Annotated in this window: 56 protein-coding genes and 1 other RNA gene (1 of these 57 running past the window's edge); 29 read left to right on the forward strand and 28 right to left on the reverse strand. The window is 36.5% G+C overall.

Annotated elements, in window-relative coordinates; all coding sequences use genetic code 11:
* Positions 1-590 precede the first annotated feature (590 nt).
* Positions 591-1,016: a hypothetical protein gene (locus MOK21_RS19165; protein WP_249075556.1), complete on the forward strand. Its 426-nt coding sequence runs from the start codon at positions 591-593 to the stop codon at positions 1,014-1,016.
* Between the two features lie 45 nt (positions 1,017-1,061).
* Here MOK21_RS19165 and MOK21_RS19170 read toward each other — a convergent pair whose 3' ends face one another.
* Positions 1,062-2,750 carry a hypothetical protein gene (locus tag MOK21_RS19170; RefSeq protein WP_249075557.1) on the reverse strand — a complete coding sequence of 563 codons (1,689 nt, stop codon included), beginning with the start codon at positions 2,748-2,750 and terminating at the stop codon, positions 1,062-1,064.
* Between the two features lie 154 nt (positions 2,751-2,904).
* On the opposite strand from MOK21_RS19170, the gene MOK21_RS19175 reads away from it, so the two are divergent.
* From MOK21_RS19175 to MOK21_RS19185, 3 genes are all read left to right on the forward strand, one after another.
* On the forward strand, positions 2,905-3,564 hold the full coding sequence (locus MOK21_RS19175) for a lysoplasmalogenase (RefSeq protein ID WP_249075558.1): 660 nt from the start codon (positions 2,905-2,907) through the stop codon (positions 3,562-3,564).
* A gap of 83 nt (positions 3,565-3,647) precedes the next feature.
* Positions 3,648-4,877 carry a peptidase T gene (gene pepT / locus MOK21_RS19180; protein ID WP_249075559.1) on the forward strand — a complete coding sequence of 410 codons (1,230 nt, stop codon included), beginning with the start codon at positions 3,648-3,650 and terminating at the stop codon, positions 4,875-4,877.
* Between the two features lie 85 nt (positions 4,878-4,962).
* Positions 4,963-5,925, forward strand: a complete 963-nt coding sequence (locus tag MOK21_RS19185; protein ID WP_249075560.1) for a DMT family transporter — start codon at positions 4,963-4,965, stop codon at positions 5,923-5,925.
* 59 nt (positions 5,926-5,984) lie between these two features.
* On the opposite strand, the gene MOK21_RS19190 is transcribed toward MOK21_RS19185, so the two are convergent.
* The 3 genes from MOK21_RS19190 to MOK21_RS19200 form a co-directional block, all read right to left on the reverse strand.
* The gene (locus MOK21_RS19190; protein ID WP_249075561.1) at positions 5,985-6,464 is read right to left on the reverse strand and encodes a GNAT family N-acetyltransferase; all 480 of its coding nucleotides are present in this window, start codon (positions 6,462-6,464) and stop codon (positions 5,985-5,987) included.
* Positions 6,465-6,777: 313 nt separating this feature from the next.
* The gene (locus MOK21_RS19195) at positions 6,778-8,097 is read right to left on the reverse strand and encodes a hypothetical protein (RefSeq protein WP_249075562.1); all 1,320 of its coding nucleotides are present in this window, start codon (positions 8,095-8,097) and stop codon (positions 6,778-6,780) included.
* A 423-nt stretch (positions 8,098-8,520) separates the two neighbouring features.
* A complete protein-coding gene (locus MOK21_RS19200) occupies positions 8,521-8,952 on the reverse strand; it encodes a DUF4395 domain-containing protein (RefSeq protein WP_249075563.1) in 432 nt (143 codons plus the stop codon).
* Between the two features lie 119 nt (positions 8,953-9,071).
* Between MOK21_RS19200 and MOK21_RS19205 the strand changes: the two genes are divergently transcribed.
* On the forward strand, positions 9,072-9,779 hold the full coding sequence (locus MOK21_RS19205) for a Fe-S oxidoreductase (RefSeq protein ID WP_308221943.1): 708 nt from the start codon (positions 9,072-9,074) through the stop codon (positions 9,777-9,779).
* 481 nt (positions 9,780-10,260) lie between these two features.
* Here MOK21_RS19205 and MOK21_RS19210 read toward each other — a convergent pair whose 3' ends face one another.
* Positions 10,261-10,941, reverse strand: a complete 681-nt coding sequence (locus tag MOK21_RS19210; protein WP_249075565.1) for a GNAT family N-acetyltransferase — start codon at positions 10,939-10,941, stop codon at positions 10,261-10,263.
* 12 nt (positions 10,942-10,953) lie between these two features.
* Complete coding sequence (locus MOK21_RS19215) at positions 10,954-12,066, reverse strand: mandelate racemase/muconate lactonizing enzyme family protein (protein WP_249075566.1); 1,113 nt, start codon at positions 12,064-12,066, stop codon at positions 10,954-10,956.
* An 80-nt stretch (positions 12,067-12,146) separates the two neighbouring features.
* On the opposite strand from MOK21_RS19215, the gene MOK21_RS19220 reads away from it, so the two are divergent.
* Positions 12,147-13,388: a hypothetical protein gene (locus tag MOK21_RS19220; RefSeq protein WP_249075567.1), complete on the forward strand. Its 1,242-nt coding sequence runs from the start codon at positions 12,147-12,149 to the stop codon at positions 13,386-13,388.
* A gap of 80 nt (positions 13,389-13,468) precedes the next feature.
* Here MOK21_RS19220 and nhaC read toward each other — a convergent pair whose 3' ends face one another.
* From nhaC to MOK21_RS23830, 8 genes are all read right to left on the reverse strand, one after another.
* Complete coding sequence (nhaC, locus tag MOK21_RS19225; RefSeq protein WP_249075568.1) at positions 13,469-14,914, reverse strand: Na+/H+ antiporter NhaC; 1,446 nt, start codon at positions 14,912-14,914, stop codon at positions 13,469-13,471.
* A 263-nt stretch (positions 14,915-15,177) separates the two neighbouring features.
* Complete coding sequence (locus tag MOK21_RS19230; protein WP_249075569.1) at positions 15,178-16,290, reverse strand: amidohydrolase; 1,113 nt, start codon at positions 16,288-16,290, stop codon at positions 15,178-15,180.
* Between the two features lie 230 nt (positions 16,291-16,520).
* Entirely contained in the window at positions 16,521-16,664 is a 144-nt protein-coding gene (locus MOK21_RS19235; protein WP_249075570.1) for a hypothetical protein, read from the reverse strand.
* 208 nt (positions 16,665-16,872) lie between these two features.
* Entirely contained in the window at positions 16,873-18,912 is a 2,040-nt protein-coding gene (locus MOK21_RS19240) for a TRAP transporter permease (RefSeq protein ID WP_249075571.1), read from the reverse strand.
* The gene (locus MOK21_RS19245) at positions 18,909-19,424 is read right to left on the reverse strand and encodes a DUF1850 domain-containing protein (protein ID WP_249075572.1); all 516 of its coding nucleotides are present in this window, start codon (positions 19,422-19,424) and stop codon (positions 18,909-18,911) included. The genes MOK21_RS19240 and MOK21_RS19245 overlap by 4 nt, the downstream gene beginning before the upstream one ends.
* A 115-nt stretch (positions 19,425-19,539) precedes the next feature.
* A complete protein-coding gene (locus tag MOK21_RS19250; protein WP_249075573.1) occupies positions 19,540-20,532 on the reverse strand; it encodes a TAXI family TRAP transporter solute-binding subunit in 993 nt (330 codons plus the stop codon).
* Positions 20,533-20,985: 453 nt separating this feature from the next.
* Positions 20,986-21,537 carry a superoxide dismutase family protein gene (locus MOK21_RS19255; protein ID WP_249075574.1) on the reverse strand — a complete coding sequence of 184 codons (552 nt, stop codon included), beginning with the start codon at positions 21,535-21,537 and terminating at the stop codon, positions 20,986-20,988.
* Between the two features lie 320 nt (positions 21,538-21,857).
* Positions 21,858-22,640 (reverse strand): LysM peptidoglycan-binding and 3D domain-containing protein, encoded by a 783-nt coding sequence (locus MOK21_RS23830; RefSeq protein WP_283164808.1) that lies wholly within the window; start codon positions 22,638-22,640, stop codon positions 21,858-21,860.
* A gap of 229 nt (positions 22,641-22,869) precedes the next feature.
* Here MOK21_RS23830 and MOK21_RS19270 point away from each other — a divergent pair, with 229 nt between their 5' ends.
* Positions 22,870-23,091, forward strand: a complete 222-nt coding sequence (locus MOK21_RS19270; protein ID WP_249075575.1) for a polyribonucleotide nucleotidyltransferase — start codon at positions 22,870-22,872, stop codon at positions 23,089-23,091.
* A 41-nt stretch (positions 23,092-23,132) separates the two neighbouring features.
* On the forward strand, positions 23,133-24,251 hold the full coding sequence (locus tag MOK21_RS19275) for a response regulator (RefSeq protein WP_249075576.1): 1,119 nt from the start codon (positions 23,133-23,135) through the stop codon (positions 24,249-24,251).
* Positions 24,252-24,497: 246 nt separating this feature from the next.
* On the opposite strand, the gene MOK21_RS19280 is transcribed toward MOK21_RS19275, so the two are convergent.
* Entirely contained in the window at positions 24,498-25,532 is a 1,035-nt protein-coding gene (locus MOK21_RS19280; RefSeq protein WP_249075577.1) for a GGDEF domain-containing protein, read from the reverse strand.
* Positions 25,533-26,080: 548 nt separating this feature from the next.
* On the opposite strand from MOK21_RS19280, the gene MOK21_RS19285 reads away from it, so the two are divergent.
* The 5 genes from MOK21_RS19285 to MOK21_RS19305 all read left to right on the forward strand — a co-directional run bounded on the left by MOK21_RS19285 (position 26,081) and on the right by MOK21_RS19305 (position 33,760).
* The gene (locus MOK21_RS19285) at positions 26,081-29,122 is read left to right on the forward strand and encodes a hybrid sensor histidine kinase/response regulator (RefSeq protein WP_249075578.1); all 3,042 of its coding nucleotides are present in this window, start codon (positions 26,081-26,083) and stop codon (positions 29,120-29,122) included.
* A gap of 262 nt (positions 29,123-29,384) precedes the next feature.
* The gene (locus MOK21_RS19290; protein WP_249075579.1) at positions 29,385-30,074 is read left to right on the forward strand and encodes a response regulator transcription factor; all 690 of its coding nucleotides are present in this window, start codon (positions 29,385-29,387) and stop codon (positions 30,072-30,074) included.
* Positions 30,071-31,048, forward strand: coding sequence for a sensor histidine kinase (locus MOK21_RS19295; RefSeq protein ID WP_249075580.1), 978 nt, complete (start codon positions 30,071-30,073; stop codon positions 31,046-31,048). The genes MOK21_RS19290 and MOK21_RS19295 overlap by 4 nt, the downstream gene beginning before the upstream one ends.
* Before the next feature lie 116 nt (positions 31,049-31,164).
* A complete protein-coding gene (locus tag MOK21_RS19300; RefSeq protein WP_249075581.1) occupies positions 31,165-31,926 on the forward strand; it encodes an ABC transporter ATP-binding protein in 762 nt (253 codons plus the stop codon).
* Positions 31,916-33,760: an FtsX-like permease family protein gene (locus tag MOK21_RS19305; RefSeq protein WP_249075582.1), complete on the forward strand. Its 1,845-nt coding sequence runs from the start codon at positions 31,916-31,918 to the stop codon at positions 33,758-33,760. Before MOK21_RS19300 ends, MOK21_RS19305 begins: the two co-directional genes overlap by 11 nt.
* Positions 33,761-34,386: 626 nt before the next feature.
* On the opposite strand, the gene MOK21_RS19310 is transcribed toward MOK21_RS19305, so the two are convergent.
* The gene (locus tag MOK21_RS19310; protein ID WP_249075583.1) at positions 34,387-34,827 is read right to left on the reverse strand and encodes a hypothetical protein; all 441 of its coding nucleotides are present in this window, start codon (positions 34,825-34,827) and stop codon (positions 34,387-34,389) included.
* Between the two features lie 174 nt (positions 34,828-35,001).
* Here MOK21_RS19310 and MOK21_RS19315 point away from each other — a divergent pair, with 174 nt between their 5' ends.
* Positions 35,002-35,640: a YfbR-like 5'-deoxynucleotidase gene (locus MOK21_RS19315; RefSeq protein WP_249075584.1), complete on the forward strand. Its 639-nt coding sequence runs from the start codon at positions 35,002-35,004 to the stop codon at positions 35,638-35,640.
* Positions 35,641-35,744: 104 nt separating this feature from the next.
* Positions 35,745-36,257, forward strand: a complete 513-nt coding sequence (locus tag MOK21_RS19320; protein WP_249075585.1) for a zf-HC2 domain-containing protein — start codon at positions 35,745-35,747, stop codon at positions 36,255-36,257.
* A 439-nt stretch (positions 36,258-36,696) separates the two neighbouring features.
* On the opposite strand, the gene MOK21_RS19325 is transcribed toward MOK21_RS19320, so the two are convergent.
* Entirely contained in the window at positions 36,697-37,035 is a 339-nt protein-coding gene (locus MOK21_RS19325) for a zinc ribbon domain-containing protein YjdM (protein WP_249075586.1), read from the reverse strand.
* 248 nt (positions 37,036-37,283) lie between these two features.
* Between MOK21_RS19325 and ssrS the strand changes: the two genes are divergently transcribed.
* The 3 genes from ssrS to MOK21_RS19340 all read left to right on the forward strand — a co-directional run bounded on the left by ssrS (position 37,284) and on the right by MOK21_RS19340 (position 38,675).
* Positions 37,284-37,476, forward strand: a non-coding RNA gene (gene ssrS / locus MOK21_RS19330) — 6S RNA.
* A gap of 436 nt (positions 37,477-37,912) precedes the next feature.
* Positions 37,913-38,134 carry a TM2 domain-containing protein gene (locus MOK21_RS19335; RefSeq protein ID WP_249075587.1) on the forward strand — a complete coding sequence of 74 codons (222 nt, stop codon included), beginning with the start codon at positions 37,913-37,915 and terminating at the stop codon, positions 38,132-38,134.
* Positions 38,135-38,444: 310 nt separating this feature from the next.
* Complete coding sequence (locus MOK21_RS19340) at positions 38,445-38,675, forward strand: DUF3923 family protein (RefSeq protein WP_249075656.1); 231 nt, start codon at positions 38,445-38,447, stop codon at positions 38,673-38,675.
* Between the two features lie 171 nt (positions 38,676-38,846).
* On the opposite strand, the gene MOK21_RS19345 is transcribed toward MOK21_RS19340, so the two are convergent.
* On the reverse strand, positions 38,847-40,028 hold the full coding sequence (locus tag MOK21_RS19345) for a NupC/NupG family nucleoside CNT transporter (protein WP_283164809.1): 1,182 nt from the start codon (positions 40,026-40,028) through the stop codon (positions 38,847-38,849).
* A 399-nt stretch (positions 40,029-40,427) separates the two neighbouring features.
* Positions 40,428-41,000: a tetratricopeptide repeat protein gene (locus MOK21_RS19350; protein ID WP_249075589.1), complete on the reverse strand. Its 573-nt coding sequence runs from the start codon at positions 40,998-41,000 to the stop codon at positions 40,428-40,430.
* Between the two features lie 202 nt (positions 41,001-41,202).
* Between MOK21_RS19350 and MOK21_RS19355 the strand changes: the two genes are divergently transcribed.
* Complete coding sequence (locus tag MOK21_RS19355) at positions 41,203-41,658, forward strand: hypothetical protein (RefSeq protein ID WP_249075590.1); 456 nt, start codon at positions 41,203-41,205, stop codon at positions 41,656-41,658.
* A 183-nt stretch (positions 41,659-41,841) separates the two neighbouring features.
* On the opposite strand, the gene MOK21_RS19360 is transcribed toward MOK21_RS19355, so the two are convergent.
* From MOK21_RS19360 to MOK21_RS19380, 5 genes are all read right to left on the reverse strand, one after another.
* The gene (locus tag MOK21_RS19360; RefSeq protein ID WP_249075591.1) at positions 41,842-42,255 is read right to left on the reverse strand and encodes a VOC family protein; all 414 of its coding nucleotides are present in this window, start codon (positions 42,253-42,255) and stop codon (positions 41,842-41,844) included.
* Between the two features lie 166 nt (positions 42,256-42,421).
* Positions 42,422-43,039, reverse strand: a complete 618-nt coding sequence (locus tag MOK21_RS19365; protein WP_249075592.1) for a kinase — start codon at positions 43,037-43,039, stop codon at positions 42,422-42,424.
* A gap of 56 nt (positions 43,040-43,095) precedes the next feature.
* Positions 43,096-43,737: a 3-oxoacid CoA-transferase subunit B gene (locus tag MOK21_RS19370; RefSeq protein WP_249075593.1), complete on the reverse strand. Its 642-nt coding sequence runs from the start codon at positions 43,735-43,737 to the stop codon at positions 43,096-43,098.
* Entirely contained in the window at positions 43,737-44,444 is a 708-nt protein-coding gene (locus MOK21_RS19375; RefSeq protein WP_249075594.1) for a CoA transferase subunit A, read from the reverse strand. The genes MOK21_RS19370 and MOK21_RS19375 overlap by 1 nt, the downstream gene beginning before the upstream one ends.
* A gap of 107 nt (positions 44,445-44,551) precedes the next feature.
* Entirely contained in the window at positions 44,552-45,430 is an 879-nt protein-coding gene (locus tag MOK21_RS19380) for a LysR family transcriptional regulator (RefSeq protein ID WP_249075595.1), read from the reverse strand.
* A 298-nt stretch (positions 45,431-45,728) separates the two neighbouring features.
* Here MOK21_RS19380 and MOK21_RS19385 point away from each other — a divergent pair, with 298 nt between their 5' ends.
* Together MOK21_RS19385 and MOK21_RS19390 are read left to right on the forward strand one after the other, a co-directional pair.
* Positions 45,729-47,042, forward strand: coding sequence for a short-chain fatty acid transporter (locus tag MOK21_RS19385; protein WP_249075596.1), 1,314 nt, complete (start codon positions 45,729-45,731; stop codon positions 47,040-47,042).
* Positions 47,043-47,247: 205 nt separating this feature from the next.
* Positions 47,248-47,463: a MerR family DNA-binding transcriptional regulator gene (locus MOK21_RS19390; RefSeq protein WP_249075597.1), complete on the forward strand. Its 216-nt coding sequence runs from the start codon at positions 47,248-47,250 to the stop codon at positions 47,461-47,463.
* A 183-nt stretch (positions 47,464-47,646) separates the two neighbouring features.
* On the opposite strand, the gene MOK21_RS19395 is transcribed toward MOK21_RS19390, so the two are convergent.
* Positions 47,647-48,285, reverse strand: a complete 639-nt coding sequence (locus MOK21_RS19395; protein ID WP_249075598.1) for a LysE family translocator — start codon at positions 48,283-48,285, stop codon at positions 47,647-47,649.
* A 177-nt stretch (positions 48,286-48,462) separates the two neighbouring features.
* On the opposite strand from MOK21_RS19395, the gene MOK21_RS19400 reads away from it, so the two are divergent.
* Together MOK21_RS19400 and MOK21_RS19405 are read left to right on the forward strand one after the other, a co-directional pair.
* On the forward strand, positions 48,463-48,888 hold the full coding sequence (locus MOK21_RS19400; RefSeq protein ID WP_249075599.1) for an SRPBCC family protein: 426 nt from the start codon (positions 48,463-48,465) through the stop codon (positions 48,886-48,888).
* Entirely contained in the window at positions 48,885-49,205 is a 321-nt protein-coding gene (locus tag MOK21_RS19405) for an ArsR/SmtB family transcription factor (protein ID WP_249075600.1), read from the forward strand. Before MOK21_RS19400 ends, MOK21_RS19405 begins: the two co-directional genes overlap by 4 nt.
* 37 nt (positions 49,206-49,242) lie before the next feature.
* Here MOK21_RS19405 and MOK21_RS19410 read toward each other — a convergent pair whose 3' ends face one another.
* Entirely contained in the window at positions 49,243-50,022 is a 780-nt protein-coding gene (locus MOK21_RS19410) for a YqhG family protein (RefSeq protein ID WP_249075601.1), read from the reverse strand.
* An 18-nt stretch (positions 50,023-50,040) separates the two neighbouring features.
* Positions 50,041-51,555, reverse strand: coding sequence for a DEAD/DEAH box helicase (locus tag MOK21_RS19415; protein WP_249075602.1), 1,515 nt, complete (start codon positions 51,553-51,555; stop codon positions 50,041-50,043).
* Positions 51,556-52,280: 725 nt separating this feature from the next.
* Here MOK21_RS19415 and MOK21_RS19420 point away from each other — a divergent pair.
* The 5 genes from MOK21_RS19420 (at position 52,281) to MOK21_RS19440 (ending at position 56,516) form a co-directional block, all read left to right on the forward strand.
* Complete coding sequence (locus tag MOK21_RS19420; protein WP_249075603.1) at positions 52,281-53,105, forward strand: methyl-accepting chemotaxis protein; 825 nt, start codon at positions 52,281-52,283, stop codon at positions 53,103-53,105.
* Between the two features lie 161 nt (positions 53,106-53,266).
* Positions 53,267-53,872 (forward strand): dienelactone hydrolase family protein, encoded by a 606-nt coding sequence (locus MOK21_RS19425; RefSeq protein ID WP_249075604.1) that lies wholly within the window; start codon positions 53,267-53,269, stop codon positions 53,870-53,872.
* Positions 53,859-54,815, forward strand: coding sequence for a LytTR family transcriptional regulator DNA-binding domain-containing protein (locus MOK21_RS19430; RefSeq protein WP_249075605.1), 957 nt, complete (start codon positions 53,859-53,861; stop codon positions 54,813-54,815). The genes MOK21_RS19425 and MOK21_RS19430 overlap by 14 nt, the downstream gene beginning before the upstream one ends.
* 148 nt (positions 54,816-54,963) lie before the next feature.
* Positions 54,964-55,812, forward strand: coding sequence for an ABC transporter ATP-binding protein (locus MOK21_RS19435; RefSeq protein ID WP_249075606.1), 849 nt, complete (start codon positions 54,964-54,966; stop codon positions 55,810-55,812).
* Positions 55,809-56,516 (forward strand): ABC transporter permease, encoded by a 708-nt coding sequence (locus MOK21_RS19440; protein ID WP_249075607.1) that lies wholly within the window; start codon positions 55,809-55,811, stop codon positions 56,514-56,516. The genes MOK21_RS19435 and MOK21_RS19440 overlap by 4 nt, the downstream gene beginning before the upstream one ends.
* A gap of 30 nt (positions 56,517-56,546) precedes the next feature.
* Here the strand turns inward: MOK21_RS19440 and MOK21_RS19445 are convergent, their stop codons facing one another.
* Positions 56,547-57,143 carry a GNAT family N-acetyltransferase gene (locus MOK21_RS19445; protein WP_249075608.1) on the reverse strand — a complete coding sequence of 199 codons (597 nt, stop codon included), beginning with the start codon at positions 57,141-57,143 and terminating at the stop codon, positions 56,547-56,549.
* A 94-nt stretch (positions 57,144-57,237) separates the two neighbouring features.
* Here MOK21_RS19445 and pdxR point away from each other — a divergent pair, with 94 nt between their 5' ends.
* Positions 57,238-57,671: the beginning of a MocR-like pyridoxine biosynthesis transcription factor PdxR gene (gene pdxR, locus MOK21_RS19450; RefSeq protein WP_249075609.1), read on the forward strand. It continues 943 nt past the right edge of the window; 434 of the gene's 1,377 nt are visible here — the first part of the coding sequence; the start codon lies at positions 57,238-57,240; its stop codon lies off the right edge, out of view.

Genomic DNA, 57,671 nt, shown 5'->3' on the forward strand with positions numbered 1-57,671 from the left:
AGCCAGGATCAAACTCTCCATAAAAAGAAATTTGATTAGCTCAAATTGTTTTGCTGGCATCATGTTTGATGTCCAAAATTTTGTTTTGTTCACTAACTCAAGGTTAGCTACTAAAAACTTTATTGATTACGTTTTGCTTGTTCAGTTTTCAAGGTTCATTTCGTTACTGTTTTCTCAACAGCAACTCTTATATAATATCATGTCGTAAACTTGATGTCAACAGCTAATTTATTTAATGTAGTTGTTGTTTTTCAGAAGTTATCTTAACGACTTGTATAATATTACACCCTTAATCCAAAAAGGTCAACACTTTTTCTAATAAAAATTTACACTTTATCATTTCGTTGAAAAGCTTCCTATATAAATATTGAGTTCATTTTAGTTTAATATCTTTCGTATCCTAAGTTCTAGAACAATAAAAAATGGACACCTCCCCTAATTCACTGGCGTTCTAAGACTGAGTTCCTATATTCAACAGCCTCTGAAATAAGTTAAATTTACATATAAATTAAACAAAAAGACTCTTTCCATTTGATAGAATTCCATTAATACTAATAGAAGACCGCTATGCGGAAAGGAGTTATATAAAAATGCCCTATATGAACAAAGATCTTGCTCGTACATTAGAACAACAACATAAGCGAAGTGTAAAAGGTTTGTTTTTAAAAATCCAAGACTTAAATAATAATTGTACATTATTAAGAAAACGACTTGAGCCACATATCGACTTAACCGTTTATAAGCATGCTATTGATTACGTTAATCAATTCGTTTCTCATACTTCCATTCTCAATCTTAAATTCATTACAAATACAGAAAATCTAGAGGTCGTTGTATTACATGCACTTTTATTAGCACATATAATAGAAAACGAAGATTCTTATACTTTTGAATATGAACATAACTTACTTCAAGGGTATATTCATGAAATATTTACGTTAAACGATCATGCAAAAGCACTTTATACGAATCACCAGGAAAAGATGCTTCTCTATATAGAATCTCAACCAACATAAAAAAGACGATCTTTGTAGCGCATTACTACTTGATCGTCTTTTATATTATTTTTTCTCTTCTACTAATCCTTTAACAATCATTGATCGAACTGGTAAAAACTGCTCTCCTGTATCACCATAAGTGAGAATGACCTCATCGCCTTCTTGTAAATAAATTGCAAGTGGTTCTGTTTCCGAGCTTACCAAATAGTTTTTACCGTTATTTAGTAAGAATGATACAACTGTATAGTCTCCTAGACGTTCCTTGTATACGCGAAGTACTTTTCCACTTGCATTTTTCTCTTCTGCATGTGAACTTCCTTCGACTGTATTTCCACCGCGACTTAAGGCTGTTTTATATAATTTTAATGCCTCTTTAGGAGTTGTCGCATAAGCGGAGATTTCAGGATTCGCTGCAGATACGATGAAATAATTTTGTAAGAAACCATTTGAATCAAGCACTGCAGTTAACCAGCTTGCCTCACCGTAAAAGTTATACAATACCGGCATTTCCCCAGACCATTTTTTCTCGATAAATTTCTTCTCGATAATTTGCAAGTTACCTTGCGAATCCATATAAGAAGCGTCTTGATTTCCAGTATAATAGGTTGCTTGACCTGTTCGGGCATTTGTTAAGGAATAGCCTAGCATGGAATCGACACCCTCTTTAGGGCTCGTAAAGTCTGTGAAATAATACATATCGCCTTTTTCATCAAAAATTGGGCTAACATTTGCCTCTGTTCCCTCATCTGAAGGTAGTTTAACGTCCTTCTTACCAAACTTGCTATTCCAAAATCCATGTACATAATTACCGAAATAACTATTTTGCAAGCTTACTGTCTCTGGAGAAACCGCTCCATCAATAAATTCCGGGACATCCTCCAGTTTCATAACTTCTGATTTCCCTGTTAGTGCATCTACAAGCACAATCCCTTTTACATCGAAGCCATTACGTGCAGAAATAAATTCACCATAAGAACGGATGTAGTATGGTTTACCTTCATCATCTATTTCAAGTTGAACATCTCCATAAAAAACAAGGAATGGATGTTGTAAACGTATATGACGCTCTAAATTTGAATTTAAATAAGCAGAAGGAACATACTTCATTTCCTGCTTAACAAATTTAGGATTGTCCGCTGAATCTGTTGCGCTCATCATAAAGTAACCAGGAGTCGTCTCACCATTCATCCATTTAAAGAAGCCAGAGAACTCAACTGGCGCAATATAAACATACTCACCATTCACTTTTTGAATTTGTAAGCGCCCTAGCTCATAATAACTCGTATTCGGTACTTGCCCGAACGCTTTTTTCATTTTATTACGTGCAAATTTAGGCGGAACACTAGCTGGTGTTTGTGTTTCATCGAATGGTTTTATTTCAACCTCTTGCTTCATTTCAGCTGACTTGAATTTTTCGTTAGCATTCCATAAAGGAGCTGATAATACAAACACTGCAACACCTAAACTTGCCAAAAATAAGACACCTTTTATTTTTCTTTCAATACCACTTGCAAGAAGCGCGCCACCTAATGTTAATAGAATAATAGCGGGCCAAAAAGCAAGCCAGTTTACATCCATTTTCGTCACATATACGGTTATACCAGTAGCTAAAAATCCTAGTACAAATACACCGATAAAGAAGTATCCGATTACCTTTTTCGATCCGTCTTCTCGCTTTTTCGTTATAAGCGGTGTTAATAAAACACTCGCGATTAGTCCAATAACTGCCGAAGCTATTAATAGCTTGGTCATTTCGCTCACCCTCTCTTACCTTACTGTCCACTTATTTACGGTTACATACTAAAAAAGTTTCATACATAAGATGAATGAGTACACTCTTATGCATTTCCTATACGAAAGAATAAAGGAAATTCTAACATAGATAAAGAATTTCAAAGAAAAGGAGATGAGAATTTTGTCTAAAAAATTTTTAATAGCATTTATTATTTTGTTTGGTCTATATTATATTTTTTTCCTTTCCCATATTCCACAAAGCCTGATACTTATCTTTAAAGTCATCCCAATGATTTTCATCATTATTTTAGCCGCTACATCAAAAAATGTAGGCATTAAAAAGTATCAAATACTAATTGTTATTGGACTTGTCTTTTGTATGGTCGGTGATTATACATTACAGTGGTTTCTAATTGGGCTAACTAGCTTCCTAATAGGGCATATTTTTTATATCCTTGCCTTTTTTTCTACGAATGAACGACAAGTACCTACCTGGACAAAGATTGTATTGCTCGTTTACGGTGCAAGTATGGCTGTGTGGATTGCAGGTACGGTGTTTTCATCAGGAGAAGTCGTACTTGGTATCGCAGTAATTGTCTATATTTCAGTGATATTAACGATGGGTTGGACTGCGATTCGGACTGGTTCTACCTTTGCGACGATCGGAGCTCTACTATTTATCTCATCAGATTCCTATTTAGCTATTAATAAATTTATGATGCCTTTACCATTTTCACATGAGTTTATTATGTTGACATATTACAGTGCCCAACTACTAATTGCCTTAAGTATTTCTCAATATTCCGAAATCCGAAGTAAAGTGTTACAATAATAACTAATTATGCCTCGTCACAATTACGTGACATCTGCAGGAGGCTGAAAGAAGTTAAACATACACATTAGGAGGCCATACTTATGAAAGAACAAGTAATCGAGCGTTTAATTCGTTATGCAAAAATTGATACACAATCTGATTTCACAAGCGAAACAACTCCTTCAACACAAAAACAATTTGACTTATTGCATGTACTAAAAGATGAACTTGCTGCAATAGGCTTAACTGATATTACATTAGATGAAAATGGTTATTTATTTGCAACACTCGAAGCAAATACAGATAAAAAAGTGCCTACTATTGGCTTTTTAGCGCATGTAGACACTACAACAGATTTTACTGGCACAAATGTTAATCCACAACGCATTAACAACTATGATGGTGGAGTGATCCAGCTAAACGAAAATTTAGCGATGTCGCCAACAGATTTTCCTGAGCTTAAAAATTATGTAGGTCAAACGTTAATTACAACGGATGGGACTACATTATTAGGCGCTGACGATAAAGCTGGTATCGCTGAAATTATGACGGCTATGGAATACCTAATAAATAATCCTTCTATTAAACATGGTAAATTACGTGTAGCGTTTACACCTGACGAAGAAATTGGCCGCGGTCCTCATAAATTCGATGTGGCTGCATTTGGAGCCGACTATGCTTATACGATGGATGGGGGACCACTTGGCGAGCTACAATACGAAAGCTTTAATGCTGCAGGCGTAAAGGTTGTGACAAAAGGTACGAGTGTACACCCTGGTTCTGCGAAAAATAAAATGGTCAATGCCATTACAATGGCGATTGCCTTCCAAAATGAAATGCCTACTGATGCAGTACCTGAAAAAACGGATGGCTATGAGGGCTTTATTCACTTAATGGGCTTTAGCGGTGCGATCGAGCATACTGAGCTTTCTTATATCGTTCGCGACCATGACCGTCAAAAGTTTGAAGCGAAAAAACAATTAATGCTTGATGCTGCAGCAAAAATTAAAGCCCAATACAGCGAGGATGCTTTAAGCATTACAATCGAAGATCAATACTATAATATGGGCGAAAAAATTGAACCTGTAAAGGAAATTGTCGACATCGCACGTACAGCAATGGAAAAGTTAGAGATTACACCAATTACACTACCTATCCGTGGCGGTACTGATGGTTCTCAGCTTTCTTACATGGGCTTACCAACACCAAACATTTTTGCAGGTGGTGAAAATATGCACGGTAAATTTGAATATGTATCTGCAGAAACAATGGAAAAAGCAACACAAGTGATTATCGAAATCGTACAGCTCTTTGAACAACAAGGAAAATAATTACGAAGAAGGGTTTACCCCTTCTTCGTAAATTTTTTGAAGATGATGACTGAATTTTCAAACTACATAAATTGAGGTGATTTTAATGAAAGAAATTGCATTAGGCATTTTAGCCTCACTTTTTTTCGCTGTTACATTTATATTAAACCACGCAATGGAAATGCAAGGTGGTAGCTGGCTATGGAGTGCATCCCTGCGCTATTTCTTTATGCTACCGTTTTTACTCGTGATCGTCTTCTATCGCAAAGGCTTTTCCCAATTATCAGGTGAGATGAAAGCACAGCCTGTAGCTTGGCTGCTTTGGAGCTTTATTGGGTTCGTACTGTTCTATGCCCCACTGACATTTGCAGCAGCATTCGGTCCAGGCTGGCTCGTCTCTGGAACATGGCAATTCACAATTGTCGCTGGCGTATTACTAGCTCCCCTATTTGTTTCAGTAGTGGCCGGGAAAACAGTACGTCAAAAAATACCGCTTATTTCATTACTTATTTCATGTGTCATTTTAGCCGGCATTTTACTTATTCAAATACCACAGGCACAATCAGTTCCGTTTAAAAGTTTAATGCTTGGCATTTTACCCGTTGTCATTGCAGCGTTTGCCTACCCTCTTGGTAACCGCAAAATGATGGACATCTGTGGCGGACGCATCGATACATATCAACGAGTTCTCGGAATGACCATCGCCTCCATGCCCGCATGGATTATTCTAGCCATTTATGCAATGGCAACAGTCGGACTTCCTTCAAGCAGCCAAGTAATGCAATCGTTGCTAGTTGGTATAAGCTCTGGTGTCATCGCCACAACTTTATTTTTCATTGCAACTGACCGCGTTCGCGATCATCAAGGCAAGCTCGCAGCTGTTGAAGCAACACAATCAACTGAAATACTCTTTGTCATTATTGGTGAAGTATTGTTGCTCGACATTGCATTCCCAGATCGAATTGCTTTAGCAGGTCTAGGGGTCATCATTGTTGGCATGCTATTACATAGCTACTATACAATGATACTTGGGAAAAAGAGTGCTGTTCAAAGTAGTCCTACTCAATAATAAAAATGTACATTACTAAATCACATTTTAGTAATGTACATTTTTTATTCTAGCGAACACTATAATTTGTAAATCATTGTTTTAGATGTCCCTACTACTTCATAATCTTTAAAGCCAAGTTTTTTATAAATATTAATGGCCGCGTCATTTTCGAGGTCTACGCTAAGTGAAATGTTAATGTATCCTTCATCTTTTGCTTGTTGAATTATTTTACGCATCAGTAAAGTGCCTACCCCTTTTCCCCTTACTTCTTCTGAAACAGCGATTCCGATTTCAGGAGTATTGCAATCTATAAAACCATAGCTTTTAGTATTGTCATCAAATAATCTGTACCAGACAGCACCAACAGCTTGATTTTTTGTGTTAAAGGCAATTAAAGCTCTATCTCCCCTTCTCCCCCAACCTTCATGATATTTTCTTATGTCAGGCGAGTTTAGTAAAGCTTCTTTTGATGGTTTACTTTCTGGAATATGTATAGACTCATATAACATATCTAGAAAGAACTCAAACTCATTCTCTAAATTTCTAATGTAAAACATGAAATAATCACCCCTTCTTATCAAGGTATATTATATATTAAATTGTAATTATCGGTATAACTATAGAAGGTTATATATTTTTAATTAAATGTTTTATCTGCGCGAAAGCGAAGCGGCAGCGACAAAGCGCCCAGCCGGAACGAAATTCACCCCCATGATATGGTGATGAGTTCATTTTTATAGGAATGTCTTGATTTATCGGAATATTATCTCGTTTTATCGGAACAATTGCAGTTTCTATCAAAAAAGATAACTCCATCAAAAATCAAACAGGTGTGGAAAAATAATTCTTTTTCCACACCTGTTTTTCTACTTATTCATAAGACATTAGTATGTTGTTACGTCCATCGATATAACCGTAACCTGGTGCAAATAATTCACCAAAAGACGTTTCCACAACATTGTTAAACGTACCGTACGGTGGTTTTGTGAATGTGAAATGAATGGCACGAACAAACCCTTCTTCTTTCATTCCATACTCCATTCTAGTCACCTTCGAGCCTTCTGTAACTGGTTTTTCAAATATATATTTGATATCATCCTTTTCATAATTAAAAGTTTGTTCTGTCTCATGATAGTTAATGAACTTTTCGTTCTGCGCTTCAAAACGATTATTAGCCGTTTTCTTATATACACCATTCCCATACACTAACTGCTGAAGCGTATCATTTGGCAAGAAAGATGTTGTAATAATTGGTGACTCGTTCGGTTTTATGGTAGCTAGGGCTTTTTTCGGTACACGATACATTTCCCCACCTATCTCAATCCAAGCTGTCGTATTTTTTTCTGTCAAAAACATTACTTCATCAAAACGTTTTAGTTCTCTTAACTTTCCATTACCTTCACCAACAACACCATATCGGATATAGCGTTTCCCTTGGGTTTGCACAGGTTGGAGTGATTTTACAGGAATATAAGTAAAAATAAAATCTTCTCCCCATGTTCCGAGCAATTGCACTCTAAGGTATCCATTTATTTCAAGTCCTAACGATTGAAAAACAGTGCCTTTTGAATATTTCCCTCCTGTACCTGCTCCAGCCATTGGACCTCTTAAATGCTGTGCATTAGCTGTTAGCTTATAGAGTTTTTTATCTCTTTTTATCGTTTCTGCAATGCGAATATCCGTGGCATCAATATAGCCCCCTTTAAACTTTCCTTCAGTTGGGTGCGTACGATCGTAATATAGATTTTCACCAATAGAAATATCATAACTAGGGCCCCCATCTACATACCCTTCCAAGTAATGTGTTCCATAGTCAAAGGCGGAGGGTTGACCATTGATGTTGATATAGCCTGGATTATCATAAAAAGAAGCACGGATGTTCAAAGGTATTTTCTTAAAAACAACTAAATCCGTTGCTTGTACACGGTAACCCGAGCTCATCCAATAAAATGTTTTATTGTTATACTTTTCGATATTATATACTCGGAAATAGCTGTTGCGTTTGACCATCATCGAACTATATGTACCGTTTGCATTCTGCTTATACACTTTTACATCTTTTTTAAAGGTCATTTTTCCCGTTTGACCCTTCACAATTTGTGCCCCATCCCACTGTACATCTGCTTTAGAAGACGATGGGTTGATTAAAAAGGCCACAACGATGAGTAAAGTGATCACATATTTCTTCATTTAATCCCCTCCACTAATTTTATAGTAAATTCCTATTTTTAATTATACTATACTAATCCTTGTTACTGATTAACTAATTACCCTATTTATGGATCGAAAAAAGAGAAACTTATCCATATTGGCATAAGTCTCTGAGATATTCTCTTTATAGGAATACTTTGCTGATTTATCGACACAATTGCAGTTTCTATCAAAAAAAGACGACTCAGTCACAATGGAGTGAGTCGTCTAGAGATTTTTACGTTCCCAAAAAATGAGGGGGGTTTTAGGAGCGTTATCATGAACTAGCAAACTTCTGGAGAAAAGTAGCTAAAGTTCATCCTCTCTACACTGTATTGTAGAGGAGGAATAATCTTTATACGATAATGATAATCATTATCAATTAAAATGTCAACATTAATCTGAAAATTGTTTTAAGTTTTTTTACTGACTACTCTTCAGCGAGCGACGATATTGCCATTGCTTTAACTGAAAATGTAGGAAACAACCTATACAAAATCCTGCAATTGCTAGCGATGAAGCTACAGCAACCATTCCTGTAAAGACATAGCCTACCACCTGCCATTTTAGCCAGAAACCTATAAATCCACCAGTTAAACAAAAGCTAGCAATACTAGAATTGAACTTTTGCTGTTGCGCATCCTCTGGTATATAAGTAGATGGCGCCTTTTTCAGAAACAGCTTCCCTACTCGAATAATAGGATTAAAATTACATAAAACACCAAGTAAATTTGCTACTAAAGGAATGGCTAAAATCCAAAAGACACCTGTTATCCATGTTAGAATGACACTTACAAGAATCGTCCATTGATTAAGTCGAACAAGCGGCCTTGGAATTGCATGAGGCTGTGACATTTTAAAACCTACCTTTCAGATATGTTTAATGTATTTTACTATATTGCATTCCATTTGTGAAGCAAAAATGATTAATTTATAATAAACGTAACAGATGATTGAAAGAAAAGGTGATGACAATGCCAGCATTAACGATGGATCAAGTTCGTCAATTGAATTCCTATAGCATTTATACGACGGAACCAAAGCGGACATTATTTACATTAGCTGATATACATAAAGACTTTTACCATCCTGATTTTTTAAACCTAATGATGGGGATTACAGATGCAGCAACTGAAACGGCCGCTATTTCTCACTTTGCACGCCGCTACGGAATGTTTTTTGCTATGCAACTTTACATGCTTGCCGCCTATGACGAAGTCTGGGATGGTAAACCAATCGAGCTACGCTTTGATGCAGCAAAAGAATTCGATAGTTTTACTGTTGCAATGTTCGTGAACCCAAACGATTGGCGTTATGTCGACGAGGATGAGCGTCAAGCTGTTATTGAGAAGATTCTCTATGATGGGCATGTTATCGTTCAACAGCTTCGTAAAGTGACATCTATTTCCCCACTAACTATCTGGGAAAATTTCTTCGGATATTTACTTTGGCACTATCACATATTGCTTTCTAATCCTGGTCTAGCCGATCAGGCGATGGAGGATATTGAAGCTTTAGAGGACCCTAAAACATGGGCTCGTTTCTCAAACAAATCTTGGTGGGCACAATATACAGGTGGTCAGAGCCCCACTAATTTAGTGAACGTACCAGTCCGAAAATCATGCTGTTTTTCTAAAGACATTCCAGGCTTAATGGCTTGTGGCTTTTGCCCGATGAAATGAAAAACAGCCTTACCTCTCCTATTAAAAAATATAATGAAAAAGAATCCATTTTGATCAATTTTCTATTCAAACTGGATTCTTTTTATTTTTTTGCTATCCAACTTGAGTGTGCTCGATATCTTACGGAGGATAAAAATGATTAATCAAAATCCATTTGAGGTGATTGAAGAGATTTACGAGGAGCATTACAAGTATTTGCGGAATGAAAGAACTTATTATAATTTCACATCAATAGCTATAATACTATTTGTTTCAGCTTGTCTATTTAACTTAATGAAAAGGAATCGTTGATTTTCACGGAGAGTGGCGACTCCTGCGGGATTAGCTTGAGCTGAAAGCCCCGCAGGAACGTAGTGAAGAGAAGATTGAAGCCAAGCCCACGGAAAGCGCCAACTCGGAGTGAAAATCAACTATTGTTTATTGATTCACCTTAATTTATATATTATTCTTTTGTCGAGGAGGTAAGGCTTTTTACTATTATTTATTTTTCATAAACGACGAACCAATCACCTTGATCCTCATACATAGAAGTACCTGTATAACCCTGTTTTAAAAGCTGTTGCTGACCTACTGTATCCCCCATCGATATCGACTTCTTTTCTGTAAAGGCTGATTGCTCTTGTCGCAAGTCTTTATAGAAAATATACCGGAGCTTATCTACATACTTAATCTTCAATCCTTTTACGACTAGCCCTTGGGAAAATTTATCTTTCAAGCTAGGGATATTATATGGCTTTACTGTTGAGCATACGTAATCATATTTTTTTAAATCGATGTGGCCCATGATAACTTGGGCTAATGTTTTTTGTAATCCATAGCCACGGTATGTTGGTGAGACATTCGATATTTCTTGATATAAAACTTTATGAAATTCTTCCTCGGCAATCCCACAATCGTAGCCAAGGTGCTCGTCATCAACAGGTGGGTTCAATAGTGCACGAAAGGCCATTAGCTCATCCCCTACGTAAGCTCCGATCATCATGCCATTGCCGCTTAAAATATAGTCAAACTCCTCAGTACTTAAAGGTTGTAAAATACTTTTGTCTGCTAAATATTCATAAACCTCAAGCTGCAATTTTTCAATTTCTTGCAAATGCTGAAGATTTAATGTTGTAACAAAAAACGGCGTTTCTCCAAGCATACCTTCATAAATTTTCTCCATGTCGCCGCCTCCTTAAGCTGTTACAATTGTTGAGAATTTACATAATTCTTTAAGGATCTCTTCATCAACGTCTACGCCTAATCCTGGTTTCTCATTTAAACAGATAAATGGAACATCATAGTGTAAGTTCCCAACATCCTTAGAGAATTTTAATGGGCCCGTTAATTCTACACTTGTCATTATTTTTTTAGAGAATGCTACATGGAAGCCAGCTGCTGAACCAACGGAAGATTCGACCATTGAGCCGATTTGGCATTCAATGCCTGCCATTTCAGCCATAACCGCTAGTTTCATAGCCGGATAAATACCACCGCATTTCATTAATTTAATATTTACTTTATCTGCAGCACGCTTTGCAATAATTTCGCGCATTTCACGTACACCGCGAAGACCTTCATCAATCATCAATGGAACATCAGATTTTGACTTGATCTCTACCATTCCATCAATATCTTCACTATCTACTGGCTGCTCTAACCAATCGATATTTAGATCCTTTAATGCACGTAAACCTTGTAATGTAGTGGACGCATTGCCCCATCCTTGATTTACATCTACACGAATGGCGATGTCTTCACCAACACGTTCACGCACCGCTTTGATACGAGCAACATCGCGAGCTACCTCTGTTCCGACCTTCATTTTAAATGATCGATAGCCCATCTCCACACGGTTTACCGCCTCTTCTGCCATTGCCTCAGGTGTTCCAATGCTCAGTACATGGGTAATCGGGAATTTCTCATGATAACGACCACCTAGTAGTTGGTACACTGGAACCTGTAACGCTTTCCCTGCAATATCGAAACAAGCAATGTCAATTGCCGCTTTCGCTGCTGGCACATCCTTCACAGCTTTGTTCAATTTATCGTGAAGTTTTTCAAAGGCCATTGGATCTTCCCCAATAATTGCAGGAGCAAGCTGGTTCTTTAATACAGCATATGTGCTTTCCCACGTCTCCCCAGTTACGTGCTCGTCCGGCACTGCTTCACCATAGCCTACAATACCTGTGTCTGTCGTAACCTTCAAAATAATAGAAGGCATTGTATCATATGTAGCATAACTGATGATAAATGGATCAATAAGTGGTAAATGAATTGCAAAAATTTCTACTTGTTGGATTTTCATTTTGATCAGTCTCCTGTATAATAAAGTTGTCGCTAATACGTCGCTAATTATCAAAAAAATATAGAAAAGGAATGTTACCCATGTCTACTAAAATAGCGGTTATCTGCTCTAAAGCATTTATGAAGCGTATAAATAGTATCGCACAAAACATAGAGAATATTCAAATAGATTTTTACCTCTACAAGCAACCTACAGAGGCGCCCGTTTTGTTAAAGGAAATGAAGCCATGTGATGCCCTTTTATTCGGAGGAACGCTACCCTATTTACATGCCCAATCCGCACTGTCCGAACTGCCCATACCTTGGAATTATATAAAACAAGATGAGACGGCAGTTTCTACAACTTTATTATCGCTTATAGCCAATCATACTGTACCTTTAAATAGAATTTCTATTGATGTTATGAATCCAGCTATTGTCGAAAATGTTTTAACAGAAATAGAGTATTTCGGTCCAAAACCATATATCCAGCCTATTTCTATCACGGAACCTACTCAATCTATATTGCATCATCATATCGCTTTGTGGGAGGCTAACAGCATTGACTTTGTTATAACAAGTATTCATAGTGTGTTTGATGAATTACAGGCTCTTCAAATACCTGCAATGCGCATGTTAGATGCAACTAATTCCATTGTACAATGCTTAGAGGAAACGAAATCCCAATCGCTTCTTACAAAATCCGAATCTGTGAAAGCTGTCGTTGGACTATTAGAAGCTCCTGAAGATAAACCGATAGACGATAACATGTTAACGCAAATCACTGCAGCCACGCATTCAACTTATAAAGAAATTTCACCGTATTCTTTTGAGCTATATACGACAGCCGGGCATTTGCAAAAAGCGCTCGAAAAAGAGAACTTACAGAACTTATTACAACAAACCGATCAGTCATTTAAGCTTGCATTTGGTTATGGGCATTCAATAGTTGAGGCTAACCAAAATGCTAAGCACGCATTAACATTTGCTAAACCTTGTGAAATTTATATACTTGATGAACATAAAAACTTGCTAGGCCCATTCCCAAAATCAGAAGTAAGACTATCTTTAAAAACAGATGACCCCTACGTTTTACAAATGGCAAAGCAGACAAGCTTAAGTCCATTGAATATTTCTAAGATAATCCATTTTAGCCGAGAGCGACAATCAGCTCAATTTACTTCTCATAATCTTGCAGAATACTTACAAGTAACACGCCGCACAACAGAGCGCATTATTAAAAAATTAGTGGATAATGGTTATGCTAACGTAGTTGGTGAAGAAATGACTCACCAACAAGGGCGCCCACGTACGATATATGAATTAAACTTTGCGGTCTATTGAAGGTTGAAAAGCCCTCGCAGATGCTGTTGCTCCTGCGAGAGCTTACCTATTAGAAAAGAGTGCATTTAAAGCTTCAAAATTTAGTCAGCCATAACCATATTAGCATCACTTATTTCTTGCTCTTTTTTGCGCTTCTCTTCCGCTTCCATTTCTTCAGGTGTCAGCTTTACAATCGCAAATCCAATATAAGCATAAAAAATTGAAATAATAGGTACCAAGAAGTTAATAATAGCATATGGCGCATATTCCATTGCACCTACACCTAATGTTGCTAAAATAAAGACTCCACAAGTATTCCATGGGAAGAATACAGAAGTTAGTGTTCCCCCATCTTCTAACGCACGAGATAAATTTTTCGAATGCAAGCCGCGCTCTCGATACACATTCGCAAACATACGTGATGGAACAACAATTGAAATATACTGCTCAGAACATGTAGCATTTGTTGTAATACATGCTGCAATCGTTGAAGCAACTAGGCTTCCTGTAGATTTAGCAAATTTCACAATGACATCCATAAGTGCTTTTAACATGCCGGAATATTCTAATACCCCACCGAATGTCATTGCCACAATTGTCATTGAAACCGTATTCATCATTGAATCTAAGCCACCACGGTTAAATAGGTTGTCCACCATGTCATTGCCAGTTGAAATCACAAATCCTTCTTGTAAAGCATGTACAGCCATTGTAGGTGTACCACCTTGTACGAAGATTTGTAGTAAGAATCCTGAGATAATTCCGACAACTAAAGCTGGAATCGCAGGTACTTTTTTCGCTACCAATACAATTACACCAACTGGAACAAGTAATAACCAAGGAGAAATAACGAAACTATCCTCCATTACTTTTAATGTTGTTAAAATACTTTCCGATTGCATTGAGATGTCAGCGAAGCTTCTACCCATAATTCCAAATACAACGATCGCAATGATTAAAGCTGGAATTGTTGTGTAAAGCATGTGCTTAATATGATCAAATAAGTCGGTACCTGTTAAACCTGCAGCGAGATTAGTAGTATCCGATAACGGTGACATCTTATCACCAAAATATGCGCCCGAAATAACCGCTCCAGCAATCATTGCTGCAGGAATTCCCATACTTAAACCAATTCCCATACCAGCAACACCGATTGTTGCCATCGTCGACCACGAGCTACCGATTGCCAGTGCAACAATTGAACACAACAGCATGATTGTTACTAAAAACCAAGCCGGAGAAATTAATTTCAAACCATAATAAATCATTGTTGCTACGACACCGCCGCCAATCCATGCGCCAATTGTCAAACCTACTAAAATAATAATAACAATCGCTGGTAAAGCTAGACGTATTCCCTTATACATCATTTCCTCAATTTCCATCCACTTAAATCCATGCATTTTGGCCACAATTGCTGCTACAGTTGTTCCAATAATAAGTGGTACGTGAGGACTTTGCTCTAACGCAACTACTGTAATTAACATAGCTATAATCATTATTGCAAAAGTCAGAACAGCCCAACCAGCATTAATTTCCTTTTTCATGAATCCATCCCCTTTTTTGCACCAGTTGCCAATCCCCGTTGTCATAGACGCAAATAATTTTATATGTTTTTTAGCATAATATTCAAAAAATTAAAAGTCAACGCAAAAATTTTATGCTTCTCTAGCAATTTCCACTGTTTTAGCGTATAAAAACGTTTTCAAATAGCTATTAAGGTCAATGCAAAATATTCATACATTTCGCTAAAAAGAAAATAAAAAAGAACTATATCAAAAGATTTTGATATAGCTCCCTCTTGCAATCATTATTCGTATTCAGGTTTTTTCTCTAACACACAAGCAAGTACTTTCGCAGCATCTATTAATGCACTTCGTTCAAAAGTCATTTTTGGATGATGTAATCCTGGTGCTAAGTTGGCTCCAATACCAATCATCGTTGCTTTTAATTCAGGTTTTTTAACTGTGTAAAAATGGAAATCATCACTTCCAGGTGTTGAAATTTCCCCTGCAAGATACTCTTCCCCAAACGTTGCAATAATGGCTTCTTTAGCCATACGTGCAGCAACTGAAGAAACCTCAGCACCAGGTGTAAAATCGATCCATTTCCAGTCCATATCAATTTCAAACTGCTGTTGGATTGATGTTAAACCAAACTCAATACGACTACGGAGTAATTCTAGTTGGTTATTACGTTGCGCGCGAATATCCATAGAGAAGCTTGCAGTACCCGGAATAATATTCGTACTACCACCATCTGCAACAATTTTCGTTAACTTTGCAGAATGAGGCTCGAAGGGTGATAAATGTATACTATTGAGCATTTGTTGTACGGCCATAATCACATCGATTGCATTTTTCCCTTGATGAGGTCTAGCACCATGAGCATCAGTGCCTCGTATTGCTCCCTCTAAAAAATAAGCAGCACCATGATGGATAGCAGGCGATATCTGACCAAGTGGTAACTCTTCAATTGGTCTTAAATGAACACCAAATAAATGCGATACACCATCAACAGCCCCGCGCTCAAAGGCTGCACAAGCTCCATTGCCAAGCTCTTCAGCAGGTTGGAAAATAAAACGGACGCGATGTTGCAATGGTCGATCTTTCAGCAATAATAAAGCGCCAAGCACCATCGTAATATTTGCATCATGCCCACATGAGTGGTTAGCTTGCCACTTTCCATCTACTTCCTGCCATAAAGCATCTATATCTGCACGTACAGCAACAATTTCATCACCTGTACCAATTTCCGCAATCAACCCTGGCACATCCCCTAACAAACGATAGGATACGTTCAGCTCATCTAAAATGGACGCAATCTTTTTAGTAGTTTCGAATTCCTTCCAGCTTACCTCTGGGTATTTATGAAAATGATCAAACCATTGATAAAGCGTTTCCTCTAATACTGCATTTGACATAACTACACCTCTATACGCATTTTTGTTTCCCATTATACATGAAACGATTTCTTAAAAGTACATATGGATTTAGAACTATGTATATAAAAAATAAGAGTGCAGCAAGCAAATATCGGAACGGAAATCAACCACACGCTATGTTGATAATCCAAAAATGAATTGTATATGCAAAAAACAAAGAACTGCGTTAAAAGTTATTTCCACTTTTAGCACAGTCCTTCAAATATTTATTATAAACTTGTAAAAAAACCTTCTGGATATTCTTCATAATGCACCATCGTTATTTGCTCCTCATTATTTTCCCCTTCTATAGTAAGCTCCATTTCCTGATCCATTAGATACGTTTCAAATTTTGAGTTCAACAACTTTTTCATTTAATCACCTCTCTATTCAATTTGATAGAATTTTCTGATAATTGTATTATACAATGCCTTTTGGAAAAAAAGCAATAAACGATGCTCATTATGCATAAAACATATAAAAACAATCTACATTTTAGATCAATTTCGACTTAACAAAAAAGAGATGTATCAAATTATGATACATCTCCTTTCAAGGAAAGACTTATAAACGTAAGCCCCTCTAAGCTACAGCACTAGTTTTACCTTTTTGATCATCATCACCGTTCCCTTTATGCTGTGTTACATATTGAATAACAAACATAACCACAAAGATTGCTAAACCAGTCCAATCCGAGAGTTTCTCTGGATAGATGAGAAGTAAACCAGCTGCAAGCGCAATAATGCGTTCAAACCAAAGCAACTTACGATACCAGTAACCTATTACTCCCGCACCTATCGCTACCATTCCTGTAATGGCCGTGAATACTACCCATATAATTTCAGGTATAGTTGTATCAATCATTAGCAATGCAGGTGAAAATACAATCATATACGGAATAATAAACGCTGCAATAGCAAGCTTCGCTGAGTTTACACCAGTTTTAATCGGATCTCCCCCAGAAATTCCAGAAGCCGCAAAAGCAGCTAGTGCAACAGGTGGTGTTATATCAGCAATAATACCAAAGTAGAATACAAAGAAGTGTGCCGATAATAAAACGACTACCGGTACTAATTCCTGTGGTGTATTCGGTGACAATAATGCCACGATCGCAGGAGCAGCAATTGTTGACGTAATGACATAATTTGCTGTTGTCGGAGCTCCCATCCCAAGAATTAGGGATGCAATCATAACAAAAATTAACGTTAAAATAATACTACCGCCAGCTAATTGTACTAAACTATTAGCTAAACTTAGGCCTAGACCCGTTTTCACAACAACACCTACGATAATACCTGCACAAGCTGTTGCTGCTACAACACCAAGTGCTGTACGAGCCCCATCAACTAATGCATCAATAATATCCTTAGGTTTTAAACGTGTTTCTTTATTAAACATAGCAACACCAATAGAAATAAGAATACCGTAAAGCGCTGCACGCATTACAGGTGTACCTGTTAACATTAAAACGATGATAGAGATTATCGGTAATAGAAGGTAAATTTTCTTGAATACCTCTCGACGATTTGGCATTTGATCATCACGCAAGCCTTTTAAACCCACACGTTTCGCTTCAAAGTGAGTCATAATCCAAATACCTGTAAAATAAAGCAATGCAGGTATCGCCGCCGCCTTCGCAATATCCCAATATGATATTCCGCGACCGATAAATTCAACCATTAAAAACGCTGCCGCACCCATAATTGGAGGCATTAACTGCCCACCTGTAGACGCCGCTGCCTCTACTGCACCCGCGAACTCTTTACGGTACCCAAGCTTTTTCATCATTGGAATCGTATAGGATCCAGATGTTACAACATTCGCTACAGAGCTTCCCGAAATCGTACCTTGGAGTGCACTTGAAAATACCGCTACTTTTGCAGGACCACCAATTAATTTACCTGCAAGAGATACCGCTAAATCATTAAAGTATTGACCCACACCTGTTTTGACAAGGAATGCCCCAAAGAGCAAAAATACAAAAATAAATGTGGCTGAAACACTAATCGGTGTTCCAAAAATTCCATCAGTTGTAAAGTACATGAGATTAACAATACTCTCTATATCTTGCCCTCTGTGTGCCATAAAATCCGGGAAGTACGGTCCAAAATAGGCATATATTAAGAAACATACAGCAATGATGGTAATCGGTAGACCTACTGCACGGCGAGCTGCCTCAAGCACTAATACGACAGCTATGAGACCTACAATAAAATCAGTTTGCGTAATGGTACCATTACTATTGACAAGCTCTGTATAATTTATCGTCCAATACGAACCTACTACAATGGATAATACAGCTAAAATATAATCGAACCAAGCTATTTTGTTTTTCGCTGCTTTTTTTCGAGCAGGGAATAACAAGAAAATTAGGGTCAAACCAAAGCCTAAATGTACCGTACGCTGAATTTGCGCTGGGAATTGGCCTTTAATTGCTGTGTAAAGCTGAAACAATGAAAATGCTAGTAATCCAAAGAAAATGACATGTTTCATAATGCCTGATACAGTCCGGACATTGGATTCAATATCATATTTCTCAAGTATTGCTTGTTGCTCTTCAGCCGATATTTGTTCGAATTCTTCTTTTTTTACATCGTCGTTTGATTTATGCTGAGTTGTCATTTCATCCTTACTCCTTTCCATTGTTCATAAAGCGATAAACGCTTCACCTCAAATAAATAGGATTTTCCCCTTTGTAAGTCTTTTTTTAAATCGTATTCATAATTCTCGTAATCTAATACCAGATCTAAATCCAAATCGCCTATATAAATCGTAAAATTTCCAATGATTTCATTGTCAAATTGCAAAAAATATTTACCGTTTCGTTCTGTTAATGTTTGATTTTTCTCTGCATAGCTTGGCATACCGATTGCTAAACTTTCATACTCCATCCCTAACATTTGAATACTTGTTCCGTCTACGCATTTATAATGTTCGAGTACATCCGTTTTATGGATGGAGTGAGTGTATCTAATTTCAAATGTATCCTCAGTTGTAAGTGGTATATAATGCACTGCCGGGTCATTTATACGTGTTTCCGTAAATGCGAATACCTTTTGAAGAGGAAGAAAAATGACTACACTAATGCAAATACATAAAAAAGCTAAAACAATTATTAACGTTCTCTTTCGCACTACATCTGTTCCCCCACTTAAAAAGCTATTCGTACGGAAGAAAAGAGACTCGAAGCTTTACGCAATCCGAGCCTCTTCGTATTAGAAAACCCACATTCAAACTCCGAACGTTCTGTTATTTCTTTTCATCAAAGTATTTTTGAGCACCAGGGTGAACATCAATACTAATACCATCTAAACCTGTCTCCGCTTTGATAAATTTCCCTTTATCGTGGGAAATTTTACCTGTATTATCATAAATAGCTTTCGTCATAGAATAAACAACATCTTCCGGAAGATCTTTTTTCACCGCTAACATTGCAAGTACTGAAACTGTCTCAGTATCTTTTGCGAGACCATACGTACCAGCTTTCACTGTATCTTTTGTATAGTAAGAGTATTTAGCAATTAACTCATCCGCTTTACCCGCATCCATACCGATGATATTTACTTTAGTTGTTGCATTTAATGCCTCAACAGCTGCTGTTGGCGTACCCGCAGTAATAAACGCTGCGTCGATTTGGCCAGATTGAAGACCGTCAGTAGACTCACCAAAGTCAAGGTTTTGTGCTTTGATATCATCCATTTTCAAACCATGAATTTCAAGTAATTGTTCAGCGTTTGCGTAAGTTCCAGAGCCTGGAGCACCTACAGAAACCTTTTTCCCTTTTAAATCTGCGTATGTTTTAATGCCCGATGCTTCCGTTGTTACTAATTGTACTGTTTCTGGATAAAGTGCACCTAAAGCAGCAATTGAATCGATTTTTTTACCATCAAACATCATTGTTCCTTCAGTAGCGTAATAAGCAATATCTGATTGAACAAAGGCAATTTCACCTTTACCCTCTTGCAAAGCTGTCATGTTGGCAGCAGATGCTTGAGATACTTCAGCAGTTGTTTTAATGTCCGTCTCTTTAGAAATTAAATCAGCAAATGTCCCACCTAATGCATAGTAAGTACCCTGTGTTCCACCTGTTAATAAGTTCAAAAATTTCGGTTTAGCAGATGCTGTCGAACTACCCTTATCCGAGTCCTTTGAACTTGTTCCGCTATCAGACCCACATGCAGCTAAAATCAATAGTGCAAAGGCACTTACTAGCATTAATAGCCTGAATTGTTTTTTCTTCATAGTAACCTTCCCCCCTTGGTTATAAATAATAATCTATTTAAAATTATCAAATATAGTATAATAATGTCAATCTATTTATTGTAAATTCAGTCTTTTATAATTATACTATACCCCTTAAAAACCCTACATTTTTGAATTTCATCATTAACTTCTTCGCACTAAGATTATCTACATTAATACACTAAATTCTTTTTCCAAGAAAACATTTTTTATGGCTATATGTATAAAAAATGCATATCAATCATTGAAATAACCTTTTCCTTCTTCTCTAAAGTGAGGGGTTATTTGTTAAGAGGAATGTTATGTAGATCCATTGATTCACGTGAGGCTAGGCGACTCCTCTGCTAAAATTGGATTTCGGAACATTAATCATTTGTTGTCGATTTTTACCCTTAAAACAAAAATACTGTATCTAAAGTGATTTACTTTGGATACAGTGATTTATTTATTGATTTATTGAATAATGCCACAAGCAATTCTTGCACCAGAATTACCGGAAGGATCTGTTTTATAATCGTCCTCTGATTCATGGATGATTAATGTAGTGCCACCATCACGTAACAATGAGTTAGCAGCATCTTTTTCTAAAGTTAACCCTTCAGCTAAGAAATTCAGATCTACCTTTCCATCTTCTCCAACTTCTAAATTCGGAAGATCCCCTAAATGATATCCCTTAGGATTTAACTTCCCATGCTCTTTATGTGTTGGGTTAAAATGCGGACCTGCCGATTCGAATGTTGGTGGCTCACACTTCCCAACAGAGTGAAAATGAATGCCATGTGTTCCAGCTGGCAATCCAGATAGTGCGAGTGTAACCTTAACCCCATTATCCTCTTCCTCAAGATATGCATTGCCATAGCTTTCATTATTTTTACCAATTACTTTAGCGGTTGCAGTTGGTCCTGAACTTGCGTTAACTGCCACTTTTTGCTCCTTCTTCTCAAAGAAACCACAACCACCGACAAATACTAATAACGAAATAATAATTAAGCTCATTTTTTTCATAAAAATACCTCCTCTATTTCAGATGGTTGCCAATAATCCTTCCACTTATGCAATTTCACTTAGATTTTGCGAATAATTGGTATAAGAGTAAATACTGTGGACTTAGATTTTAATGGATGTTGATTCTTTAAAAAATAAAAGGAATATCTCCAATTCAAATGAGATATCCCTTACTTAGCTCATCACCAAAAGTTGTCGATGATATATGTTCAAACGTATGCCATGTATATAGATTGATCTTCGTTACGACCTGGCGACTCCTCGCAGATCAGAAGAACGGAAATCAACTATACGCTATGACAGCACCCTCTTTTCTTACACTAATTCAAAATTTTTACTGTGACATTTTTGACGCCCCACTGACGAGCTTGTCCCTCGGTAGGAATAAATACATCAATTTTATTACCTTTTATCGCTCCGCCAGTATCTGCTGCGATTGCTTCACCATAACCTTCAACCCAAACCTTTGTACCAAGAGGAATTACACGTGGGTCTACAGCAATTACCTTTAAGTTTGGATTTGATCTTATATCTGTTCCATTTGCCGTAATCCCTGAACATCCTTCACAATACGCTGTATAGGCTGTTGCCCGCATTGTTAACGTTTTGCCCGTATTCGCTGGAGCACTTACAGAGTTTGTGCTTGATGTTGTTACTTTCTTCTTACTTATTGTTGTTGCTACTTTTTTCGTTTTGTTTTCAGCAGTTTTAAGTTTTGCCGACGATGCTTTGATAGCTAATGTTTCGCCTACATAAATCAGATCAGATGAAAGGTTGTTCCATTCCTTTAGTTCTTCCACCGACACACTATTTACACGTGCAATTGTAAATAATGTATCCCCAGCCTCAACAAAGTGTTGGTCTTTCATTGGATTATCATTTTTCGTTTCAACTACATTTAAATTTTGCTCTGGATAAAACCATTGCGCATCTGAGTCAATGATTGGCTCATAATCTCCTAAAGTTAAATTGTAAATTTTCGAGATTCCCCACAATGTGTCGTATGGATTAAAAGCGAGTTTTTCCTTTGCAAATGACGGACTGATAAATAGACATACTCCCAAGGTCAATGTTACAGCTAAAGCTAAAGCTTGTTTTTTCATATTTTGAACCTCCATATTTTATTATTTTGCAATCTGCTGCTAGCACACTAGAGTTAGGTACTTTTATGCAAGCTAATGCAATCAATAACTCAGGCTAACGGACCTGATAGTACGAATTATTTCTATAAAAACGGAAAAATATACAACTTCAATGATATTTTTGGTAAATTGGCCATTTTGAAGGAAAACATTAGAACTCTACTTGCCATTTTTATATGTTGGAAAATCGATGTTTTTATACGATAATATGGTAAACGAGGAATGTATGATGGAAATTAATACAATAATGTCTTCTCAGATTATGGAGCTACAACAAACAGTAAAAATGAGTGTTTTGCAAAATGCGCTTACTCTAAATACTGTAGCTGCTGCCGATTTATTAAAAGCTTTGCCACAGCAGCAAGTGACCATATATCCGTACAAAGGGTCAGTCATTGATATTTCCATTTAAAATATTTGAAAGTTGGTGCCCTTTTGATTCGAGTGATAGTAATGGATGATGAGCCATTAGCTCTTGTAAACATGGAGAAAAAGTTAAAGGAATTTAATTCAATTGAGGTCGTTAAATCCTTTACAACTGTAAAGGATTTACTTGCAGAGGGCCCACGCTTGGATTTTCAAGTAGCCTTTTTAGATGTTGAAATGCCTGGCATGAACGGTTTAGAGGTTGCACAGCTATTAAAAGAGTGGAACAAGAATATCTTTATTGTATTTGTCACTGCGTATCGGGACTATGCTGTCCAAGCATTTGAAATTAACTCCATTGATTATTTACTAAAGCCTATTTCAAAGACTCGTCTAGAGACAACTATTAATAGAATCCAGGACCTTCACCTAGAAAATAAATCGATTCCCATACAAATACAAAATAAACCTGTGCTTACAATACAATGCTTTGGCGGATTCGTTGTTTTACATAATAACAAAGCCGTTCATTGGAGAACGCTTAAAACGAAAGAATTATTTGCCTTTCTTTTTTCCAATCTTAATAACCATGTACCACGTGATACAATTATCGATGCTTTATGGGCAGATACAGAAGTCAAAAAGGCAAGAGTACAGTTACATACAACAGTCTCCTATCTAAGAACGACGCTTTCAGCATTGGGCTATTCAGAAGTCATACAGTATGCAAACGGCTGCTATATTTTACAACTAGAGGATTTTCAATGTGATGCCCATGAATTAGAACATATTTTAAATGCTAAATCAGAGACTGGAAAGATTAGTATAGAGAGAGCTGAAGCACTAATACAAAGCTACCAAGGTGACTATATGGCCTCATTAGATTATCCCTGGATGACTAGTAAAGCCAGTTTTATGAACAACAAATTTACGCTTTTGCTTCATGATTTAGTAGAGCATTATACAGCAATACACGATGTAAAAAAACGAGAGCAAATTTTACTTTTAACGATAGAACATAATCCATATTCCGATAAAACCATCCAACAGTTAATGAAGCACTATATTGAAGTGGATAATCGAGCGAGTGCAGTAAAGGTTTACCATAATTTTAAAAACACCTTATTAGCAGATCTCGATATTTTACCAAAGCAAGAAACGACCGAACTATTTAATGCTATATCTGTTGAAAATTTCAACCTTTAAAAGGCATCGAGAAGATAACTCTCGATGCCTTTTATCTTTTATTCATTTTATCAAATATAGAAATCATGGTCTTACCACCATAGCGTGGGGTTGATTTCTGTTCCATCTGGGCGCTTTATAGCTGCCGCTTCGCTTTCGCACAGATAAAATATTTGTTGCTGTCGCTTCGCTTTCGCACAGATAAAATATTTGTTGATACCGCTTTGCTTTCGCTACAAAAAACATTTGTTACTGTTTATGGGCGGATTATATTTCGATATTTATTTCATTATTTTTCAAATGATTTTCAGCGACACAGATACGATTTTTTCCTGACTGCTTCGCCTTATATAACGCCCGATCTGTAATTGTAATTATTTGGTTAGCAGTTTTGATATTTGCTGTAAATGCTGTAATGCCGGCAGACATTGTAACAGGTCTCCCACATGTAGCATCTAACATCGCCTGCTTAACGCGTAAATTCTCCGCTAACGCTAAAGCTGCATCTATTGTCATCGATGGCAATATCATCATGAACTCTTCTCCACCGTACCGAAAGCATAAGCCATGTTGCTCAATGTTCTCTTGCATATGGTTGGCGAAAGCTTTTAAAACTTCATCGCCTACAATATGTCCATAAGTATCATTTATACTTTTGAAGTCATCTAAGTCTATTAAAACGATTACATGTGGCACTTTATTGATGATTAACTCATTTAAAATTTGATCCATCCTTCTACGGTTAGGAATTCCTGTTAAGGCGTCTAAATTCAGCTGATTTGTTAAATTACCTATTTTGCTTTCTGAGCTAGTAGCCATGTTTTGCACTACTTTTTTCAACTTACGTGCTTCGTAATACCAGTCATTAATTTCCTCAAACGTTTGTATTTCTTCTCTCTCCATGCTAGTAGAAAGATTTTTTAAAGGTCGTGCAATTTTGGAAGTAAGCCATACAGCTAATACAAATACTATGACTAATCCTATTAACGAGGGAACAATTATACTTTTTATGAACGCGCTAGATGAAACTACTCTTTCATCAAGTAACTTGTTAACCACTCTTGCCACATCAGGCTCAATCGATTTATCTTGATTTGGTTCTTTTAGTTTTTCTTGTACGAAACCCTCTGTTATTACAGTGATTTCTTTCACATAATTTTCTTGAATAACATTTTTATTTTGCATAAGTATATCATTAAAATTTCGGTAGCTACCCCAAATACTAATACTAGAAGTCGCAAGTACAACAATTACCGTCATACTAACAATAACAAACGATAACTTTAACTTGAATTTACCCACAATAGATCCATTCTCCCATTGATATTTAATTCCTTTATCATACGTTACCCCTCTTAAAGAAAACTTAAAAACTTGAAACTATAGATTTATCATTAATTGATAACAGGGTTTTTTATCGATATTTTACTTCATGCGCTCATTTTCAGCTGGTTTCTACTCCTGTGCGAAGGCATGGCGACAGCAATACAAAGGAGGAAGACGAGCTGTCCTGAGTAGAAATCAGTCCTTTCTGACTAGTCTGAAAGTAGCTTTTTTATAAATTTTTTATTCCAATTTTCTAAATTTCATGGCATGGTAAATATAGGTCTTTTAACTTCTTTCAGCAGGTGTTTTCGTAGCGAAAGCGAAGCGTCAGCTTCAGAAGTTAAAACCTCCAGCGGATATCACGGAATAGAAAAGGAGTTCACAGAGGATGTTAGCCTAAAATCATCGCATCCATGCGATAACGGCTAACTGCCCTGCGTCATGCAGGCCTAAGCACAAAGCCGATTTCAAACGCAATTATGCCGAGGCAGAATTGCTTACAAGAAGAAAATTTGGAGGTTCTTATGTCACTGTTGAAAAAAGCGACTATACGACATTCACTTTTCATTATTTTAATTTTTTTAGTTCTTACTACACTTCGTTTACTATGGCTAGTATACTTTCTCCCTTCCGATGATCAACCAACTATCCAGGAAGGTGTATTTGATATACGGGATCAGCAGCTACCCGATGAAAAAGGTCTTAGCTTAGACGGTGAATGGCTCTACTATCCCGGATTATTAATAGATCCGTTAAACACTGATCATAACAAGTCTCTCCGATCATTTGAACAAGCTACCCGAGTGGTTCCTACACGAGATTCTGAGACAACTGCAGAACGATATGGTTCATACCGTTTAAAAATCTTACTCAATGACAATGCTTCCAAAGATCATCGCTATGCCATTGAGATTCCTTCAGTATCAACCGCTTCAGCATTGTATATTAACGGGAAGTTAGTTGAACAGTCTGGAACAGTAGCTACTGATTCACAAAATCATCAAGGCCAAGCCGCTCCTTATACGTTTTACTTTACAAATGAGCAACCTGAAATTGACTTAATTTTACATGTATCTAATTTTGATACATCAGCAGGCCCTGTCATTGATAAAAGAATTCTATTTGGCTCTGCTGCAGCTATGGCACATCAACAAATGATTAATAATTTATCTCTTGCTACAATTTCAATAGCGCTGATATTGTTCGCACTTTTTAGCACTCTTGTGTTTTTGTTTATACATCCAAAACCAGTTGTTTTACTATTCACAGTAGGGTTTCTATTGCCATTATCAGATGAATTAGTTTCATATGATAGATCTATACTCACTTGGTTACATCTCAATTATGTATGGTCATTTAAGTTATCCACTATTATTTATCTCGGAGCTTCTTTTTTCTTTGTTCAATTTATGCGCGTTTTACTAGTCAAATATCGTCATGCTAAATGCTTTCAGTGGGTCTTTGCATTCTATGCCCTTTCAGCATTTCTCACTGTCGTCTTACCGATTAATTGGTTAAACACAATAAACTCTCTTTACTATATACTTTATGTCATTTCATTTTTATCTGTAGTAGTACTCGCTTTAAGAGAATATCTTGGAAATCAAAAACAGAGTACTGCTTTTATAGCACTGACAGCTCTCGGAACAATAAATGGCATCATGTGGGGATATTTTAAATCCATCTATAATTTTGATATACCAACGTACCCATTTGATTATTTATTTATCATGCTCGGTTTTGCGAGTTATTGGTTTAAACGTTTTTTTGAAAATCAGGGGCAAATTAATCAATTGATTGCTAAATTACAAAAAGACGATGCATTAAAGGATGAATTTTTATCCAGCAGCTCACAAAAGCTATGGGATCCCATGAATAAAATGATTACACTAGGACAGTCCATTTATGATAATCCAAACAATAAGCTCATGGCTGATGATAAACAAAACCTAAAGCATCTAATTGATATCGGGAGGAGCATGTCCTTTACTTTAAATGACATACAAGATTTTACTCGTTTAAAGGAAGGTAAGTTACATCTTCATAAAAAGAACGTTAGCATTCAAAGTGTAGTTTATGGTGTTTTTGACATGTTACGCTTTATAACAAGTGGCAAACAGATACAAATGAACGCAATGATTCCTAGGTCATTTCCTCATGTAGTGGCCGATGAAAATCGATTGATTCAAATTCTTTTTAATCTCCTACACAATGCCATTAAATATACGAGTGCAGGATCAATAATAATTAGCGCCCGTATAGAAAATAATATGGCTGTTATCCATATCCGTGACACTGGGTTAGGAATGGATAATGCTACCCAAAGTCGACTATTTTCACCTTACGAACAAGAAAATGACAACAATAATGGAATCGGTCTCGGGTTATTAATTTCAAAGAAACTCATCGAATTGCATGGTGGCACTTTGCACATACATTCTATACCTGACAAAGGATCGGATGTTTATTTCACATTGCCATTAGCCAAGGCAGATATTAAGGAGGAGCAACCCTTTTTCGAGGAAAAGGACATGGAACTTCCTGTTGAAGAAAATAAGGTACCAGCGATAATGGAAAAGCGATTTAATATTTTGATGGTCGATGATGACCCTGTAAACTTAACAATTATGCGCAGTTTATTTGCAACAACAGAATATGCTGTTACTACTGTTACTAGCAGTGAGAAGGCATTAGAATTGCTACAGCAAGATGAGTGGGATTTAGTCATTATTGATGCGATGCTACCTTATATATCTGGCTATGCATTAACTGAAATTCTTCGAGAACATTACTCGTTGCTTGAATTACCTGTCTTAATATTAACGGCTCGAAATTATCCTGAGGATGTTTATATCGGTTTCGCCCATGGTGCAAATGACTATGTGACAAAGCCCATTAATTCTTTAGAGTTAAAGGTAAGGAGTAGAGCCCTAATCGATTTGAAATATAGCATCAATCAACGACTACATTTGGAAACAGCTTGGCTTCAGGCCCAAATACAGCCTCATTTTTTATTTAATACATTAAATTCAATTGCATCCCTTAGTACGATCGATACAGATCGAATGATTGACTTAATGCATCATTTTGGTGAGTATCTCCATGCAAGCTTCGATGTGCGGAATTTACAGCGAGTTGTGCCACTTAAGGATGAGTTAGAGCTAGTACGATCATATCTCTACATTAACCAGCAGCGTTTTGGGGACTTATTAAACATTGAATGGGATATTGATGACCATATTAATATTGAAATCCCCCCTATCTCCTTACAAACATTAGTCGAAAATGCAATTCGTCATGGTGTATTGAAACAGGAAGAAGGCGGTACAGTTTGTATCCGTATTAAAGATTTTCTGGATTATGTAGCTGTAAGTGTTATAGATGATGGCGTCGGAATTGATCCAAGTATAATAGATGAGCTACAATCCGGCAGCCATTCGTCAAAATCTGGTGTTGGTTTACGTAATACAGATTTACGTCTTAAAAGGATTTACGGACAAAGGTTACAAATTAAAAGCACGATAAATGAAGGTACAAATATCACTTTCCATATCCCTAAAAAATAAATCTAAGAGGTCATCACCTTCCCAATTGGGTTGGTGGTGGCTGTTTTTTATAATTTCAGGGTACAATCACTATATTAAAGTAAATACTTTTAGCTCTTCGCCAAAAGGTGATATTTATTAAAGCACATGCTAGTAGCAACTCCTTGAGGATTAGCGCGTCTCCGCAAGTGAAGTGGCCGAATGGAAATCACACATTATGCTTACGAGCCGTATTTATGGATATTTAAAAATCAGGATACATTAATAAAGAAAGGTCGATACTATGCACAAAATATACATAATAGAGGATGATCCCAATATTTCAAAGATTATTGTAGAGCATTTATCAAAATACCAATTCGAATGCTATACCGTCCAGCAATTTAATCATATAGTAGAAGAATTTCAAGCTATTCAACCACATCTCGTTGTTATGGACATTAACCTACCAACCTATGATGGGTACTTTTGGTCGCGCAAAATCCGTCAGCTATCCAAATGCCCGATTATCATTGTATCTGCGCGAGTGAACGACATCGATCAAGTGTATGGTATTGAAAATGGCGCGGATGATTTTATCACGAAGCCCTTCTCGTTAGATGTGCTGATGGCCAAGGTGAATGGTCTTATTCGTCGTACATACGGGGAGTACGCTTCTTCCGAATCTAATTCAATTTCCATTGCTAATACAACTTTAAATGCGAATACCGTTCGTATTTATACGGAGCAACACGAGAGTTTGTTAACGTTAAAAGAGATGCAGCTTAGCAAATTACTATTTGAAGCTTATCCTAATGTTGTCCCTCGTCAAAAATTGTTAAGTGCTATTTGGGATGATGAAGCCTTTGTTGAAGAAAACACTTTATCTGTTAATATTGGCCGATTACGCAAAAAATTCGAGGCTATCCAATCTAGACTAGAAATTAAAACCATTCGTGGACTTGGTTATCAATTATCGGAGGCTGAAGAATGAAGCTTTTCTTTCGAGATCATCTAAGTGTCATCATTCTTTATTGTGCATCCTTTCTTTTATTACCTTGGATTATTCATTCATTAGATGATCTTTCTTCACATTATCTTTATTTTATCTTTCTCGTTAGCTTTATATTTACTATTTGGCTAATTGGACGTTATTATCGCAGAAAAAAGCTCTATGCTCATTTACAGAACAACACATTAACAAGTAATGATCTCCATCTGCATGAACCACAGTCCGGGATTGAGCAAGCCTATAGCCAAAAATTACGGCAAATGCAATATTTATACTTAACACAGCAGCAATATTTAGAAGAGCAAGAAAAGGAAAAGCAACTTGTGATTTCACATTTTGCTCATCAAATGAAAACGCCATTGTCAGTTATTCAGCTGATTATCCAATCTAATACAACTAGCCAATCAGAGCACTTGCAAACAATTGATCATGAATGCGAAAAGCTGACGTTTACCCTCAATCAGCTACTAACTTATGAACGCACGTCCAACCTAGTAGCTGATTTAAAAATAGAAGCACTCTCCTTAAAAAAACTTATGAAGGAAGTTGTTAATGATTTAAAGGATTATTTCATTGCCAAAGAAGTTTTTCCAAAAGTGACGATAGTTGAAAATATAATTTATTCAGATCGAAAATGGTTAAAGATTGTGCTTTATCAAATTATCAATAACGCTATAAAATACGGTGAGTCTCAAAGTTCTATTCAAATCATTTATGATGGGGCTACTTTAAAAATTATAAACAACGGAGAAACGATTCCTGAGAGTGAAATTTCACGCGTCTTTGATTTATTTTATACAGGCGTGAAAGGTAGAACGAGTGGCGAAGCAACTGGTATAGGTTTGTATTTAGTGAAAAAGATTTTAACTGTATTAGAGCACCCTTTTACTTTACAGTCTAATGAGCGCGTCACTACCTTTTCCATAGACTTTTCAAAGAGCGTGAGAAAATCATGATTATATGCTCGTAATATGACAAACTTGTCATATTGATGTCATACAGCCAAATAGGTAAAATGACGCTCCTTCTTTATACTTAAGCTATTCAATAAAAGTAAGGGAGTTGTTCAAAGATGGAAAATTCAATCCTACAAGTGACCAATCTGCAAAAAGAATATATCGGCGAGATCACCTATAAGGCATTGAATGGCATAGATTTTCAGCTTGGCGAGAATGAATTCGTAGCCGTCATGGGACCTTCTGGAAGTGGGAAAACTACTTTTTTAAATAGCGTATCAACAATTGATCGCCCTACTGCCGGCAAAATTCTTATCAATGGTAGAAATCCTTATGCACTAGATGATGACGAGCTTGCAAAGTTCCGTCGTTCAGAATTAGGCTTTGTCTTTCAAGATTTTAATCTTGTACACACATTAACGGTGAAAGAAAATATTTTATTGCCGTTAACTTTAGATAGTTTACCTGCTGATAAAATGCAACAACGACTTAAACATATATCTCAATTTCTTGGAATTGAAGAACTTCTTTCAAAACGAATTTATGAAATTTCCGGTGGGCAAAAACAACGTGTCGCTATTGCTCGTGCGGTAATTCACGAGCCAAGTTTATTGTTGGCAGATGAGCCTACAGGAAATCTCGATTCTAAGGCAGTAAATGATGTGATGAACTTATTTAGTTCTATTCATTCAGATCTGAAAACTGCAATTTTAATGGTAACACATGACCCTTATGTAGCAAGCTTCGCCAATCGTATTATCTTCATCAAAGATGGTAAATTATATAACGAAATTCATCGTGGTCATAATCGCAAACAATTTTACCAGGAAATCATGGACACACTCGCTTTCTTAGGTGGTGGACATCATGAGCTTTAATCATATTGTCGTTCAAAACATTTTACGTGATAAATGGACTTATGTTTCGTATTTCCTTAGTAGTATGTTCTCTATTATTATTTTCTTTTTATTTACAGTCATCGCCTTTCATCCAAGTCTTAATAGTTTAGATCCAAGCTCAACACTTGGTATTTCATTATTACTAGCAAGCATGCTCGTTTATTTGTTTTCATTTCTTTTCATTGCGTACTCAATAATGGCGTTTTTAAAGAAAAAAACAAAAACATTAGGTATTTTTATGATTACAGGTGCTTCGATGAAACAGATTCGTACGTTAGTCTTTCGTGAAAATATCCTAATCGGTGTAATGGCGATTATTTCAGCAATCATTTTTGGGCTTGTCATTACGCCCCTTTTCTTACTAGGTGCCAAGGTTGTTTTAAAAGCAGAAACTTTCGGAATGTATATGCCGATGAAAGCAATTGCTTTAACGGTTGGTTTATTCCTTCTATTATTCGTTGTGATTTCTAGAATAATGACAAGATTTATTAATAAGGAAGCGTCCATTCAACTATTAAAAAGTGATGCTGTTATTGAAAAATCGATAAAACCACATTATCTTTTATTATTCGTTAGTTTTATTATTTCAACTACTTTAGCCTATTTATTAAAAATTGATCATGAGCTTATAAATAGTTTCGGTATCCTTTACTACCTAGCATTTTTCGCAAGTATTCTTTTTACGGTTTATCTCATCATCTCACAAGGAATGCGCATCCTGCTAAAAGCTTTTGAGAGATCGTCAGCCTATTTGAAACAAACAAATATGCTACTGGCTTCCAACCTAAACGCGAAAATGAAATCGCACGCAAATATGCTCTTTTTAATCACGCTCTTATTAAGCGGTGTATTTTTAAGTACAAGCATTTTATTTAGCTCTTACTACAGTGTTGAAAAGGACAGTGAGGCAAATTATCCATACAGCTTTCAGTATATTGCTCCTCCTAAGGCTGACCCAAGTAAGGTAGAAGCTGATATTGAAAATCTTGACAAACAATTATCTACAGTGGACGCACAAAAGTATTTTATTGGCTTTAAATCGAATGAAGAACGCCGTTTTGGCTATATGTCAATGTCCGATTATAACTTGTTACACAATGAAAAGGTTAGCTTAGGTGCAAACGAGTTTATAGCGGTTGCTGGTGATCGCAAAATGTTACCAACTACTAATGTAAGTGATGATAAATACCTGAAGGACTTTAAGCTTGTATCTGTAAATGACAAAAATCTATTAACAACAGGTTTCCAACAAACATATTTCATTGTACCTGATGATGTTTATAACAAAATCGAATACCCTGTCTACAAAGCCTACTTATTTGAGCTAGATAATTGGACAGCACATACAGAGCTGGCGAAAAAAATAATGGATGATTTCCCCAATGTATATGAGAAGCGTTATGTAACTTCAAAAATCGATTTGTATAACACTGAGATGTTTGTAAAAAGTGTATTGTTCTTTATCGGTTCTATGTTGAGCTTAATTTTCTTAAGTGCGGCGATGAGTTTACTTTACTTCTATTTACAAACGACACTCCTTCAGGAAAAAGAAAAGTATTTAGGTATACGGAAACTCGGGCTATCTAAAAAAGAGTTATATACGGTTGTCTCTAAGGAGTTAGCAATCCTTATATTTGTACCATTCGCGATAGCAATTACGATGCTATTCGCTACATTATTTGCTATGCGAACAATGGTTTCCGCAGCATTTTTACAAGTCTCTATGATGAGCTCTTTATGCTTCTTCGCCTTGTTCCTCGTTAGTTACTTATTTATTCGCAAAAGCTATTTCAAACGATTGCTAAGTAATTGATGAAAAAAATCGCACTCCTCTCAGGGTGCGATTTTTGCATATTGTTGAAAAACTATTGTGCAAAACGAGGGATTGATTTCCGTTCCGACTGAGCGCTTTGTTGTTGCTGTCGCTTCGCTTTCGCACAGATAAAACATTTGCTGCCGCTTCGCTTTCGCACAGAGCAAAGCTTCCTGGGGGCGTCCGATGAGCCGCTTGGGCCAACAGATGTTTTTTGCGCGAAAGCGAAGCGGCAGCAGCACCGATGTTGGTCACGAAGGGGTTATCACAGGATGTGATGCTCCTAGCCTTCGTTCCCCTACTTGCTTGCTCCAGGGTCTCGGGCCAACAGATGTCTTTTGCGCGAAAGCGTAGTGCTAACGAAGCGTCAGCAGCACGATGTTGGTCACGGAGGCGTTATCACAGGATGTGATGATTTTAGCCTCCGTTCCTCTATTGCTGATCCCCAAGGAGTCGCTCAGTCTCCACTCCAATCAACCACTTCACATAGCGTGTATCTTTTGGTTTATCACTCTAATTTATAGGAAAAAAACGAAACTTCAGCCAATTGATCTTTTTTGTGCTAAAGCGCAGTGCAACGTAGCGGCAGCAACATTCAAAAAACTTAGGGTTCGATTTTTTGTCCTTTACCAAAGCACAGGTTTTGCTACCATTAGCCATAACATGATTAACAATAACCAAATGTACATCCATACTTTGCGATGTAACAAGGACACAAACCTTTGTTGGTCATAGGCAGGTGTATTAAATGTCTGTAGCGTCGGTTTGAACGCTCTTGCTAAAAAAACAATGGAGGCAAACATCACGAGAAACGTAAGAACAACCCACGAAGTACTCCAATGATAGCCCACATGCCACATTAATAAAATACCAGATGCAACAAGAACATGCCCCGAATGCTTGACGATCGTAATTGCTCCTTTAAAAGACTCAATATATGGTGGCATTTCAACATGAGATGCTGTACGCATTTTCTTAACAATTGTTAAAACAACGAACAAAGGCCCAATCGAAAGAATAGCACTTAAAATATGTATGTAAAGAAGAAGTGTATAAATTGAAATCATGATGCTTACTCCTCCCTTTTAATCAATCCCCCTCATTATAGCATTCAATACAAGTGTGCTTTATCGTCAATTGTGAATCCTTTGTAAACGTAAAATGAATCATTGTTAAGTTGTTTGAAATTTGCACAAAGAGGGAAAGGATTATAGTAACATGCACTTATAGTACAAAAAGGAGTGATTTTTATAGGTATTCATCAATTTTTTACAAGTCTTAATGACTTAGAGCGTATTATTCGTTGCCCTGGACGCTTCAAATTTGAAGAGCACAATGTGGCTGCTCATTCTTGGAAGGTATCACAGTATGCGATGTTCTTTGCCACACTTGAGGAAATGAACGGAGCTACAATTAATTGGAAATCATTGTATGAAAAAACCATCAACCACGACTTTGCTGAAGTGTTTATCGGCGATATTAAAACTCCGGTAAAGCACGCGAGCCCAGAACTTAAACAAATGCTTGCACACGTAGAAGAGAAAATGATGGAGAAATTTATTATAGATGAGATCCCACAGGAATTTCAGGCAGTCTTCTTTGAGCGTATGAAAGAAGGTAAGGATAAAACTATCGAAGGTCGCCTACTTGAGTTTGCTGATAAACTTGACCAATTCTACGAAGCCTTTGCTGAGTTAAAACGCGGAAACACCGATAAAGAATTTGTGCATATGTATCAATCAGCTCTTTCTAAGCTTTTAGTCATTCCTCTCGAAGCTTCGGTTCACTATTTCCGTACGGAGATTCTCAAGGATGCTGTGAAGGAAAAAACACACATCGATATTCAAGCTTTGACAAACGAAGTATTAACATCAAATTAAATAGGTGCATGTACAAGTTTTCCGAACGAATTAGCATACGGAAGGCTTTTTTTATTTTCCCCAAAAAGTCGTATAATGGAAGAAGACCGATTGGAGGGAAACTTTTGTCACAAGATTGTTCAATTGTAGAGGATTTATTACCTTTGTATAAAAAACAAGCGCTCCAAGAAACTACTATAGAATTTATCGAACAACATTTAGCTAATTGTGAGCATTGTCGACAGCTCGCTACTTCAAAGCAATCACTAGGCTATCATTTACTAATGAAAAGAACAGTAACAATTCTCCACCTTGTTTTTATCGTACTATCCTTTATGTTTGCCATTAACTCATCCTTGCTTGGTAATCAAACAGGCTTTGCAGTATCTTACGCGATTTTCGGCTGTCTTACTTATTTCTTTTATAAAAATATTTGGATTGTTTTTGCCATCAGCTTTATACCTGTTTTCGTATGGGCTATTATTAATAATATCAATAACTCGCTCTATGTCACCCACTACTCCTTAACGGAAATTGGTACACTGTTAATTGGCGCTAGCTACATAGCACTTTTACATACTATTTTTGCCCTATTCGGAGCTATTTTTGCGATTCTATTACGTAGGTTTACAACATAATGTTTCATCTTGCAGAAAGAAGTTGTTGAATGATTATTCAATAATTTCTTTCTGCAAAACGAGGGGTTGATTTCCGTTCCGGCTGAGCGCTTTCCTAAGGGCGTCCGATGAGCCGCTTCACTCGCGTTGCTCGCTGCAGGGTCTCGGGCCAACAGGATGTTGGTCACGAAGGCGTTATCACAGGATGTGATGTTCTTAGCCTTCGTTCCCCTATCGCTAATCCCCAAGGAGTCGCCCAGCCTCCACTCCAATCAACCACTACACATAAGGATATATCCGAGGCATTAACATCCTTTATTCATCCCTTTCAAAATCCGTGACATCCGCCGGACGCTTTATTTATTCAGTAGGTTGTTTAGACACCTACTGAATATAAATAAAAAAGAGTCGGTTTAGAATAGCCTTGTGGCGCTTCCTTTCACGACTCTTTTTACAGTAATTATGCTTTTTTAACGAACTCTGACTTTAATTTCATTGCACCAAAGCCATCGATTTTACAATCAATATTGTGATCGCCTTCAACGAGACGAATGCTTTTCACCTTTGTCCCAATTTTTAATGTTGAAGAACTACCTTTAACCTTTAAATCCTTAATAATTGTAACGGAATCGCCGTCCGCAAGTAAATTGCCATGGGCATCTTTTACTATTAGCGTATCTGCCTCCTGCTCCGTTACATCTGTGCTCCACTCATGTGCACATTCTGGGCATACAAAGTTCGTTCCATCCTCATATGTGTATTCAGAATTACATTTTGGACAATTTGGATAAGCTGCCATTTCTGCTTCCTCCCTTTCCTTATTTACTAGGTAAACCCTATATATGCTCCTTTATCTTACATACTCCACCTTACTAAGTAAAGATTGTTCGTATTTTTCGTTCGCATTTGTGAATAATGTATGAATCTGTTTCAAGCTTTTGAAAATATTTCATTCTGAGATATGTACCATTTGGAACTCTTGCCCATTGACTTTTTTGTACAAACAAACTTACTTGCAAGTTTGTTTAACATGCCTTATTATATCCTTAAAGGCTGCATTGTTCGTATAATATTAAGTTTTAACCTTTAAGCTGTAAAAGGGAGTTTTATTATTGGAGTTGGAATGACGGGCCTCACACTAAGGTGCATGAGGATAAGCAGGAAAGCTTCTGCGAACACCCACTTTGAGGAGTGGTGGTTTAAAACTTTCTATAATAACTACGGCATACGCGGCTTTTTAATTTAATCATACAGCCACAAGGCTTTGAGCGAATCACTCTCCATTATTGGAGGGTGATTTTTTATGCAAAAATTTAAAATAACACGATAAATGCACCCTCTCCCTTTATTTGTTTACAATATACTTATTTTACCTTTCACCTTTATTTATCATTATTCCCTAGACAACATTACTTATCATTCTCCGTTCGTCATTTTAAAGATTGTGACTTTAGGGAGATTGGATATCTGGGTATTAATCGATTTGTTTATGATTGTTATCGGCAAATTCAAAGATAAAGTAGGTTATAAACTTTACCTATTAAACAGCAACGAATAACGCCCTGGTTAACTATGGTTGGCACTTTTTTCAGGTAGAGAAATACATAAAAGAATGGTAGAATTCTGAATGGTAATGTAGTAAATAATTACTACAAAAAGAAAGGTGATTAATAAAAATGCAACAACGAACTTCAGAAAAAAGCTATATAGCAATGATTTTACTATGTTTCTTTTTAGGCAGCCTAGGAATACACCGCTTCTACGCAGGTAAAATTGGTACTGGTATTTTAATGATTATAACTTTGGGTGGACTAGGTATCTGGACATTGATCGATTTTATTATGATTATTATCGGTAAATTCAAAGATAAAGAAGGAATGGAAATAAAACCTTCTTAACAATAAAGAATAAGGCGTTGGTTAACTGCGGTTAGCTGGCGCCTTTTTTTATGGAGAAATGAATCTAGTGTACTTCTTTCCTTTTGTGAATTATTGGGAAATCAGTCTTAAGGCTGAGAGATAGTACCGCCTTAAGTTTGTTTTCATTAAAAAAGGAAAAGTGTTACAATTACACCATAAAACATTAAGTAGAACTTTAAAGTTTATCACCGAAAGCCCGGGATAACATTTATTAAACATCGCATTAGAATGCTCATTTATCTTAGCTCTTGGGCGAATCTAGAAAAGAAAGGAGATATTTATATTGAGTATGAAAATATGGTGGGCCTTAAACACTGTATGGCTATTTATTTTTGCTGCTGGGGCGATATTTATAGGCGTAAGAGAAGTTGATTATGCAGGGGTAGTTCAAACTCCTGAAGTTAAAATGATATCATTCATTATTTTGGGAATTGTATTTTTATTTGTTGTATTATTTCAACTACTGTTACTCATCTTTATTCATTTTGCCAGAAAAGGTACAAGTAAAAGTCTATCCTGACCGATCCCCTTCTACTCTCCCTAAACTGTACCGTTAGACATTCCTGAAATGCAAAAAAATTGAACTGCACACTTTAATCATAAAAAAACTGCACCCCCATAGACACGTCTATTGGGATGCAGTCAACTGCTTATTTTAAATCATTATGCCTCAGCATAATGGCTTCCAGTGTTAAATAACAAAACCAACAATTGTAGCCGTTAAGATACTAACGAGTGTGGCTCCATACAATAACTTCAAGCCAAAACGAGCAACTACATTCCCTTGTCTTTCGTTCAACCCTTTTACTGCTCCGGCAATAATACCGATAGATGAGAAGTTTGCAAAAGATACAAGGAAGACTGAAATGATAGCCAGTGTATGCGCACTCATAGACTTGGCTACTTCTCCAAGGCTTATCATTGCAACAAATTCATTCGTCACTAATTTTGTTGCCATAATTCCTCCAGCCGTAATAGCATCTGCCCACGGTATACCCATTAGGAAAGCGATCGGTGCAAAGATATAACCTAAAATATCTTGGAAGGATATACCGAAAATCATATCAAATAACGAATTGATTAAATCCATTAATGCTACGAAACCGATAAGCATAGCTCCAACAATGATGGCTACTTTAAATCCATCCATAATATATTCTCCAAGCATTTGGAAGAAAGATTGCTTATGCTCATCTTCAATTTTTAAAATATCTTCGCTTTCTTCTACTGTATACGGATTAATGATCGATACAATAATAAACCCACCAAACAAATTCAGCACAATGGCCGTTACAACATATTTGGGTTCGATCATCGTCATATATGCTCCAACAACTGACATAGAAACTGTCGACATTGCTGATGCACATAATGTATACATTCGCTGTGGACTAATCTTATCTAATTGTTTTTTTACAGTAATAAATACTTCTGATTGACCTACCATCGCAGAAGCAACAGCATTATATGATTCCAATTTCCCCATACCACTTACTTTACTTAAAAGTAAACCTATCCATTTCATGACGAAAGGAAGAATTTTGAAATGCTGTAAGATCCCTATCAATACAGATATAAAAATAATTGGTAATAATACATTTAGGAAGAAGGAATACTCTCCTTTATTCGCTAAACCACCAAAAACAAAAGTTACGCCCGTACTTGCATAAGCCAGTAAATGATCAAATACTTTTGTAAATCCTTTGATTAGAACATAACCAAACTTTGTATTTAGCAGTAATGCTGCAAAGATAAATTGGATGATTAACATAATAATTATGTTTTTATATTTTATTTCTTTTTTGTTTTTACTCATTAACAGAGCTAAACCAAAAACAAGTAACAATCCACAAAAGGATATTAAGTATCTCATATGTTCCTCCATATATATGATAATTTTTTTGGCGTTCGATATCCTAAACTATATACCCGTCTTTCCGTTCATTATGTGCTAGTATTGAAACTTGAATAACAGCCATAGATCTTAAAACCGAAAATATGTAGATAGTCAGACGTCAGACAAATCACTTCACTATACATTGTTTTCACTAGCAATTCAATAGTTAAAAGAAAAAAACTACGCGAAAAGTGTATACGCTTACAAAAATCGTTATAAAAAAAGACCATCATAAATGATGGTCTCAGCTACCTACAAGTTTTTGTAAACTTTATTCAATTTATACTGATTTATAAAGATAAATTGCTGTCCATAAATACTTGACCATCCATTACATACGAAATTGATTATTATAAAAGATTTTAGGCATTAACATTAACATTTCAGTTTCTTTATAAAATTTAATGCTTGTTGGGTAGATTCAATAAGTAATATATCCTCTTTAAGTTCCCTTAACCTCAATGCTTCTTTAAAGCATTTTTCTGCCTCCGCTATTTCTCCTAATTCTAATAAGCACTTTCCTTTATGTTGTATGGCAAAATCCAAATATAACAAATTATTGTTTGCTTTACTTTTATCTAAAACTTCGTTGAAGATTCCTAATGCTTTCATTGGATTACCGTTATATTTAATGGCTTCTCCTAGGCGTATTAATGACATGATTTCTCGATTGCTGTTGTTCTGATTGCTAGCAATAGTAACACATTCAGTTAAAATGTTAACGGCTTTTTGTGGTTCCTCATAAATTCTATATAAATTCCCCAGCGTGCCCTTTAGAAAATATTTCTCATCTTCATTCGTTATATTTGCTAGTAAATTTTCAGCAATGTCTATAATTTCTTTTATTCTTAATGGATTAGAAGTTTTTTCACGAAGATACTCATTGCTATCAAAATAAATTATTTCGCTTAATGTCAAAAGACAGTTTTTAAACTCTGGAAAATTCATTTTTTCGATGCCTCCCATAGATGTTGATTAATACAAAATAAGATAAGGCTAGTTTTGATTTTATGACATACTGGAACAGATGACTAACGTCTGTTATCTATTTATGCAACTCCATTTTAATTAAATTTTTAACCTTCCTTCTTTTTTGTATAATTCACCGCCATTTTGCGCATATATGGTAGTAACAAGGGAGGTTATCACATTGAAGAAGTTATTTTATTTGTTTTTACTAGCCACACTTTTATTATCAGCTTGCGGAAAAAATACCGCTCCAAAGGAAGTTGCAGTCGATAAAAATACTTCCATTGAAGATATAGTAGGCGCTATCGTTAAAAATAAATTCACTGTTGAAGAAAAGAATGGTATCGTAACAATCTCTATACAGGATACTGATGTGAACAAAGGTATGAAAAGTCAAATGTTGAAGGATTCCACTAAAATATTCGCAGAGCTGTCTAAGCTACAAAGTGTGAAAACTCCAGCTATTAAATGGTATGCTCCATTAACGAAACCTAATGGGAATCAATCTATGACTGAGCTTTTAAATATTTACTTTAGTGAGGAAGATTTTAAAAAGACTAATTGGGCAAATTATACCCAACTAAATATTGAATCCATCGCTACTCATTATCATCAAAGTGCTTCTTTAGGACAATAGACCATTCCAACGACAAGATACCCCTCTGCGTATAGTGGAGAGGTATCTTTTTTTATTGCCTCTAACAAAAGTTTTTTTGCCAACCACCTATTTCGTCTTTCGCTACTCAAGATAGCAAACGAATACTATACAGGGTATATAAACCATGAGGCAACAACACTGTAAGGACGTTCACCTATCTATTTAAATCCCCTCTGTGTTCATTAATACGAGACGCCAACCATCTGGATCTTCAATTGTGACACCTTTTTCAGCCCAATATGTATTTTCTGGCTCCACTTCTGGATAGCCCATTCGCAATAAACGTTCAGCAATAAGCTGGATAGTTGAACGCTTTGGAATATAAAGTACGAGCAAATTATCCTTTGTTGGCGCTAGGCAAGGACTTCCGTCAATATGCTCTATAAATTCTAAATGATAGTTAGCATTCGGAAGGCCAATCATGATACCCGTGTAGCCTCGATGTCCTGAAAAAGAGCCTATTTTTTCTAACCCTACACCTTCGCAATAAAATTCTTCAATTTCCTTTAATTTATCTGTCGGCCTTGCTATACGTACCTGTGCCACCTGTAATTCATCAGACCATTGTTGTCTCATAGTTATTTTTCTCCTTTTCTATGATTGTATAATGACACAATAGCTCTAAAAAACAGCCAATAGTCTGAAAAATAATAATAACCTTCACGCTCGTCTTAAATACCCACGGAAGAAGGCCAAATACCCGCGATGTTGGTTGAAATACCCGCGAAGCGACAATACTGCTTTAGAAAATCACTATATCTGCACAAGCTAACGGATTTTCTTTCTCTAAATAATAGTCCTCTGCTGGCCAATACCGTCTTTTATATTTACTTAATCGTGCCTCATAATTTCCTATATAGGCATCCCGTCGCAATACTCTATCCTCTCTGTTTTTTCGGGGTAAATCTATAAATAAACGATAATCATAGAAGTTTCTCCATTCATGCCTCAAAAGGAATATCCCCTCGATAAGAAGAATACTATTGGAATCTAATTTTATTATTCTATCGCTAAGGGTATCTGCTGATTGATTATAAAACGGAAGCAAAAGTTGTAATTTATTATTATGTAACGGCAACAGCATATTATTTTTAATAAACTCAATATCCCATTGTAAATAATAGTATTCATACCATTCATCGTAGCCAGTATCATAGCGTTTACTTCTTTCTACGATATGATTATCTATATGAATTAATGCTACTGCACAAATAGATTGTAGCTCCTCCGCTAATTTGTTAGCTACAGTGGATTTTCCTGCACCACCTAGTCCATCAATCGCTACAATGAACGGCCTCTCCGTACTAGATCTCACTTTAAATTGTTTTATAATATCGCTTTTTAGTTCATGTATATCCAATGATCAACACTCCTATTGAAAAAACCAGCTCTTCTAAAGAACTGGTTCCATTCCATTTATATTGCTAAGGCAACGTTAAATGAAGCAGCTGTCTTCTCTTTTACTTCCTCTAACGTGACACCCTCTGTTAATTCTATCAGCTGCATGCCCTCTTCCGTAAAGTCGAAAACAGCTAAATCTGTTATTAATCTATGCACAACGCCCTTGCCTGTCAAAGGTAGCTCACATTGTTTTTTTATTTTTGACTCACCGTTTTTATTGACATGCTCCATCACGACGACGACTCTTTTCGCCCCGACTACAAGGTCCATGGCGCCTCCCATACCCTTCACCATTTTCCCTGGAATCATCCAGTTTGCAAGGTCGCCTGTTTCAGATACTTCCATGCCACCTAATATAGCCAGATCGATATGACCTCCACGAATCATAGCAAATGATTCAGCACTGTCAAAGAAAGAAGCGCCAGGAACAGCAGTCACCGTTTCTTTACCCGCATTAATTAAATCAGGATCGACCGCTTCTTCGGCTGGGTATGGACCAATGCCAAGAAGACCATTTTCTGATTGTAAAAGAACGTCATAATCAGCTGGAATTGCATTGGCCACAAGCGTTGGAATACCAATTCCTAAATTGACGTTCATGCCGTTTTGTATTTCTTTTACCGCTCTATTTACGATTTGTTGTCTTGTATCAGCCATTACGCATCCCCCTTTTTCACCGTCAAACGCTCAATACGTTTCTCATAATTGCCACCTAGTAAAACGCGCTGCACGAACACTCCGGGCGTATGAATATGATCTGGATTTAGCTCTCCTACTTCAACAATTTCCTCTACTTCTGCAATTGTAATTTTCCCCGCCATTGCAGCTAGAGGATTAAAATTACGTGACGTTTTTCTGAAAACTAAATTGCCTAGCTTGTCTGCCTTCCATGCTTTGACAAGGGCAAAATCTGCGACAATCCCTTTTTCTAAGATATATTCCTTGCCATCAAAAACCTTTACTTCTTTACCTTCAGCAATGGGTGTTCCAACGCCAGTAGCTGTGTAAAAGCCTGGAATTCCAGCACCGCCTGCTCGCATACGCTCCGCCAATGTACCTTGAGGTGTCAATTCTACTTCAAGCTCCCCACTTAAAAATTGCTGCTCGAAAATTTTATTTTCACCTACATAGGATGCAATCATTTTTTTGATTTGCTTATTTGCTAATAAAAGCCCTAAACCCCAATCATCCACACCGCAGTTATTGCTTACAACTGTTAAGTCCTTTGTTCCCCTTTGGACTAGCGCTGCAATTGATTTTTCAGGGATACCACAAAGCCCGAAGCCTCCTACCGCTAATGTATCTCCATCTTTAATATCTGCGACGGCTTCCTCAAACGAATTCCACACTTTTCCCTTCCCCATATCGAAACCCCCTAAAATTTCTCGTTTATTAAGAAAAATTCTACCTTACTATCATTTTACAAGTAAAGGAATTAATTAGAATACTATTTATTCTAAAAGTGCATAAATCAATTTTCAGAACGTATTGTATGGAGTAGCTGCTTTAATGCAAAAGATTGATATGTATTTTTCTTTGTAATAACACCTAAACGCCATGGCATATCAAAATTTAGTAACGGTATAATTTTGACATTTTTGTTTGTCTGCTTTGCGGCAATTGAATATGGTAAAAGCGTCACCCCTAAATTCGAGGAAACTAGCTCCACAATTAAATCCCATTGGGAGCTTTTATAGCCAACTATTGGCGTAAATCCTACGCTTTTGCATGATTTAATGACATAATCGTGCAATGTGAATTCCTCTGTAAAGATAATGAATGTTTCATTTTTTAAATCTTGTAATAGAATACGTTCTTGCTGAGCTAATGGATGCGACTCATTAATAAAGACAAAAAATTGGTCTTCCACAAATGATTGGACAGAAAATTTCCTTTCATCTGTAGGTATAACTACGATTCCCATATCAACATCGCCGTTTTCTACTAATGTCCCGATCATTTTAGCTCCACGTTCCACTAACTCTAAATGCACATTTGGATACTGCTTATGAAACTTCCGTGCGATTTCAGGAAAGAATAGGGTCCCAATTAGCGGTGGAATCCCTAATTTAATCGTACCTGTTTTGATGTTCGACAAGTCATCCAGTAGTATATGTAAATCATGTATAGAGCGTGTTATTTTTTGTCCTTGTTTATAGACGATACTACCTGCGTCTGTTAATTCTATGTTGCGGGTAGATCGGTTTAATAGCTCTACATGAAGAGCATTCTCTAGTTTTTTAATACTTTTGCTTAATGAAGGCTGTGATATAAAGGATTCGCTAGCTGCCTTTGTAAAGCTCCCATATTCAACAACAGCCATAAAAGCTTTTAAATCTCGCAACTCCATATAGATACCCCCTATTTATTCTAATTTGTTATAAAAAATATTCCTAAAATCCTTATTTAGTAATAAATTCTCCTCATTTTCAACTAATCCTCCTTCTTGAAAATTTGTACATCAAGTACAAGAGCAGTAAGGCTTTTTATAATGTTAAACAAAATTTACACTCACAATAGTCACCGCAAATTTATTTCTACATTACGTTGATTTTATTGTACTTAATTCCTATTTTATCTTTATTTATTCATTTCTCTATGTAAAATTAGCAATAAGGGATGGCAGAAAAGGAAAGGGGATTTCTAACATGAAAACGTTAACAAGAATTTCGAATGCAATTATGGAAAAATATTTACCTGACCCATACATATTTGTCACGATACTCACAGTATTAGTATTACTTTTAGGGGTTGCATTAACAGATTCTTCTCCGCTCGATATGGTGATATATTGGGGAGATGGTTTTTGGGAACTCTTAGCATTTACCATGCAAATGGTGATTGTCTTAGCAGCGGGTCATATTTTAGCGAATAGTCCTATCTTTAAAAAAGGATTATCAGCCTTTGCAAGTAAAATAACAACACCAGGCATGGCAATTATCATTATTACATTCGTTTCACTAATCGCTTGCTGGATTAACTGGGGATTCGGACTTGTAATTGGTGCCCTTTTTGCAAAAGAAATAGCTCGTCATGTTAAAAAAGTAGACTATCGTTTATTAATCGCCAGTGCCTACTCAGGCTTTGTTATTTGGCATGGCGGATTAGCTGGTTCAATTCCATTATCCATTGCGACTGAAGGCCATAAGTTTGCTGACACTATGGGCATCGTGCCCACAAATGTTACATTATTTTCAACCTATAACTTGTTTATAGTTATTGTGATTCTCTTCACTTTACCGTTGTTTAATCGTTGGATGATGCCAAAGGACAAAGATACAATAGAGGTTGACCCTGCTTTATTAGCGGAAGAAAAAACAGAGCTACCTAAGCCCGAGAACAACTTCGCGAGCCGCTCTGAGCGTAGCTATATTTTAACGATTTTAATCGGCATAATCGGCCTTGTATATTTAGTACATCATTTTGCTACGAAAGGCTTTGTTCTTGATTTAAATGTCATTAATACGATTTTTATTGTGTTGGGTATCATTTTCCATGGAACACCACAAAGCTTCCTTGCTGCTGCACAAGATGCTATTAAAACAACAACAGGCATCGTTTTTCAATTTCCGTTTTACGCGGGAATTATGGGCATGATGACCGCTTCTGGTTTAGCGACTGTATTCTCAGAATGGTTCGTTAATGTTTCTAATGAACATACATTCTATCTGTTCACATTTTTCTCAGCAGGGCTTGTTAACTTCTTTATTCCGTCAGGTGGTGGACAATGGACGGTGCAAGCTCCTATTATGCTAGATGCTGCAACCACATTAGGTGCCGACTATGCTAAAACAGCTATGGCTATTGCGTGGGGTGACGCTTGGACTAATATGATTCAGCCATTTTGGGCACTCCCAGCCCTTGCAATTGCCGGCTTAAAGGCTAGAGATATAATGGGCTTCTGCTTATTTATTTTAATCTTCACCGGCATTATTATTAGCATCGGCCTCCTTTTCTTCTAACTAGATATAGAGTGTTCAAGCTTCACGGATTGTATATCCGTGAAGTTTTATTTACTCTTTGAGTGCAGTCAAAGAGACCTTTTAAAATGTTGTTCGGGCAAGTTTTAAAAGAATTGCCCTTTCGTAAAAATTACTTTTCCTCTTGCTCCTCACGTTACGTTATCTTTTACAATGTAGATAACAACAAGTACGAGGAGGTAATAAATTGTCTACACATTATTCAATTGGCGAGTTTGCTAAAAAAACTGGTGTAACCATTCGAACTTTGCATTACTACGATGAAATTGATTTATTGAAGCCACCCTTTACATCTGCAGCTGGTAGAAGGTTTTATTCAAATGACGATATCATAAAAATCGACTTGGCCTCTTTGAATATTTGGATAAGAAAGAAGAAAACGAGCGAATTAAATCAATTTTAGGCGTTTAACTTTTTAGCTTACTGTTCTAACAAAGGGCTTTCGTTAAATTCCGATTCACGGAAAATCAACACAAGTTGTACAAAAAGGTACTAGCGAATTGCAGTACCTTTTTGTATGCTAATTAATTTACCTTTTAACCTGCAATGTTGCTTTTTGTACTAAAAAAACAGAACCCGTTACCTTTTAGTGGGCTTTTTCTAATGCTAGCTTAATGCCAAAACCAATTAACACTGCACCTGTCAATCCTTCGATAATAGCCTTCGTCGTTGGCTTTTTCATAAATGCACTAATTTTATCCAACAAGTAAACATAAAATACAAACCAAAATCCTGTTAACGCAGTATAAATAAGCCCCATGATAAGAAACGGCATAAATGTACCGCTCTTACCATCTACAAACTGTGGTAAAAATGTTAGAAAAAAGACAGCCACCTTTGGGTTTGTAACGTTCGTTAAGAAGCCTTGCTTAAAGCATGATTGCTGTGAATATTTGTTATCAATTTGAGTTTCGTCTTGCACAACAGGAGACTCCGTACGTATTGCTCGTAAGGCCCATAAAGTTTTAACACCTAAATAGCATAAATAAACCGCTCCGACGTATTTTAAAATGGCAAATACATATGCTGACTTTACAATAATCGCAGAAAGTCCAATAACCGCTGCAAAAGTATGAATCAATAATCCACAGCATGAACCGAGTAAAGTCTGTAAGCCTCCCTTTCTGCTTACGGTGAGTGTATTTTTTGTGGCAATCGCCGTATCCGGACCAGGCAAAATAATTAATAAAATGCACATTAATAAAAAGACAGATATGTTCACCATTTTAAAGCCTCCTTTTCAGTCAGAAAATTATAAAAATAATTTTAACATATGTATGCCCATACAAAAAGACGCGAGGGAAAATTTATCCAATGTATTTATAATTGACATATAACCTTAAGGTGTTATATATTCATAACACCTTAAGGTTACATTTCTTCGTAAAGGAGTTCATTTTAAATGACAGAAAAACTAGAGAATATTGTTAAGACAGTTACACTTAAAGCACCGATTGAAAAAGTATGGGAAACTGTAACGGACGCTGAAAAAATTGCTTCTTGGCTAATGCCAAATAATTTTAAGCCAATTGAAGGTCACGAATTTACAATACAATCACCGTTTGGCCCTTCACCATGTCGAGTAGAACAAGTAGATGCCCCACATTTTGTTCGTTTTGCATGGGATACTGATGGATGGTTTGTCACTTTTGAATTGAAAGAAATTGGTGAGCAAACAGAATTTACGTTAACACATGGTGGCTGGAAAGAAGCTTCGCACATCATTCCTAAAGCTAATATGCCTGCTGCAGCTATTCGTACAACAATGGATGGCGGCTGGACAATGCTTATCGGCAAAAAATTAAAAGAAGTTGTGGAATCACAATGACACCGCTTGCTGTAAAGTATGATGTTTTTCAAGCAATTGCTGATCCAACAAGACGTCATGTCCTACAGCTACTTGCCACAAGTGATAAACCCATATCACTTATTTCTGAGAATTTTTCTATAAGCCGAACTGCTGTCGTGAAGCATTTAAACATTTTAGAACAGGCTGAACTAGTTTCTGCTCAAAAAAAGGGACGGGAAAAAGTTTACACATTACATGCAGAAAAACTAAAGGAAATTGAAGACTGGCTACAGTACTTTGATTTATTTTGGGATAATAAATTGGCACAACTACAAAATATTTTTGAAGAAAATTAAACGAGGAGCTGTCCTAATAGTAGGGACAGCTCCTCGTTTAATAAAGATAAAATAATCCACCATTAATAATTTCTATTTTAATTTTGGTATCGTATTGTTCCTCTAATGCCTTCTTTTCAATTTCATAGCATTCTGGTTTGTCTTCTTCCTCTTCATAAAAATAATCGAGCACTCGCTGATCCCGTTGCCATCGTTTTTTTGCTTCAGTAGCCCATGAATGGTCATCTTGTTCAATAATCTTTTCAATAGTAGCGTGTAATCTTTCGAGTGCTCTAAGGGGCTTGATGATAAATTGAACATGAAAAGCATTGTCTGCTGGAACAGTGTCAAATTCAGATGCACATATCGTCTCCTGAAATTCCTCTTTGATGATGCCCGTTAGCAAGTTTATGCCAAATGAATAAAGCATTTCTTTCGTTTGGTCGCAGCAATACGACACTTTAAAATTAACACCTAGCCATGGCGTAAGGATAACTTGCCCTATTGCGTTATCTACCTTCTCAAAAAGCTGAACATACGCTCCTAGCTCCCTTGTCGCTTGAAAAAGCTGGTTCATTCTCGGTGAGCCGAAATGAATGGCTTCACCATAAAGATTCCCAGTTGATGCTGTCTGATTTGTAATGAAAGTTACTTGAGCTGGATTTGCCTCACTATTTGTCGCTTCTACGTATTGCCAATAAAAAGGGCGATTCATAATTCTTTTATCGATATCAGCTGTTAATTGTACTGTAAGATAATGTTCTTCTTCACTTATAATAGGGCAATCATTTTCATTAAAAAATTGTCGTAAATAACTATGAACTTGCTGTGGATACATGGGTCCTTCTCCCTTACACTATACAGATTCTTTAAAGTTAGATAGAATCGCATCTAAATCGCCGACTACCTTTTCGAAAACATCAATTTTCGTATGAAGTAATGCTAAAATATTCTCTTCAATCGTATTGGCAATAGCCAAATTATAAATATGAACATCATGCTCTTGCCCTAATCGATGCACACGACCAATCCGTTGCTCTAGCTTCATAGGGTTCCAGGGCAAATCATAGTTAATAACATGATGGCAAAACTGAAGGTTTATCCCCTCTCCGCCTGCCTCAGTTGCGATTAAAACCTGTGCCCTTTCCTTAAAAAGATGCTTCATATAATCCCGTTTGCTTTTATTATATTTACCGTTGAACAGGACACTCGTTATACCGTTAGCATGTAAGTACCATTGCAAATAAATTTGAGTAGCTCTATATTCTGTAAAAATAATCACTTTATCTTTGGCCTGTTCAACTATTTCAAGTGTCTTTTTCGCCTTTGAATTCACTTCTAAGGCCATTAATTTTACTAATATATCTTCAATTTCTTGTGATTGTGCATTGTCTTCCATCATTTTAGATAATGTTAAAGCTGTAGCCTCTTTACTACTACACATTTCCTTCTGCAATGTAATCATTGAAAAAGAGCCTGTATTTTGAAGCGTTCCGAGCAGATTATAAACTTCCTCTTCTTCCTTAGTGAACTGGATAGGAACAATTTGAACACGGCGATTCGTCCATTCAATACCCGTGTCCTCCCGCCTATTCCTCACCATCACCTGATTCACTAATTCCTTTAAATAATCATTATGCTCTAAATCATGCTTACTTGCCGAAAATGCAGATTGAAATGTATCATAATTGCCAAGATGACCAGGCTTAAGTAAAGAAATAAGATAAAATAATTCAAAAACATCGTTTTGAATCGGTGTGGCTGTTAATAGTAAACAAAACTTTTTCTTTAAGCCTTGCACGAATTCGTAAATTTGGGTTTTATGATTTTTTAATTTATGGGCCTCATCGATAATAATCATGTCGTAATTCTGCTCATAAATACGCTCTTTATGAGGACTTTTCTTCGCCGTATCCATACTCATAATAAGGACATCATGGCGCTCAATCTGAACATTTTTTTTATAAGCTACTGCCGGAATGTGGAACTTTATATTTAATTCTTCAACCCACTGATTAATAAGCGAGGCCGGAGCTAATATTAATGCTCTCTTAACAAGGCCACGAATCAAATATTCTTTTAAAACCAAACCTGCTTCAATTGTTTTACCAAGACCCACTTCATCAGCTAAAATCGCTTTACCATTCATACGTTCAATAACTGTTTCCGCTGCTTCCAACTGATGCTTAAGCGGTGTTAAATTTGGTAAATACTTTGTCGCCTGTAAACCTGTGAAATCAGTAATTAATTTCATTTTTACAATTTCATAATTCATCTTGTACAATGTCCAGCTATCCCATTTTCCAAGTTCATTCAGTTTATTGATAAAGCCTTCTTCCCATTCTGACGACCTTTCTATTCTCATGATCATCACCTCATGCTATTATTTCTAGTTTAGGTTGTCCAAAAAAGAGAAAGCTATGTTAAGGTTTTGCGAAAGAAAAATTAAATAGCTAAAGTATACTCCGGCAAAACGAGTAGTTGATTTCCGTTCCGGCTGGGCGCTTTGTAGCTGGCGCTTCGCTTTCGCTACAGATAAAACATTGTTGCTGCCGCTTCGCTTTCGCACAGAGCAAAGCTTCCTGGGGGCGTCCGATGAGCCGCTTCACTCGCGTTGCTCGCTCCAGGGTCTCGGGCCAACAGATGTTTTTTGCGCGAAAGCGTAGTGCTAACGTAGCGGCAGCAGCACCGAGGTTGGTCACGAAGGCGTTATCACAGGATGTAATGTTCTTAGCCTTCGTTCCCCTATCGCTGATCCCCAAGGAGGCGCCCAGCCTACACTCCAATCAACCATTTTACATAGTATTATCTATGTTGTAATACCGTATTATTTTCTGTAAAGTTCTATTGCGTATGCACCATGATTACTGAACCTGCAATATTTGTTACCATGTAAATCCAACCTTTTAAACAAATTAAACATATAGGACCTTATTTTCGTACTTTTTTAAAGAATAATGGTATTAAGATAGTCTTTTTATTCTCTTCCTTTTTTCATACAATTAAAGAAGCATTACTTTCCAAAAAATAACGTTTATATAAATGAGAGATTTTATACCCCATTGAACGAAGTTTACATATACCAAGGAGGTCATTATGAATATTATTGAAGCATTATCAAAGTCATTGCCTTACATTCATTTAGCTATGAAGGGTGAGGCCATGATGGCATTAGTAGACAAAGAGAGTGAAAGTATTGTTGTTTATTTAGCTGGGAAACGATTAGATGCTGGTTATAAAAACGGGCAAAAAATTAATCCAGATGATGCCATTTTACGTCTCCCGCTTAAAGGGAAAAGCACTGATTCACCTGTACCAAAAGAGGTTTATGGTATAGATTTTAACGGATTCTCTTTTCCCGTTCGTGAAAATGGGCATATTGTAGGGGCGCTAGCCTTTGGATTACCTATTGATCATTCTCTCCAAATGGAAAAATATATTCTTACCATGAATGATATTATTCAAAACCTACAGGATAAAGTACATACAATTGCCTCTAATTCAGAGGAACTAGCCGCAACTAGTGAGGAAATCAATAAACAAACACAATTTGCTTTAGAGGACGCTGAAAAAACAAACGGCATTACCGATTTAATAAAAAATATTTCTCGTCAAACCAATTTACTCGGATTAAATGCATCAATCGAAGCAGCACGAGCGGGCCAACATGGTGCCGGATTTAATATAGTAGCGCAAGAAGTTCGCAAACTTTCTACAGAAACAACTACTGCTACTGATCACATTGAATCCTCACTTCGAAGCATCAATCATAATCTTGAAAATTTAAAACAAAACATGACTCAAATAAATGGTGCCACCAACGAACAAGCCCAACTTGTTCAGGACTTTAGTGAAATTATTGATGAGCTTAATACGCTTAGTCTGGAAATGAAGGGTTTTATGTCTAAAGTTATGAAATAAAGGGATATATCAACGGAAAACTCCGCCTCGATTTCTGTGGTCAAATCAAGATCACATAAGTCTGCGCGGATTTTTTTACTTTTGAGCGCTTTTTGAAATACAAAAATTTTATACGATAGGATTATTCTTTGATACACTATTAAAAAATGAAAGAGGTAAAAATGAAGAGAAAAGTATTTATTTTACATGAGATTTATGGCGTCAACGATTTTATAAAATTGCAAGCTGAAACATTCAGTAACGTCAACACTACTGTTGAATGCATTTCTTTATATTCAGAGAGGAAAATATTTCCATACGAACAAGAACAGGACGCCTATGAATATTTCATAAACGAAGTTGGATTTGATGCTCCTCTCGAAAAACTGACCGAAAAAATATTGGAAGATAGGACTCATTATGATGAAATAATGTTAATTGGATTTAGTGTGGGCGCAACATTAGCTTGGAGACTATCTATACTACCATTACAAGGAATCGTTTGCGTTTATGGATCACGCATTCGTCAATATATGGATATAATCCCCTCTTGTCCGACACTTGTTATTTTACCAAGTCATGAGAAAAATTTTAACGTCCATGAATTAAAGAAAACACTCGATGCATTACCGTCTGTTCATACGAGACAATATCCAGGTCAGCACGGTTTTATGGACTTCAATAATTCAAACTATTGTGATGAAAGTTATTCACAGGCACATGCTGAAATCTCGCAATTTTTCGAAATTAAGACCTGTCAAGGAGGACAAAACAATGAACCAAAATGAAAGCATTATTATTGATCCTTATATAGAAGGAGGAAATGTAATTTATCCAAACTTCCACCTATCCATGCAGCCTGGCATTATTATTGGCATCCACACTGATGTGTCAAAAATACATACATTAATACAGTGGTTTTCGAAGCAAAGCAATACGTATACATATTATCGTGAAAATGCCTTGTATGAGCGACTAACAGTTCGGGAATATATCAAATTTTGCATAAAGCTTTTCAATGCTTCTTCTAAAAAGCTAGAGGATCTATTAACATTATTTGCTTTAATGGAACAAAAAAGCATGAAAATCAGCAAACTTTCCAATGGAGAAAAGCAACGTTTAAAATTGATTCATACATATCTTAATCAGGAACCGATACAAGTTTTAGAAGAACCATTCCAAAATATGGATGAATTCTCCAAACAAAAAGTGATTCAATTATTGGATGTCCTTCAAAAGCAAAATAAAACAGTCATTTTACTATCTAACAATTTTGAGGATTTAATCGTTTCGAGTACAGAAATACATAGACTAGATGCAATGGGCTTACATGCATTAGATGTGAACGAAGATGAGGCAGAACTTGCGCCCCCCTCTCTTGAAAGTGCACCGATTCGACTTGATAAAATCCCAACAAAGAAGAACGATAAAATCATTTTATTTAATCCTCCCGAAATCGATTATATCGAAAGTGTTGAGGGGGTTGTTTCACTGTATGTTACAGGTGAATCCTATCCATGTACATTGTCACTAAATGAACTTGAGCAAAAATTGACACCGTTCGGCTTCTTTAGAAGTCATCGCTCTTATATCGTTAACTTACAAAAGGTACGGGAAATCATTACATGGACTCGCAATAGCTACAGCCTAGCCCTAAATAGCAATGAAAAGACCGTCGTACCTTTGTCGAAAAATAAACTCGCTGATTTAAAGGAAATACTCGGAATTTAGTAGATTTCCCAGGAAATAAACGACTCCTGTCAGCTAAACTATTTCTCCACTAACGATCATTTTACTGCCTTTCACCTGTATTTTAATGTTGAGATCCTTATTGTCCCTTAAAATGTAGATATCAACAACAACACAGGGAGGTTTTCAAATGAACGCAGTAATCGATGTTCAGCATTTGAAAAAAACATTTAATAAGGAAACAGCATTACAGGATGTTTCCTTTACTATTCAAAAAGGGGAAATATTCGGCTTTCTTGGACCTAGCGGCTCCGGAAAAACTACTACTATTAAAATATTAACAGCACAAAGTGAAAAAACGGATGGCGACGTTTTACTGTTTGGTCGCCCAGCAAATGAGATGAAACAAAGTAACAATCGTAAACGCTTCGGTATTTTAACAGATAATAGCGGACTATATACACGTCTTTCAATCGAGGAAAATTTATTACTATTCAGTAATTTATATCAATTGCCTAAATCATCCGTAAAAGAGGCTTTAGATTTTGTTAACTTATATGGTGATCGTAAAAAGAAAATTAGTCAGCTTTCTAAAGGAATGATGCAACGTGTTACGCTTGCACGTGCCATCATGCATAAACCAGAACTATTATTTTTAGATGAGCCAACTTCAGCACTCGATCCTGTTAATACACAGCATATATATAACGGCTTGCGCAAATTAAACGAGATGGGTACAACAATATTTTTAACGACCCACGATATGAGTGAAGCAGAAATACTTTGTGATCGTGTAGCCTTCTTACATAAAGGGAAGATTCGAGCGATTGGTGCTCCAAAGGATTTGAAAAAAGAGTTTGGCGATGAATCGATTACAGTTGAATTAAAAAATGGTACTAGTGAGGTCATTCAAAATGGAAAACAGGATGCAGAAAAACTGTTTCATTGGATGCAATCTAACGAAGTTTCTCGTATTTATACGAACGAGCCTACACTAGGTAATATTTTTATGCAAATAACAGGGAGTGATTTAGTATGAACATTTCAATGACACGTATTCAGGCTATTTTAATGAAGGATTATAAGGAATTTTCACGGAACTATGCGGTATCAGTTATGGTACTTATGCCACTTGTTATGGCATTTTTTATTAATAAATCGGGCTCAACTACTATCGCCGCCTATTTCATTACAATAAATATTGCATTTTCTATGGTGACTGCCTATGTACAATGCTGTCTAATTGCAGAGGAGAAAGAAAAAAATACGCTTCGTAGTCTAATGCTTTCCCCTGCTTCACTTAGCGATATTTTAATTGGTAAAAGCTTGTTTGTCCTTATACTTACAATGGTAGTTGTAGCATTGACTATTTACATTGTTGGCTATAGCCCAGCTAATCTTTTCATCTTAGCTATTACTTTAATACTTTCGACTGTGTTCTATATTGCAATAGGGACATTATGTGGATTATTCGCCAAAACAGTTATGGAAGGATCTCTTATCATTCTACCTGTTATCTTTATTTTCCCGTTTGGTCCTTCTGCCCTGGCATTTTCATCTAACTTTCCTATTTTAAAAATCGCAGAGTGGTTACCAAGTTCTCAATTAGTGTTATTAGCAGAGTCTTTAGAAGGCACATACACTACAATGGATGTTATTATTCCAATCGCTACTATCATCGCATGGTCACTAGTAGCTTGGATTGTAACTGGATTTATCTATAAAAAAAGAATGGTCGACTAATGACCATTCTTTTTTTATATAATAATTTCTTTATCCCAATTTCTCAGCTGCGCCGACTAGCAACTGCTGCAAATGTTTTTTCACTTGTGGCCATTCTTGCAGAGTAATGCTGTACATCACAGTATGGCGTGTTGTACCATCCTTCCGCACCATATGGTTTCGTAAGACCCCCTCCTTTGTTGCTCCTAAACGTTCAATCGCCTCTTGAGACCGTAAATTTTCGTGGTCTGTTTTAATTTGCACACGTTGTAGATTAAGTACCTCAAAGCAGTATTGTAATAATAAATATTTGCAATTCGTATTTATGGCCGTGCGCCAAAAAGCAGGTGTAATCCATGTAGTACCTATTTCAAGTCGTTTATGCGTTTCTTCAATGTCCATAAACCGAGTCGACCCAATGATTTGTCCAGATTTTTTATCCACAATTACAAATGGGAACTCCGTTTTTTCATGTTTTTTTTCTAATGCTTTGTCCACAAAGTTATTCACATCGATCATCTTCTCTATTGTTGTGGGCATGTGTGACCAAATCTCTGGATATCTACCAGCCTCAAATAACCCTTGCTTATCCTCCTGCTCTAATGGCTTCAGAAATACTGCCTCATTTTCTAATGCTATAAAATTCATTTTGTGTCCCTCCTTTTTAATATTTAACGGCATTTTTGATATGATAGATAGAACCAATTCACAAAAAACTCACCGTACCAGGAGGTGCAATGTTTTGGAGTTATCGATTTCATTTACTGGAGATACACCGAAATACGTGCAAATCTACGAGGATTTAAAACAAGCAATTTTAAGTAAGAAACTACTGGCCCATGAGCAATTACCTTCTAAAAGAACCCTTGCTAAAACGCTTGATGTAAGTGTCCATACAGTTAAGGAAGCTTATGAACAATTACTAGCTGAAGGTTATATTTATAGTAAGGAACGCTCTGGCTATTTTATCGCGACTTTTGAATTGGAATGGGGACAGCAGCGAAAACAGCACCTATCCACAGCTCTACCATCAACTACATATACTACAACCTTTGATTTTAATAACGGACATGTGGATAAGGAAGCTTTTCCACTTTCGATCTGGTATAAGCTGTTGAAAAAGCACTTCAATGTGGATAATTTAACAACAAGTCCTTGGCAAGGAGAGGCTATATT

Source organism: Lysinibacillus sp. BPa_S21, assembly GCF_023337795.1.
In the GTDB taxonomy this organism is placed as follows: Bacteria; Bacillota; Bacilli; order Bacillales_A; family Planococcaceae; genus Lysinibacillus.

What these genes read in the sequence shown, in the direction of transcription:
- MOK21_RS19400 (WP_249075599.1), top strand. Translation starts at nt 48,463, where the DNA reads ATGACAGAAAAACTAGAGAATATTGTTAAGACAGTTACACTTAAAGCA.
- MOK21_RS19255 (WP_249075574.1), bottom strand. Translation starts at nt 21,537, where the DNA reads ATGAAAAAAATGAGCTTAATTATTATTTCGTTATTAGTATTTGTCGGT.
- MOK21_RS19190 (WP_249075561.1), bottom strand. Translation starts at nt 6,464, where the DNA reads ATGTTTTACATTAGAAATTTAGAGAATGAGTTTGAGTTCTTTCTAGAT.
- MOK21_RS19440 (WP_249075607.1), top strand. Translation starts at nt 55,809, where the DNA reads ATGAACATTTCAATGACACGTATTCAGGCTATTTTAATGAAGGATTAT.
- MOK21_RS19360 (WP_249075591.1), bottom strand. Translation starts at nt 42,255, where the DNA reads ATGAGACAACAATGGTCTGATGAATTACAGGTGGCACAGGTACGTATA.
- MOK21_RS19200 (WP_249075563.1), bottom strand. Translation starts at nt 8,952, where the DNA reads ATGTCACAGCCTCATGCAATTCCAAGGCCGCTTGTTCGACTTAATCAA.
- MOK21_RS19170 (WP_249075557.1), bottom strand. Translation starts at nt 2,750, where the DNA reads ATGACCAAGCTATTAATAGCTTCGGCAGTTATTGGACTAATCGCGAGT.
- MOK21_RS19405 (WP_249075600.1), top strand. Translation starts at nt 48,885, where the DNA reads ATGACACCGCTTGCTGTAAAGTATGATGTTTTTCAAGCAATTGCTGAT.
- MOK21_RS19335 (WP_249075587.1), top strand. Translation starts at nt 37,913, where the DNA reads ATGCAACAACGAACTTCAGAAAAAAGCTATATAGCAATGATTTTACTA.
- MOK21_RS19425 (WP_249075604.1), top strand. Translation starts at nt 53,267, where the DNA reads ATGAAGAGAAAAGTATTTATTTTACATGAGATTTATGGCGTCAACGAT.
- MOK21_RS19380 (WP_249075595.1), bottom strand. Translation starts at nt 45,430, where the DNA reads ATGGAGTTGCGAGATTTAAAAGCTTTTATGGCTGTTGTTGAATATGGG.
- MOK21_RS19285 (WP_249075578.1), top strand. Translation starts at nt 26,081, where the DNA reads ATGTCACTGTTGAAAAAAGCGACTATACGACATTCACTTTTCATTATT.
- MOK21_RS19445 (WP_249075608.1), bottom strand. Translation starts at nt 57,143, where the DNA reads ATGAATTTTATAGCATTAGAAAATGAGGCAGTATTTCTGAAGCCATTA.
- MOK21_RS19295 (WP_249075580.1), top strand. Translation starts at nt 30,071, where the DNA reads ATGAAGCTTTTCTTTCGAGATCATCTAAGTGTCATCATTCTTTATTGT.
- MOK21_RS19385 (WP_249075596.1), top strand. Translation starts at nt 45,729, where the DNA reads ATGAAAACGTTAACAAGAATTTCGAATGCAATTATGGAAAAATATTTA.
- MOK21_RS19195 (WP_249075562.1), bottom strand. Translation starts at nt 8,097, where the DNA reads ATGAAGAAATATGTGATCACTTTACTCATCGTTGTGGCCTTTTTAATC.
- nhaC (WP_249075568.1), bottom strand. Translation starts at nt 14,914, where the DNA reads ATGAAAAAGGAAATTAATGCTGGTTGGGCTGTTCTGACTTTTGCAATA.
- MOK21_RS19175 (WP_249075558.1), top strand. Translation starts at nt 2,905, where the DNA reads ATGAGAATTTTGTCTAAAAAATTTTTAATAGCATTTATTATTTTGTTT.
- MOK21_RS19310 (WP_249075583.1), bottom strand. Translation starts at nt 34,827, where the DNA reads ATGATTTCAATTTATACACTTCTTCTTTACATACATATTTTAAGTGCT.
- MOK21_RS19435 (WP_249075606.1), top strand. Translation starts at nt 54,964, where the DNA reads ATGAACGCAGTAATCGATGTTCAGCATTTGAAAAAAACATTTAATAAG.
- MOK21_RS19275 (WP_249075576.1), top strand. Translation starts at nt 23,133, where the DNA reads ATGGATGATGAGCCATTAGCTCTTGTAAACATGGAGAAAAAGTTAAAG.
- MOK21_RS19410 (WP_249075601.1), bottom strand. Translation starts at nt 50,022, where the DNA reads ATGTATCCACAGCAAGTTCATAGTTATTTACGACAATTTTTTAATGAA.
- MOK21_RS19215 (WP_249075566.1), bottom strand. Translation starts at nt 12,066, where the DNA reads ATGAAAATCCAACAAGTAGAAATTTTTGCAATTCATTTACCACTTATT.
- MOK21_RS19415 (WP_249075602.1), bottom strand. Translation starts at nt 51,555, where the DNA reads ATGATCATGAGAATAGAAAGGTCGTCAGAATGGGAAGAAGGCTTTATC.
- MOK21_RS19220 (WP_249075567.1), top strand. Translation starts at nt 12,147, where the DNA reads ATGTCTACTAAAATAGCGGTTATCTGCTCTAAAGCATTTATGAAGCGT.
- MOK21_RS19230 (WP_249075569.1), bottom strand. Translation starts at nt 16,290, where the DNA reads ATGTCAAATGCAGTATTAGAGGAAACGCTTTATCAATGGTTTGATCAT.
- MOK21_RS19185 (WP_249075560.1), top strand. Translation starts at nt 4,963, where the DNA reads ATGAAAGAAATTGCATTAGGCATTTTAGCCTCACTTTTTTTCGCTGTT.
- MOK21_RS19370 (WP_249075593.1), bottom strand. Translation starts at nt 43,737, where the DNA reads ATGGCTGATACAAGACAACAAATCGTAAATAGAGCGGTAAAAGAAATA.
- MOK21_RS19325 (WP_249075586.1), bottom strand. Translation starts at nt 37,035, where the DNA reads ATGGCAGCTTATCCAAATTGTCCAAAATGTAATTCTGAATACACATAT.
- MOK21_RS19235 (WP_249075570.1), bottom strand. Translation starts at nt 16,664, where the DNA reads ATGAAAAAGTTGTTGAACTCAAAATTTGAAACGTATCTAATGGATCAG.
- MOK21_RS19205 (WP_308221943.1), top strand. Translation starts at nt 9,072, where the DNA reads ATGCCAGCATTAACGATGGATCAAGTTCGTCAATTGAATTCCTATAGC.
- MOK21_RS19240 (WP_249075571.1), bottom strand. Translation starts at nt 18,912, where the DNA reads ATGACAACTCAGCATAAATCAAACGACGATGTAAAAAAAGAAGAATTC.
- MOK21_RS19250 (WP_249075573.1), bottom strand. Translation starts at nt 20,532, where the DNA reads ATGAAGAAAAAACAATTCAGGCTATTAATGCTAGTAAGTGCCTTTGCA.
- MOK21_RS19270 (WP_249075575.1), top strand. Translation starts at nt 22,870, where the DNA reads ATGTTTTTATACGATAATATGGTAAACGAGGAATGTATGATGGAAATT.
- MOK21_RS19350 (WP_249075589.1), bottom strand. Translation starts at nt 41,000, where the DNA reads ATGAATTTTCCAGAGTTTAAAAACTGTCTTTTGACATTAAGCGAAATA.
- MOK21_RS19420 (WP_249075603.1), top strand. Translation starts at nt 52,281, where the DNA reads ATGAATATTATTGAAGCATTATCAAAGTCATTGCCTTACATTCATTTA.
- MOK21_RS19340 (WP_249075656.1), top strand. Translation starts at nt 38,445, where the DNA reads ATGAAAATATGGTGGGCCTTAAACACTGTATGGCTATTTATTTTTGCT.
- MOK21_RS19290 (WP_249075579.1), top strand. Translation starts at nt 29,385, where the DNA reads ATGCACAAAATATACATAATAGAGGATGATCCCAATATTTCAAAGATT.
- MOK21_RS19210 (WP_249075565.1), bottom strand. Translation starts at nt 10,941, where the DNA reads ATGGAGAAAATTTATGAAGGTATGCTTGGAGAAACGCCGTTTTTTGTT.
- MOK21_RS23830 (WP_283164808.1), bottom strand. Translation starts at nt 22,640, where the DNA reads ATGAAAAAACAAGCTTTAGCTTTAGCTGTAACATTGACCTTGGGAGTA.
- MOK21_RS19375 (WP_249075594.1), bottom strand. Translation starts at nt 44,444, where the DNA reads ATGGGGAAGGGAAAAGTGTGGAATTCGTTTGAGGAAGCCGTCGCAGAT.
- pepT (WP_249075559.1), top strand. Translation starts at nt 3,648, where the DNA reads ATGAAAGAACAAGTAATCGAGCGTTTAATTCGTTATGCAAAAATTGAT.
- MOK21_RS19345 (WP_283164809.1), bottom strand. Translation starts at nt 40,028, where the DNA reads ATGAGATACTTAATATCCTTTTGTGGATTGTTACTTGTTTTTGGTTTA.
- MOK21_RS19165 (WP_249075556.1), top strand. Translation starts at nt 591, where the DNA reads ATGCCCTATATGAACAAAGATCTTGCTCGTACATTAGAACAACAACAT.
- MOK21_RS19305 (WP_249075582.1), top strand. Translation starts at nt 31,916, where the DNA reads ATGAGCTTTAATCATATTGTCGTTCAAAACATTTTACGTGATAAATGG.
- MOK21_RS19430 (WP_249075605.1), top strand. Translation starts at nt 53,859, where the DNA reads ATGAACCAAAATGAAAGCATTATTATTGATCCTTATATAGAAGGAGGA.
- MOK21_RS19395 (WP_249075598.1), bottom strand. Translation starts at nt 48,285, where the DNA reads ATGGTGAACATATCTGTCTTTTTATTAATGTGCATTTTATTAATTATT.
- MOK21_RS19300 (WP_249075581.1), top strand. Translation starts at nt 31,165, where the DNA reads ATGGAAAATTCAATCCTACAAGTGACCAATCTGCAAAAAGAATATATC.